Origin of the sequence: Thalassotalea piscium (genome assembly GCF_030295935.1) — a bacterium.
Classification (GTDB): domain Bacteria; phylum Pseudomonadota; class Gammaproteobacteria; order Enterobacterales; family Alteromonadaceae; genus Thalassotalea_B; species Thalassotalea_B piscium.
In genome coordinates this window covers 1672471-1730141 of sequence record NZ_AP027362.1, presented here as the reverse complement: position 1 = coordinate 1730141, position 57671 = coordinate 1672471, and the positions used below count along the sequence as shown (strand labels likewise).

The following is a 57671-nucleotide window of genomic DNA, read 5'->3' as shown; positions in this document are numbered from 1 at the left end:
TATGCATCGCGGGAAATTGTACTTTAAGCCCACATTCAGCGCGCACGACAATAGACAAGGCTTTGCCTTGATAGTATGGCATTATCTCGTCCCTTGTCATGTTCATTGAAAAGTAATATTTCATTTTAACGTTGGTAACATATTAAAAGTTGTTAACTTAAAGCCGCATCTAGTTTCTCTTTTAAATCTTTTGATAAAGAGGAAAGTGTTGAAATTCTCACTAATTGCTGCTTCATTAGTTCTTGTCTATTTTTATCAAAATCTTTAAATTGAATCAACGAGGTGATCAATCTTGATGCAATTTGTGGATTAATGTCATTCAACTTGCATATTTGATCGGCTAAAAACTGATAGCCTTTACCTGTCGAACAGTGAAAAAATCGTGGGTTACTATGTGTAAACGCTCCAATTAGAGATCGGGCTCTATTGGGATTTTTCAAACTAAACAATGGATGTTGACTAAGCTTAGTCAGTCGTTCGAACACATCATTTCCTTTGTATGCAGCTTGTAAACTAAACCATTTATCCATTACTAACGCGGTTCTCGACCATCGTTTCTCAAAAGATGCCATCATAGTGTCAAATGCGGCTATACCGTTTGTTGCCGCACTATTAAGTGAAGCTAAGCTGTCAGTCATATTGTCAGAGTTTGCATACTGTTGCTCAGCAATGTCGTGATAACTGCTTAAGGTCATTAAATACGATAGTGCCATATTTTTAATAGCACGCTCCCCTATTGCATCAGCATGGTTTTGGTATATTTTATCAGCGTGTTTTTTATAGATTGCAAGAAACTCATCCTGTAGCCCTTGAGCAATAAAAGTTTTTAATTGTTCAATAGCATTAAGCAGTACTATTGGGTTAACAGGTTTAAATTGTTCAACAAGCTCATGAAAATTTGGTAACGTAAATTGCTCTGCAATTAATGCAAGGTCGCTGTCACTTTTCAGCTGCACCGCTAAAATATCAATTAATTGTAGTGGTATTTGATAATTTTCATCCGCAATCAGTTTTGCGATTGTATCAACGTATAGCTTCTGTCCTGCGTCCCAACGTAAGAATTCATCATCTGCCTTGGTCATAATAGTTGCTAAGTCATTATTACTTTGCGTAAAATTCACTTTTACTGGCGCAGAAAAACCAGCTAAAAAGCCAACTATTGGCTTGGTTTTAAAATCATTAAAGTGCCACTGTTCGCTATTGGATTTTAACTCTAATAATTTAGCCTTAGTACCACATTCACTGATCAATTCAATTGCAATTGGAATATGTAACGCTGCTTTTACCTGTTGGTCTTTTGTCGGATGATTAGTTTGTTTAACTAAAAGGGTATATTCTTTAGATTGTTCATCAAAGTTTTCTTCTACAGTCAGTAATGGTGTACCTGATTGGCTATACCAGCGCTTGAATAGTGTTAGATCTATACTAGCAGCATCAGCCATTGCATTAATAAAGTCTTCACAAGTTACCGCTTGGCCGTCGAAGCGTTTAAAGTATAAATCAATACCTTGCTTAAACTGCTCTTGTCCGACAAGCGTATGAAGCATGCGAATGACTTCAGCGCCCTTTTCATACACAGTCAGTGTATAAAAGTTATTCATTTCAATAACTTTTTCAGGGCGTATCGGGTGCGACATTGGCCCTGCATCTTCAGCAAACTGCTGAGAACGAAGCACACGCACATTCTGTATTCTTGTGACCGCTGCAGAATGCATATCAGCACTAAATTGTTGATCACGAAATACCGTTAAACCCTCTTTTAGACTTAGCTGAAACCAGTCTCGGCACGTTACACGGTTTCCTGTCCAGTTATGAAAATACTCATGTGCAATAACAGCTTCAATATTAAAATAGTCGGTATCTGTTGCCGTTTCTTTATCTGCTAGCACAAATTTACTATTAAAAACGTTTAGCCCTTTATTTTCCATCGCCCCCATATTGAAAAAATCAACAGCAACAATCATGTATATATCTAGGTCATATTCTAAACCAAATGTATCTTCATCCCATCGCATTGAATGCTTCAACGATGCCATTGCATGATGGGCTTTATCTTTATTCCCTTTATCAACAAAAATCTCTAAGCGTACATCTCGACCTGAACTAGTTACATAGCTATCTGTTAGCAGATCAAAATCCCCAGCAACTACTGCAAATAGATAACTAGGCTTAGGGAAAGGGTCTTCCCATGTAACATAATGAAAGTTACCGTCTAAAGTGCCACTTGACACTTTATTACCATTAGAAAGTAAAAATGGGTATAAGGTTTTATCCGCGATAACTTTTGTAGTGAACCTCGCCATTACATCGGGTCTATCAAGATAATAAGTTATTCTTCTAAAGCCTTCAGCTTCACATTGCGTGCAAAAAGCTCCACCTGACTTAAATAAGCCTTCTAAGGACGTGTTATTAACGGGATCAATCTCTGTAATAATTTTAATTGTTGATTCACAATCAATTATGGATAACGTTAAGCTATCATCATTTAACTGATAATCTGAAGGGGCTAATGCTTGATTATTATAAAATACAGCAATCAGCTTAAGTTGCTCACCATCTAAAGTTAACTTATTAGCGGTTGTAGACTTTTTTGTGACCGACATCTCACTAGTGACAATAGTTTTATGATCATCTAGCTCAAATGTTAGGTCAATTGTATTAATTGTAAATTCGCTAGGACGATAGTCTTTTAAGTAACGTGCAGTAAAATCAGACATTAAATTCCCCCTGAAGGATGATTACCAACTAGACGGTTAAATCTCCATGGTAATACAAAGATGTGAAACAGAAAAAGCCTGGAATAAGCCGATTGAATTTATATTCAGTGGTTATCACAGGCTTTCTTAAATAATATTTTACTTTCTAATTAAGTATTATTTGTTACCATTTTTTTTATTTTAAAACCTGTATAACCATAAATAAGCGCCACTATTGGGTTTATTAAGTTGAAGAAACAGTAATATATATACTCATAAGACGTTAATGCTAATGCACCAAACATGAAGGCACCACAGGTATTCCATGGAATTAAAGGCGAAGTAATGGTACCTGAATCTTCTAAAGTTCGACTTAGCACTGTAGGATGAAGGCCCCTTCGAGCATACTCTTCTTTGAACATTCTTCCTGGCATTACGATTGACATGTATTGATCGGCTGTGATCAAGTTGGTACCAATACAGGTAGCCATTGTGCTTGCTATTAAACTACCTGTAGACTTAGCTGCTGATAAAATTGAATCGACAAACTTTTTCAACATACCAAGATGTTCAAGCACTGCACCAAAGCTTAATGCACACATTACCAACCAGATAGTATTAAGCATGCTTGACATACCACCACGGCTTAATAATTCATCAATCTCACTATTACCTGTTTTTACAACAACCCCATCAAAAAATGCTGTCCAAACCACCATAATATAGGCTTTAGCACCTGAGATTCCTTCACTCGCCATAGTTAAAATTAATTCTTGCTGAAAAATTAGCGCCCAAATGGCCCCAATTATTGCACCAATAGAAACAGCCGGAAAAGCTGGAACTTTTTTGTAAGCCATAAATAACAAAATGCCAAGTGGTATTAAGTTTAATGGGTTTATCTTGTAAGTAGAATCAAGCGTAGCGATAAGGGTATCAATACTGCTGGTATTAACTGGCATTTCTGTTGAGTGGTTGAAACCAATTAATAAAAATAAAACTAATGCCATCGAAATAGATGGAATAGTGGTCCATAACATATAACGGATATGCTCAAATAGCTCGCTTCCTGCCACTGCGGGAGCTAAGTTTGTGGTTTCAGAGAGAGGAGAGAGTTTATCACCAAAATAAGCACCAGAAATTACCGCTCCAGCAGTTACAGAAGTAGACATTTCAAAGCCTGTAGCAATACCGATAAAGGCAACACCTACAGTTGCGGCAGTTGTCCAAGAACTACCGATACTCATTGCAACAATACCACACACTAAACAAGTTGCTGCATAAAACCAGCTCGGATCTATAATCTTTAAGCCATAGTAGACCATTGTTGGCACAGTGCCACTGAGTAACCATGTTCCTATGAGAGAGCCCACTGCCAATAGAATTAAAATTGCACCTAGTGAAATTGAAATTCCGTGAACAATCGCTTTTTCAATAGATGACCAATTGTGTCCATTTTTTAAGCCAATAACTACGGCGATACCCATCGCGAGTAATAAAGCAATTTGATTAGGGCCAAAAGATGAGTTATCACCAAAGTAAATAACCCCTGTCGACAGCATAACAACTAAAGCAATGACAGGAATAAATGAATCAAGAAAGCTTGGGGGGTTAATTTGACTAGAATCTGACATAAAAGAAATTTTACCTTAACGTTTTATTATTTATTTTTTTATTTATAAAAGTTATACCACAGGTATAAAGGGCTCTTAACATGCCTTGTGTTTACTGTGGTTGCAAGCTTTTTTATTTTCTCTAACCATTTACACAACGGACTTTATAAGTAATTATTCACATTCTGTGAATGAATCTAAAACATATCTATTTTATTTTTAATAAAATTTTCTAAGGTTTTCAATCAAACGATAAGAAAAACCGCCTAAACAGGCGGTTGTACAAGAAGATTGAGTATATTTACTTTTTCGCGAGTTGACCTAAAGAAACAAAGTCAAAAGTTATACGGGCTGTTTCATCTAAAAATGGGTCAAGCTCCTCTAACTCTTCAGGTAAATCATCTAAAGACTCTACTTTTTCTTTATTCATTTGAACAAGTCGCTCATTAGCACGTTGTAGCTGTTTAGCTTTGCGCTCCTCTTTCTTAGCTTTACGCTTTGCAAGATTTAACGAAATTGTTTTATCTTCTTTTTCTATTTTATATTCTTCAATATCACTGAGTAAGTAGTTAAACTCGCGATTAGACTTAATACGTTCTTCATATAGTTCACTTAAGTAAGCAATACTTGGTTCCATATCATCAAGTTTGCTGTATCTTGCTTTACGTATTTGGTCCCATGGCAATGCGTTTTTCTCTTTACTTTCACCCCATTCTTCAGGGTCAACAGCTGTAGGAAACGCTATATCGGGCAGTACACCACGGTGTTGCGTACTACCACCATTAATACGATAAAACTTTGCAATGGTGTATTGAATACTACCAAAAGGCTTTTCATAAAGATCATAAACACGGCCTAATGGTCGATGTTGTTGAACAGTGCCTTTACCAAAGGTATGTTCACCGACAATAATTCCTCTACCATAATCTTGAATAGCTGCTGAAAATATCTCTGACGCCGAAGCACTATATCGATCTACCATAACAGTTAATGGTCCATCATAATAACTAATGCCGTCTTTATCGCGCTGTACCGCTATTCGATTGGCGCCATCTCGTACTTGAACCACTGGTCCTTTATCAATAAATAGACCTGTTAATAAAGTTGCCTCTGGTAATGAGCCGCCACCATTGCCTCTCAAGTCAACAATAATACCTTTCACATCTTCTTTTTTGAGTTTGTCGATTTCTTTTTTAACATCGCGTGACAAGTTGTTATAAAAACTAGGGATAGTAATAACACCTAACTTTTTACTATTTTCATCACCTTCTTTTTCATAATAAACTTTTGATTTAGCAGCTCGGTCTTCTAGCACTATTTTGTCACGAACAATTGAAACCACTTTGATAGTATCGTCATTGTTATCAACATCACCTTGTACTTGTAGTCTAACTTTACTACCTTTTGGGCCTTTTATAAGGTCAACTACATCTTCTAAACGCCACCCTACTACATCAACAAAGTCATCATCTTTTTGTGCTACACCTACAATTCTGTCCTTAGGTTTTAATTGCTTAGACTTATCAGCAGGGCCACCTGTAACAACACTTTGTATAACGGTATAGTCTTCTTCAGCACGAAGGACCGCACCAATTCCTTCTAAGGATAAGTTCATATCCATTTGAAAACGTTCTGCGTTTCTTGGCGATAAATAAGAGGTATGCGGTTCTACAACGCGTGAAAAACTGTTCATTACAATTTGAAAAACATCTTCACTTTCGCTTTGCTTTAAACGTTTAATTGCATATTTATAACGCTTGGTGAGTATTTCTTTTACTTTTTCCCACTCTTTACCTGCTAACGTTAAATTTAGCGCATCGTACTTAACGCGTTGTCGCCATAGCTCATTTAACTCGGCAACTGAAGTTGGCCATTCGGCTTCTTCTCGGTCGAATGAATAAGACTCATCAATAGTAAAGTCGAATGGTTTGTCTAGTAAGCTAATCGCATACTGGTAACGTTCCATACGTCGTTGCATATTAAAGTTAAAAATCTCATAAGCACTGTCTAATTTACCGCGTGAAACCACATCGTCAAATTCTAAACGATACTTTTTGAGAGATTCCACATCTGAAGATAAAAAAACATTCTTGCTGTAATCAAGTTGCTCAATATAGCGATCAAAAATTTGCCCTGATAGCTCATCATTAATTTCAACGGGTTTGTAGTGCGCACGAGTAAATTGAGCAGTAATCCGCTTACTTGATGTGGCATGCTGACTTTCAGGTGTTAAAGTCGGTAACGTCGTTTCTTCAACATCTTTAGGCTGTGCAAATAGAGTTGCACTAGCTATTGATATTGATACGGCTACAGCGATACGACAGATTTTAAGCATGCCTGTTACTCCAAATTATTCAGTAAAAATATTTTTTGCTTGTGTTTTAACAACCATGCCCGAGTTAAGCTGTACGCTAACATCTTTACCCGCTACTTCAGTAATTATTGCATCTAAAGGTGAATTACCAAGTTGAACTTTCACCTTATTACCTACTGTTAATGCACTATCTTCGATAGGTTTAAGCTTAACAGCTGGTTTTGCAGGCGCTGTTTTTTTTGCTTTAACTGATTTGAACTTTTCAGTGTCTTTAGGTTTAGGCTGTTTGCTGGTTGTTTTCTCACTTGCGTTGTTATTACCTTTATAAGGTTTTTTCGCTGGTTTGTCTTTATTAATTTTGTTACCAAACTTTTCTTGGCTTTCTTTTAATGTTTTGCTTGCGTAATCAGCCTGTGCTTGGTCGATTTCAGCAACTTCAGTACCTGTAATGTCTACGCGAAAAGCACCTAATTTAATTGCCTTAAGGTAGCGCCAACTACTCGTATAGTGCCTTAATGCTTGACGTAAACGAGTTTTGCTGACGGTTTCGTCATCCGCAAGTTGTTCTGCTAACTCTTGGAATATACCAACCTTTAGTGGCTTGACTGGCCCTTCTAATGAAAAACACCCTGGGAATTTTTCTACTAAATAGGCGATAATTTCTTTTGTACTTGTACGCTTAGTTTCCATAAAAACAACTTAAATTCTTTAATCTTAATCGGTAAGATATTGGTCACGATTGGTTAATAAATTGTGGCACCAATCGCTAATATCTTCACTTTCTAATTCAGGCAAAACATCTTGCCCAATCCAATGTTCCCACACCAACTCTAACAAAAATGTTAACTCTTCTGGTGCTATATCTTCTTCTGCATAGTCATAGAGAGTATGATAAATTTCATTTATTTTCTCACAAACTAATTCTTCATCACCATCCCAATCACCAACAACAGCCTCTGAGATTAAATAATCATGAATATCAATAAATTCCTTCATGGTTATTGATCACCATAAGTGGCGATATTTTTTTCTAAGCAATGAACTAAAGCTTCTAACCCTTGCTGATCTTCTTCATCAAAACGAGAAAAAACTACGCTATCAATATCTAATACCGCAACAATTCTCTCTTGATATAAAACAGGGATAACAATTTCAGAATTACTCACTACATCGCAAGCTATATGCCCACTAAATTGGTGAACATCAGCAACACGCTGTGTTTTCCCTTCTGAAACAGCCGTACCACAAACACCTTTTCCAACAGGTATGCGTATACACGCTACTTTACCCTGAAAAGGTCCTAATACCAACTCTTGATCGATCATCCGATAAAAGCCAGCCCAATTAACGTGTTCTAAAGACTCAAATAATAAGGCACTGATATTGGCCATATTAGCGATAACATCTTTTTCACCCGCAATTAACACTTCAGCTTGCGCAATAAGTTGCCGATAAAATTCTGTTTTTTTCATGCTATTTTGCTAATGATTAAAATTGCGCATAAGATACCGTGATAATGCATTTAGTTAAAGCATTATCACGGAAAATGGATAAATTTAGTTAGATTTTATCGCAAAGTTGGCGATAACTTGAGCGGAAACTTCTTTTTCTGAGACACTAGAACGAAAACCTCTGGCTTCGCTCATCATTGCGTAAGCTTGTGGCGCATGATAACCAGTTTCTTTTAACGATGTTAATCCAGCTAATTTAACGTTCATTTGTTTGGCAATAGTTTGAGCTTTATTCTTAGCGTTCTGTAGCGCTTGTTCAAGAGCCTGCTGATAAATCGCCTCACTATCTTTGTATGACATTGTTAAAGAGGATATATGGCTTACTCCTACTTTAGTAACAACATCAAGCAATTGATCGTATTTTGCTAGATCATCAAAAGCAATAATAAAAGTTCTGGTAACATCAAAATAACTTAACACCACACTATTTTTTTCAGATGTTAACACGTGTAGTGGTGTTTCAATTTTTTGATTGTCTGACATACGAGTTTTGGCTATTGAATTATCAATGACTATCGAAGGTTTCTCATATACTGGAAACATAATAATTTTTGAGGAATCTATTGCTTTGTCTTCAAAACCAATCTTAGATAACTCACGCATTACTAAACGGCTTTTATTATCAACAATTGCCTTTGCTTTACTGGCAACAACACCACGTTGTTTAATCTCAAGTGTAATCGAAAATTGATCTGGTACAGCTTTAATTGCTGCTTTACCAACAACTTCGATTCCACTATCACTTGCATGAACAATTGCTGATAAGAAACTCAGCCCTAAAACTAAAGTTAAATGACGAATTAGCATATAATTTCCTTTTGCTTTGTTAACAATATTTAACGGATACTATAACGCACTGTGAATGAACGGAATATGAACATTTGTAAGCTTATACAACAATGGCGTATCAACACCTTACCACCAATTAATTCGAGTGTTGTTTCGCTAATAGCACATTATATTGATCGTTAAATATGAATTTACGTAAGGTTTTGTGGAATACGTACCCACCCTTCCATTAATACTCTAGCGCTTCGACTCATTGTTACCTTATTCACTTGCCATTGGTTACCTGACTTAACTGTTTCAGCACCAACTTTTAATGTCCCAGAAGGATGGCCGAAAACAACTGAATTTAAACTACCTCCGCCAGCAGCTAAATTCACTAATGTGCCTGGGATTGCTGCGGCAGTACCAATAGCAACTGCGGCAGTACCCATCATAGCGTGATGTAATTTCCCCATAGAAAGCGCACGTACATGTAGGTTAATTTGCTCGGCATTTACTTGTTTATTACTCGATGTAATGTAATTTTGAGCTTGACTAACAAAAGCAACTTTTGGGGTATGTTGTCGACCCGCTGCTTCGGCTATATTATCAATCAACCCCATTTTAACCGCACCATATGCGCGAATAGTCTCGAACATTTCTAATGCTTTATCGTCGCTATTAATTGCGTCCTGCAACTCAGTACCTTCATAACCTATCGCGTCAGCATTAAGAAAGATGGTAGGAATACCTGCATTAATCATTGTCGCTTTATATGTACCAAAACCTTCAACAACAAGATCATCAACAATATTTCCCGTAGGAAACATAGCCTCACTCGCTTCAACAGGTGCAACGAAGTCTACTTGCACCTCGGCCGCTGGGAAAGTCACACCATCAAGTTCGAAGTCACCAGTTTCTTGTACTTGACCATTAACGATAGGTACATGGGCAATAATTGTTTTGTTTATATTGGCTTGCCAAATTTTTACTTCAACAATGCCATTATCAGGTATACGATCAGCATTTAGCAGTCCATTACTAATGGCAAAGGAACCCACCGCAGCCGTTAGATTACCGCAGTTACCACTCCAATCAACAAAGGGCTTATCGATAGAAACTTGACCAAACAAATAATCAACATCGTGATCATCTTTAGTGCTTTTAGATAAAATAACTATTTTACTCGTACTTGATGTTGCTCCCCCCATTCCGTCAGTATGTTTACCATAAGGATCTGGACTACCTATTACTCTCAGTAGCAGCTTATCGCGTGCCTCACCTGCAGCTTGCGCTGATTTAGGTAAGTCAGTTAAGTTAAAAAATACACCTTTAGATGTACCACCACGCATATACGTTGCTGGTATTTTTAATTGCGGTAAATATGTCACTTATATGATCCTGCTGTAATAAAATGAGTAATATAAGTTGCGAATGTTAATTCACAACTTACTAAAGTAACGCCAAACCTTTTTTTAAAGGTTAGATGCTAAAAAGTCTTGGGCAAAACGTTGAAGCACTCCACCTGCTTCATACACTGATAATTCTTCTTCAGTATCTATACGGCACTTAACTGGTATTTCGACAACATCGCCATTGCGACGTGTCATTACAACTTTAAGTAGTGCGCCTGGCGTGTTTTCACCTACCACATCGTAAGTTTCACTACCATCAATGTCATAGGTATGTCGCGTTTCGTTGTTTGTAAACTCTAATGGCAGAACGCCCATACCGACAAGGTTAGTTCTATGTATACGCTCAAAGCCTTCCGCTACAATAACTTCAACACCCGCTAAACGTACACCTTTAGCTGCCCAGTCGCGTGATGACCCTTGCCCATAATCAGCACCAGCAATTATTATTAATGGTTGTTTACGCTCCATATAGGTTTCTATTGCTTCCCACATCCGACTTTCGACACCTTCGGGCTCAATACGCGTGAGTGAGCCTTGTTTTACTTCGCCACTTTCATCTCGGCACATCTCGTTAAAAAGCTTAGGGTTTGCAAATGTTGCTCGTTGCGCCGTTAAATGATCCCCCCTATGCGTTGCATAAGAGTTAAAGTCTTCTTCAGGTAACCCCATTTTCGCTAGATAAGCGCCTGCAGCACTGTCTAACATAATGGCGTTTGAAGGTGATAAATGATCAGTAGTAATATTATCACCCAATACAGCGAGTGGTCTCATGCCCTTCATTTCACATTCACCAGCTAGCGCACCTTCCCAATATGGAGGTCGGCGAATATAGGTACTTTGTGGGCGCCAATCGTATAATGGGCTTTCGGCCGGTTCAAACGCACCTAAATCAAACATTGGCGTATACACTTTTTTAAACTGCTCAGCCTTAACAAATTTATTCACAATTACATCTATCTCAGCATCGGTAGGCCATATATCTTTTAAGGTAATTGGCTCACCATTTTTGTCTAGTCCTAAAGCGTCTTGCTCAATATCAAACCTAACAGTACCAGCAATTGCATAAGCAACAACGAGTGGAGGTGATGCTAAGAAAGCTTGTTTGGCATAAGGGTGAATACGTCCATCAAAATTACGATTGCCTGATAAAACCGCTGTGGTATATAAATCATGATCGACTATTTCTTTCTGTATTTCAGGGTCTAATGCACCAGACATACCATTACAAGTAGTACAAGCATACCCAACTATACCAAAACCTAGTTTTTCCATTTCAGTTAGTAAGCCAGACTCTTCCAAATATAATTTTGCTACTTTTGAGCCAGGTGCAAAAGATGATTTAACCCAGGGTTTACGAATTAAACCTAATTCATTAGCGCGTTTAGCAATTAAACCAGCAGCTACAACGTTTCTTGGGTTAGAAGTATTAGTACAACTGGTAATAGCGGCAATAATAACCGCACCGTCAGGTATAAATTCAGACGTTTTATTCCACTCACCAGCAATACCACGTTTAGCTAATTCTGTAGTAGGAAGTCGGCGATGTGGATTTGAAGGGCCAGCCATATTGCGACATACACTTGATAAATCAAATTCTAAAACTCGTTCATATTGAGCTTCAACTAAATCGTCTGCCCAAAGGCCTGTATGCTTAGCATATGTTTCAACTAAGGCAACTTGTTCAGGCTCACGACCTGTTAACTTCAAGTAGTCTATAGTTTGTTGATCTATGTAAAACATGGCTGCTGATGCACCGTATTCAGGTGTCATATTGGAAATAGTGGCTCTGTCACCAATTGTTAAATTTACAGTACCTTCACCAAAAAACTCTAAGTAACTTGAAACTACTTTTTCATTACGTAAAAATTCAGTAATAGCTAAAACGATATCAGTAGCGGTTATACCTTCTTGACGTTGACCGGTCAGTTTAACCCCAATAATATCAGGTAAACGCATCATAGATGGTCTACCTAGCATAACCGTTTCTGCTTCTAAACCACCAACGCCTAAAGCGATTACCCCTAGTGCATCAACATGTGGAGTATGGCTATCTGTACCAACACAAGTATCTGGAAAGGCAACACCATCTCTTGATTGAATAACTGGCGACATTTTCTCTAAGTTAATTTGATGCATAATGCCATTACCCGCAGGTATAACATCAACATTTTTAAATGCGGTTTTAGTCCACTCAATAAAGTGAAATCTGTCTTCATTACGTCTGTCTTCAATCGCTCTATTTTTATCAAATGCTTCAGGATCAAAACCCGCATGTTCCACTGCTAGCGAGTGATCTACAATCAGTTGCGTTGGTACTACAGGATTTACTTTAGCAGGATCACCACCTTGCTCAGCAATTGCATCTCGTAAACCAGCCAAATCAACTAATGCGGTTTGCCCTAATATGTCATGACAAACAACACGTGCTGGATACCAAGGAAAATCTAAATCTTGTTTACGTTCTATCAGCTGCTTCAGTGACGCTGTTAACTTTGCAGGATCACATCTACGTACTAATTGTTCCGCAAGTACACGAGAGGTATAAGGTAATTTTGCATAAGCGCCAGCTTGAATTGCTTCAACAGCTTCTCGAGTATCAAAAAAGTCTATGTTTGCGCCTGGGAGTGGCTTGCGATAATCATAATTCATATTGTTGCCTACAAATTTTGTTTAAAAGGTAAAATGCCTATACCTGCGGTATAAACATCTTCTTGATAACTATTTATTGCTAATTATTGATAGTTCATGGGTTATACATCAAGAAAAAGCATTACTTTATATGTAGTTCGACTTTAGCGTATCAAATACGCACACTAGCTAAAAGATAGTTAGCTGACGGCATAAATGCCGACCTACAATTAAAAAACAATGATAATCATGCATAAAAAATTAAGCGAAATTATCAATTTTTTGTAGGTTGGGCTTTGCCGCCAAGGATGGCGGTAGTAGGGTAATGCAGGAGCAATTACCGAGAAGCCCATCAATTATCCACACTAGCTGATAGCTTGCTATTTGACGGCATAAATGCCGACCTACAATTAAAAAACAATGATAATCATGCATAAAAAATTAAGCGAAATTATCAATTTTTTGTAGGTTGGGCTTTAGCCCATCAATTATCCACACTAGCTAAAAGCTAGTTAGCTGACGGCATAAATGCCGACCTACAATTAAAAAACAATGATAATCAGGCATAAAAAATTAAGCGAAATTATCATTTTTTTGTAGGTTGGGCTTTGCCGCCAAGGATGGCGGTAGTAGGGTAATGCAGGAGCAATTACCGAGAAGCCCATCAATTATCCACACTAGCTGATAGCTTGCTAGTTGACGGCATAAATACCGACCTACAATTAAAAAACAATGATAATCAGGCATAAAAAATTAAGCGAAATTATCAATTTTTTGTAGGTTGGGCTTTAGCCCATCAATTATCCACACTAGCTGATAGCTTGCTATTTGACGGCATAAATGCCGACCTACAATTAAAAAAACAATGATAATCATGCATAAAAAATTAAGCGAAATTATCAATTTTTTGTAGGTTGGGCTTTGCCGCCAAGGATGGCGGTAGTAGGGTAATGCATGAGCAATTACCGATAAGCCCATCAATTATCCACACTAGCTAAAAGCTAGTTAGCTGACGGCATAAATGCCGACCTACAATTAAAAAACAATGATAATCAGGCAAAAACACTGAAAACATCTTAATGTTCAACTTATGATAGTTAGTTCATCTCACTTGTACGAATAAATACTATCTTTGATCAATAGGTTTAACAGCTCGTGGCTCTGCGCCAATATAATCAGCTGATGGACGAATAATACGATTATTCGAACGTTGCTCCATTACATGTGCAGCCCAACCAGTTAAACGCGAACATACAAAGATTGGTGTAAATAGTTTAGTTGGTATTCCCATAAAGTGATAAGCAGATGCATGAAAAAAATCTGCATTACAAAATAGTTTTTTGGTGTCCCACATAAACTCTTCACAAGCAACAGAAATGTCATATAAAGCGCTATCACCAAATTCTTGGCTTAATTTCTCAGACCATTTTTTAATAATAACGTTACGCGGATCAGATGTGCTGTAAACAGCATGACCAAACCCCATAATTTTTTCTTTTCGCTCAAGCATTCCTGCCATTTGTACTTTAGCATCCTCAGGAGATTTGAATGTTTGAATCATATCCATTGCCGCTTCGTTAGCGCCACCATGTAATGGGCCACGTAAAGATCCTATCGCAGCTGTTACACATGAAAACATATCAGATAGCGTAGAAGCACAAACGCGAGCAGTAAAGGTAGAGGCGTTAAACTCATGCTCTGCATATAAAATTAACGAAACATCCATTACTCGACGGTGTAACTCAGAAGGCGTATTACCTGTTAACAATTTGAGAAAGTGGCCGCCAGTAGAGTCTTCATCGGTTATACAGTTAATTTCTACTTTGTCATGCGAATAACGATACCAGTATGTCATTATCGCAGGGAAAGCAGCTAATAAACGATTTGCTGCTTGATGTTGCTGGTCAAAGTTTTCTTCTGGTTCTAAATTACCCAAAAATGACGCGCCTGTTCGCATAACATCCATTGGATGCGCACTAGCAGGTATACGCTGTAAAACCTCTTTTAACGCTTGAGGTAAATCTCGCATTGCAGCTAATTCACTCTTATAAGTAGATAACTGCGTTTGTGTCGGTAGTTCACCATTAAAAAGTAAATATGCAACTTCTTCAAACGTTGCGTTGTCTGCTAAGTCTGAAACATCATATCCGCAATAGGTTAAGCCACTGCCTGATTTTCCTACCGTACATAATGCGGTTTCACCAGCACTTTGGCCACGCAAGCCTGCGCCACTTAATTTTTTATCAACCATGTTAACTCCCTAATATTCATATACTTTATATAATTTTATAATTTAACTTTTAGTTACGCGATACCAAAAATCAAACGTTTATTTATTTTTGCCTTCAGAAAATAGCGCATCAAGTTTTTGTTCGTAATCGTGATAACCTAGGTAGTCATAGAGGTCCATGCGAGTTTGCATTGTATCGACTACCGCTTTTTGATCACCGTCTTCTAGTAATGTTTTATAAACTAACTCAGCTGCCTTATTCATCGCTCTAAATGCTGATAATGGGTAAAGCACCATAGCGCAGCCCCATTGGCCTAATTGTTCTTTGTTCCAAAGCTCTGTTTGACCAAACTCAGTTATATTTGCAAGAACGGGGACATCTAAGGCCTCAGTGAATGCTCTATAATGTTCTTCAGTTTGTACAGCTTCTGCAAAAATTCCATCAGCGCCAGCAGCTACGTAAGCTTTAGCACGGGCAATAGCTGCATCTAAACCTTCTTGTGCAAAAGCGTCTGTTCGCGCCATGATAAAAAAGTCTTTATCAATACGAGCATCAACTGCCGCCTTAATGCGATCTACCATTTCTTCTGTAGAAACAATTTCTTTATTTGGACGATGACCGCAACGTTTTTGTGCAACCTGATCTTCCATGTGAACAGCTGCAGCTCCAGCCTTTTCCATATCACGAATAGTTTTAGCGATATTAAATGCACCGCCCCAACCTGTGTCAATATCAACTAACAAGGGTAAGCTTGAAGCTGATGTTATGCGTTGTACATCAGCAATAACATCATTAAGTGAAGTCATCCCTAAATCAGGTAAGCCATAAGAGGCGTTAGCAACACCACCACCAGATAGATAAATAGCTTGATGGCCTAATTGCTCAGCCATCATAGCGCAGTAGGCATTAATAGTGCCGACGACTTGTAATGGTTTGTTATTGACTAGCGCTTGACGAAACTTTGCACCAGGTGATAGATTTTTAGAGTTTAGCGTAGACATAACTTGTCCTTATTTCTTAACGAGTTTATGCACTTGCAGAATCTTTAAGTGCTATTTTATTTTCTATATTTTTTCGTGATGCTGCGATATGACGGCGCATCAATAATTCGGCTAGCTCACCATCGCGATCAGCAATAGCTTCAACAATTCTAGAGTGCTCAGTAAAGGCTTTACTTGCTCTTGGACTATTCATACCAAACTGACATCGGTACATACGAACAAGATGATATAATTGCCCACATAAAATATTAATTAGCTCTTGGTTGTGGCTACCTAAAATAACGCGATAGTGAAAATCAAGATCGCCCTGCTCTTGATAATAAGCAACGCCATTTTGCAGGTCTTTAGATGATGCATGCTGAGCCAGCATTTTTTTTATCTCTATAATCTCATCATCTGTCATATTGTGCGCAGCTTGTCGACACGCCATTCCTTCTAAGGCTTCACGAACAACATAAATATCAAGTAACCCTTTAATTGTGCACTCAATAACACGAGCACCAACATTAGCCTTTCGTTCTATTAAGTGACATTTTTCTAGACGATTTAAAGCTTCTCTTAGTGTAGAGCGACTGACTTGAAACTGTTTAGCAAGTTCTGGTTCACTAATTTTACTACCGGAAGCAATTTCACCTTCAACAATAGCAATTTGCATTTGTTGGAATACTTTATCAGCCGTAGTAATTGCTATTTGTTGTGTTGGATTATTAGATGCCATTAATGATTAACAGTAGTTAGGTATAAGTAGAATGGTAACGTAAATAACATCTATGTCAAGAACGAAAGCAAGTTATTGTCGGACAATAAGCGCAAAAAACAAACGCAAACCGCTATTTAACGGACATATAAAGCAAAAAGTGTCGACAATTTTATTATATCAATACCGCATGATATGAAGTTGTTACAAAAAGGCGACTTGTTGAACGATCATGTACACCAATCCAACAACAAGCTGTGAATAACATGTGCATTTCCGGTGCTTAACCCTAAAAAACACTCGTGAACCAACACTTCAACAGTAAAATAAACTGATTAAAGTCATTAGGTTAAAATATATTAAAATTTAATTAGCATTTGAATAACTTTACACTACAATTAATTATACAGGTTATTTATTAACCGATGCTCGCAACATCAAGTTATTTATATTTGGCTGTATATAAATTTGTTAGCGCACGGCTCATCTCCTTATGAGCCATACCCCTAAGCCCGAAACTTTTGTTTCGGGCTATTTTTATAGAAAAAGAAAGGTAATACCCTTTGTGGTATAAGTTAAATTAGGTTAGCTTAAATTAAATAAGGTGTTGAAGTTTCGTGAAGTGATTTCGGCAATCTCTTCAACCGACTGACCACGTATACTCGCTAAGTGTTTTGCCACTTCAACTACGTAAGCCGGTTGATTTTGTTTACCTCTATGTGGCACGGGGGCAAGATAAGGCGCATCTGTTTCTATCAGTATTCTGTCGTTAGGTACTTTTTTTGCGACATCACGCAATTCATGTGCATTTTTAAACGTTACTATACCCGAGAATGAAATATAAAACCCCATGGCTATTGCTTGCTCTGCCATCTCCCAAGTCTCTGTAAAACAATGCAATATTCCACCTATCTGCTCAGCTCCTTCTTCTCTCATTATCGCTAAAGTATCTTGTTGAGCATCGCGGGTATGAATAATTAATGGCTTATTAAGTTTTTTAGCAACACGAATGTGTTTACGAAAAGAATCTATTTGTACTGCTTTGGTTTCAGGCGCATAAAAGTAATCTAAGCCAGTTTCGCCAATTGCAATTACGCGTTCATGCTGGGCTAAATTTAGTAATAAGCTCTCGTCAACTTCATCTGCCTGGTTTAATGGGTGCGTACCACAACTTAAATACACATTATTAAATTTTTCAGTTGTTTCCACCATTTGGGGAAAGTCAGCAAGCGTTACACTGACACAAAGCATCTGGCTAACTAATGCTTGCTCTGCGTTATGTATTACTTGATTAAGATCATTGTCAAACTCTTCAAGTTTTAAACGGTCAAGGTGACAATGTGAATCAATAAACAAAGTGACTCCTTAGGAATATATATTTTATAGGAAATTGAAGTGCTAACGATTTACTATATATAAAAACACTCAGATTTTTATTTACATAGTAAAGCTAGGCTCAGATGAGTTAAGTAAACGAGTTATTGACTTTTCAATTTGGATTCTTACATTTTCAGGGTCTTCAACAAAGCTAATACCAATTCCCGATGGAGTGCCATTCTGAGAACCTAAAGGTGTAACCCAAACTACCTTACCTTCTACTTCAGATTCTTCAAGCGAGTCAGGTAAAGTAACAATTAACTTAATTTCAGTACCTAAATCAATAGATTCAGTGGTGCGAATAAACAGGCCGCCTTTTTTTAAAAATGGCATATAAGCTAAGTATAAGTCTCGCTCGGTTACAAATTCTAGTTGTATTATTTCCACGTGTTACCTATTTTTTTCATATACTTCAATTAAAAAACATCTGAACTCAGAAAGTAGTTTTTCTATTTGAAAATCTTTATTTGCTTGAGTCAAGGTTAGTATCTGCTTTTTACAAGCGCTGATCAAGGTATGTAATTGCCAAATATCATCTTGTGTTAACTGACGCAGGCGCGCAAGTGCTTGTTCTTCGATAACGGTATCTGGTGAAACATTAAGCCAGTTATTATTAAAACGCATTAAATCAACAATAGCCAGCTCGCACCAACTTAATGATAATGGCTGTGCTTGCATAAACGTTAATATTTTACTGCGTGAGGATGGTTCTGCAATAAATTGGTAAAATAAAGTTGTAAATTCATTGTATTGAACAGCATCTACACTATTTTCTTCAGAGGCAAAGCCAGCAAAAGTTGTCGCTGTGTCACCATTGGCATTACCTTTAAGTGTCTGCTTTGTCGCTCTTAACGCAATATGGCGGCATCTACTAATAATAGTAGGAATTAAGCGTTCAATTTCAGTTGTTAATAAAATAATATGACTATACGCATTAGGCTCTTCTAATGTTTTTAGTAATGCGTTCGCCGCAGATTCGGTCATCTTCTCAGCTGATTCAATAATAGCGGTTTGCCTTTTACCTAATAAAGCTGTTTTCTCAAAAAAAGAGGTTAGTTTTCTTATTTGGTCAACACCAATATTATTACCGATGTGATCGACAATTAAGTGATCAGGATGAGCTTGACCACTAAGTAGTTGACATGACTTACACTGTCCACAAGGGTATAAAATATCATGATGTTCATTTGGTAACTGGCTTACCTTTGACCCCATAACACATTGCTCGCACGCAAGTACACTGATTAACCAACGCGATAAAGCTAACTTTCCTGTACCTGTAACTCCTGTAACTATAAATGCATGAGGCATGCGTTCTAGTTGTATTAATTGAGAGAGTGAACGCTGATGTTCAATTATCTGCGTATTATTAGCATTACTCATCATTTTTACTGCTTTTAATCAATGAATCTATAATATTGATTACATCAGCTAATACCTTTTCTTTAGATTGAGAGGCGTCAACTACTTTAAACTTTTCTGGCTGCTGCTTCGCCTGCATCAAATAGCCATTACGGGCTTTAATTAAAAATTCTAACTTCTCGTCTTCTAAACGGTCAAGCCCTTCCCCGCGACTTTTAACTCTTTTTAAACCTTCAACGGGGTCTAAGTCTAAAATAATATTCATTTCTGGGCTAAACCCATTTAACGCTAAATTATTAATTTGAATAATGGTGTCGAGATCAATTCCTCGTGCGTAATGCTGAAAACTAAAGGTTGCAGCATCAAATCTATCAGAAATAACAATGTTACCAGCACAAAGCGCTGGTTTAATTTTTTCTTGTATATGTTGAGCACGACCGGCACCAAATAACATCAACTCTGCTAAATCACACATTTCTGGTGTGGTAGGGTCTAATATAATCTCACGAATTTTTTCGCCAATATGTGTTCCGCCAGGCTCTCTGGTTAATGTAACGGCTAAACCTTTTGAGATTAAGTACTTCTCCACCTCATTTATTACTGTTGTTTTACCCGCGCCATTACTACCGTCAAAAACAACCATAAACCCTTTATGCATAGTATTCTCTATTGTTATACCAATCTCACTAACTATGTGATCATTTCTACTGGCTAAAACAGATCACTTAATTAATGAAACTGGTATTATTATTAACCCCATATATACTATTGACCTTTCAAAACCCTTAATTTGCCTATAAAAAATGTAAGGTTAGGTCGAATTGCAATTTGACTGGGGATTTACTTTAATTTTATCTCAAAGTATCGACGAGTAATAGGCTAAGATTTAAATACTAACTTACCATTAATACTAGTTTTCCAATATTTTGATTAGCTTCCATAACACTATGAGCTTGATTTACCTCTTGCCAATGAAAGATATGACCAATTACTGGCGTTAATTGCTGAGATTGAAGTAATGGATAAAAGTCTTTCATAAACTGAGCGATTAGTTCACTTTTATATGCGTCAGATCTATTTCGCAATGTCGTCGCATGTATGTTGGCTCTTTTCATTAAAAGTTTCGCAACATCCACCGAGTCACTATACCGTCCGCCTAGCATCGATAAAATAACTATTTTTCCATCTAGTGCTAAACAGTTTATATTTTTATTAAGATAGTCGCCACCAACAACATCTAGGATCACATCAAAGCCTTTCGGTTGATGCTCTTTTGTCCAAGTAACAAAGTCTTGTTCACGGTAGTTAATTGAGTTGTCAGCCCCTAAAGCGCGACATGCTTTTATTTTTTCTGTGTTACTTGCTGTAACCGTTACCTGACAATTAATCGCCTTTGCAAGTTGAATTGCAGCAGTGCCGACACCACTTGCCCCCGCATGAATTAATACATTTTGATTAGGTTGTAGCTCAGCAATGGCAAATAAGCTTTGATAGGCAGTTAGAAACACTTCTGCAATACTCGCACCTTGTTCAAAGCTATAATGAATAGGTAACTTGATCAAATGCGCAACTTTTACTTTAGCAAACTGAGCATAACCACCTCCAGCGACTATAGCGCACACCCTATCACCAACCGAGAATTCACTATTTAGCATAGTATTTGGCGGCATTTTTGCTATGACACCGCTGACCTCAAGCCCTAGAATTTCTGACTCTCCTGAAGGTGGCGGGTATTTACCTTGCTTTTGTAAAATATCAGCACGGTTAATACCAATAGCCTTTACTTCAATTAAACATTCATCATCATTACACTCTGGTGTTGATGTTTGCTCAAACGTTAACGTTTGAGCATCCTTTACCGCTATATATTGCAAGATAACTCCAAATTAACCAATTGAAAAAAAGTTGTATTGCTGCCATTCTACTTGTTTTACATTAATTTTATCTACCCTTGCCGTTGAGGGGCCTTGATTAAGCCATTCAAGCATTTTATTAACATTGTCTTGTTCACCACACAATAAGACCTCAACATCGCCATCGGTCAAGTTACGTGCATAACCACTAATACCATATTCAATTGCTTTTTGTTGACTTGAAGCCCGAAAGTAAACACCTTGAACTTTTCCACTTACATGGATTATGTAACTTACATTCATATTAAATACTCTTTAGTTAGGGTCTGTTGATCTTTCCTTTTAGGCTCTGCTATAGGTTATTTTTTAAGATAACAAGACAAAAATAGTGCAATGTAGTAATTCTACCTAAACTATTTTTAACGTAGTTAGGTTGAAAAACAACCATAGCCCTTTGGGTTGCCTTGAAAAAGCGTCACGCTTTGTTGCTTAATGTACATTTGGCACAACCAAATATTACATTAAGCGCCTCATTTGACACCTTTTCAAGTGCAACAGAGCTATAAACTGAAAGATCAACAGGCCCTAATATATAGATTAAATTTGCTAGAAATTTGCACCAATGACCATCAAAGATTAAACTGCGCCCAGATCACCTTTTAGCCCTATAAGTATAGTCAAATGTCAGCAAGAGTTTATTTAAAAGTTTCACGAGAGAAGTCTTTATTACGCAAACACCCATGGGTATTTTCTAAAGCGATCAATAAAATCAAAGGAAACCCAATGCTGGGTGATACTGTTGATATTTATGATCATCAAGAAAAATGGATTGCTAGAGGTGCTTATTCACCAGAATCGCAAATTCGTATTCGGATATGGACTTTCGATGAACAAGAAGAAATTGATCATAATTTCTTTCGTAATAAATTATTACAAGCACAGCAAAGACGAGATTGGTTTATTGAACAAGGACAATTAACTGGTTATCGATTAATCGCAGGTGAGTCTGATGGGCTTCCGGGTATAACGATAGACAAATATGATCAATTTATCGTTTGTCAGCTGTTAAGTGCTGGCGCTGATTTTCATCGTTATACATTAATAGAGTGTATAAAAACGCTTTATCCTAATTGTCACATATATGAACGATCTGATGTTGATGTTCGTAAAAAAGAAGGGTTAACACCTATTACCGGTTGGCTTACCAAAGAGCAACCATCCACTGAATGTATCATAGAAGAGTATGGCATTAAAATTTTAGTCGATATTGAAAAGGGTCATAAAACAGGGTTTTACCTTGATCAAAGAGAATCACGTCGTATTGCAGGTATATATGCAAAAGACAAAACGGTACTTAACTGCTTTTCTTATACTGGCACATTCTCATTACATTGTGCGCAACAAGGTGCAAAAGAAGTGATAAATGTTGACGTATCACAAGATGCTCTCGACACAGCTAAGCGTAACGTTGCCCTTAATAACATTAACGAAGACAAGGTTTCTTACCTTAAAGAAGATGTGTTTAAATTACTCCGTCGATTTAGAGCAGAAAAACGCACTTTTGATATGATTATTTTAGATCCCCCTAAATTTGTAGAATCAAAAGCGCAGCTAACAGGGGCATGTCGTGGTTATAAAGATATTAATATGCTTGCCATGCAACTATTAAAGCCAAAAGGTATATTATTAACATTTTCATGCTCTGGATTAATGGAAACAAGCTTATTTCAAAAAATTGTCGCAGATGCTGCGCTTGATGCCAAACGTAACGCCTACATTGTTGATCGATTACACCAAGCGCCTGATCACCCTGTCTCGAGTAATTACCCTGAAGGATATTATTTAAAAGGATTAGTCTGTCAGGTTGATTAATACCAATCTCACTAATTATGTGATCATTTCTACTGGTTAAAACAATCAACTACTGCGTTATTTATTTTATAATTAGAACAACTAGTTATGAAAATAAATGCCTTGTATTTGACTGTTTTCACTGCGTATAAAATAGATCACTTATTTAATGAAACTGGTATAACTATATTTGTTAGCTAATATATAGATAAAATGTGTAATATACAGCGTTAATTAGCTCAATATTGCACTGCGCTATAGCTGAGAACTTCTATGCTCTTAACCGTTATATTATCAACACTACTCGCTGGTCTTGCGATGCCTTTTGGGGCATTAATTGCTCGTTTTGAAAACATTCAGCAAAAGTGGCTAGAAGAAGAACTTAGACATGGCATTATGGCCTTTGGCGGCGGTGCTTTACTATCCGCTGTGGCGCTTGTACTTGTTCCTGAGGGAATAGCCGAGCACAGCCCCATAACAGCATGTATTTGGTTTATTGTGGGTGGGGTAGCCTTTATGTTACTCGATATTTTACTAAAAAAGATTAATACACCTGCAAGTCAATTGGCTGCAATGCTTTCTGATTTTATTCCAGAGTCTATTGCTTTGGGTGCTGCTTTTGCTACTGGAAACAGCAGTGCTTTTTTACTTGCTGGTTTAATGGCATTACAAAATTTACCCGAGGGTTTTAGTGCCTACCGAGAGTTAAACGCAAAGCCTACTTATAAACCGTATAAAATAATTATCGTATTTACGCTAATGGCACTTCTTGGACCTGTATTTGGCGTATCAGGTTATTTGTGGCTAGCACAGCACCCTGAAACTGTTGCGGCTATTATGTTATTTGCATCAGGTGGGATCATTTACTCAATATTTCAAGATATTGCTCCACAGGTAAAGCTTGAAAACCATTGGGCTCCACCGATCGGCGCTTTACTTGGGTTTAGTCTAGGTATGTTTGGTTTGATGATGACCACGCACTAAGGCGTGGTTAATCTAGTCAATTTCAGAAATGTTAATACCAATAAGATAACTATCGTCAGTTTCTTCGGTAACCCTAACAACCTTTCCTGTAACATTTAATGATTGAACACTGTTGTTTGCAGAATCGATATTTACTTTAACTAAAGTATTTAACTCCATGGGATGTGACATTTCTATGGCTAAACCCGTAGCACTTAAATCTCTACATGTTGCTAATAAAGTACTATCAGCTTCATCATCGATAATCGTAACAGTAACTTCACTATTAACCATCATGCGATAGAAGTCTCTTTTATCGTCATAACTTAACATTGCCACTCCATTAATTGTATAAACTTACTCCAGTTATACTGGTTGAATTTAGCGCTGTCAATAGACCCAACCTTCTTATACTACCTTGAATAAAGAAGTGGCCATTTTTCTTAGTAGATAGTTATTAAAACTGGTTTATATAATTAATGATACGTTTGGCCGAAATAGGAAATGGCGTTTTTAAATTTTGTGCAAATAACGACACCCTTAATTCTTCTATCATCCAACGAGTTTCAGCTATCGCTTTATCAACAGGAATATCCTTTCGTTGATTTGATAATAATACGTGATATCGCTCTGTTACTTTTTCTACTTCTAATAACTTTAATCTATCTTGATTAGGATCGATTGATAGCTTTTCTAATCGTCTAATTATTGCCTGTAAGTAACGTAAAATATCAGGCAACCTTTTAATACCTGATTCAGCAATAAAGCCTTTATGAACTAACGCTTGAAGCTGTTGCTTAATATCGCCCTGAGATTGAATAACATTTAGCGATACTTTTCCCTTTAATTTCTTATTTATGTCATGCGTTAACGACAATATTTTTTCAACGGTTATTGCCGCATGCAGTACAGAGTCTGAAATTTCAGCTCTGACATAGTCCTTTGTTTTATTGAAGTGCGCCTCGTCTCTTGCCAATTCACCATGATCTTCAATCAGCTGCTGACATGCAGCAACTATGCAGTCATCAAGGAGCTCTTTAATTGAACCAAATGGATTGAAGTACATGCCAAGTTTAGCTTTATTTGGCAGCTTTTCTTGTAGGTATTTTAACGGTGACGGAATATTTAACAGTACCAACCTACTTAAGCCTTCTATCATTGCTTGTTCTGCCACCGCCGGTTGTTCAAAAAGCTCGATAGCGACTGTTTTGTTTTTATCGACAAGTGCTGGGTACGCTTTTATTGTTAGGTTAGCGACTTTCTTTTGATAATTAACCGGGATCGCATCAAAATTCCATTGAACGATGTTGTCACGCTCAATGCCTTTGTCAGCGACCGATTTGATTGAAGCTTTCACTTTTCCTTGTAGTTTATCTTTTAAATTATCTAAATTACGGCCTTGGGCAACTAGCTTATTTTTTTCATCAATAACTTTAAAGTTAATCAATAAATGGACTGGCAACTCAATTTGTTGCCAGTGTTCATTTTCGATACGAACCCCGGTCATTCTTAATAAATGTTTAGCTAATGCTTCAGTAAAAAGTAGATCTGATTGCGAAATCGCCGCCAAACAGGCTTCTGCATAATTAGGTGCGGGAACAAAGTTGCGTCTTAATGTTTTAGGTAATCCTTTAATTAGTGCAATAATTAGCTCGTAACGCATTGCTGGAATTAACCAATCGAACCCTATATTTTGTACTTGGTTTAATAAACTAATAGGAATAGTAACACTTACACCATCATCAATATCACCAGGTGAAAAATGATAACTTAATGGTAAAGATAGGCTTCCTTGCTGCCATATATCGGGAAATTTATCCTTACTGACTTTTTCTGTATTTTCATTTAATAAAAATGCTTTGGTAAATAGCAATAGATTAGGCTGTTGTTGCTTGGTATTTTTCCACCAAGAGAGAAAGCTACGCTGACAAATTACTGTGCTTGGCAGCTTTGTATCGAAAAAGTCGTAAAGCTGTTGTTCATCAACTAAAAAATCTTTTCGGCGCGCTTTTTGTTCAAGTTTTTCAATATCAGCAATGAGCTGTGTATTTTTTTGAGCAAACTTTTCATTAATAGTAGAGTCGCCATTAACGAGCGCTTCGCGAATAAAAATTTCGCGACAGGTGTGTGGCTCAATTTTATTAAAATTAACCTTACGTTTAGCAATAATAATTAAGCCATAAAGCGAGGCTTGCTCAAAGGCCATAACCGCACCTTGCTTCTTCTCCCAATGTGGTTCGCTATAACTATATTTAATTAAATGTTTTGCTAAAGGCTCTATCCAGTGTGCTTCAATTTTTCCTGCCATTCGAGCAAATAGTCGGCTAGTTTCAACCAACTCCGCTGCCATAATCCATTTAGGCGGTTTTTTAGCTAAAGATGAGCCTGGAAAGATAAAGAATTTAGTACCACGTGCCCCTTTAAACTCTTTATTTTCATCAAGTTGGCCTAAGTGGCTAAGTAAACCAGAAAGAATTGATTGATGAATAATGTCATTAGCACTGTCTGTCGTCATGTCGAGTGAAGTAAAAGCAATGTTTTGATCTTTCAATGCCAACTTTAGTTGGCTAACAATGTCTTGCCACTCGCGTATGCGGATATACGATAAAAACTCTTTTTGGCACAGCTTCCTAAATTGGTTATTTGATAACACCCGTTGTTGTTCGTTTAAGTAATGCCATAAGTTTAAAAAAGTAATAAAGTCTGACTGCTTATCTTTAAAACGACTATGTTTTTCATCAGCCGCCTGCTGTTTTTCATGGGGTCTTTCTCGTGGATCTTGAATACTTAACGCAGCAACTATTATAAAGACTTGTGCTACACATCCCATGTCTACCGAAGTTAGTACCATTTTAGCTAAACGAGGGTCAACAGGAAACTTTGCTAGCGAACGTCCTGTTGCGGTCAGCCGTGTTTTAGCACCGTGATGCTCAATAGCAGCAAGTTCATCTAGTAAACGAATTCCATCACTGATATTTCGATTATCAGGTGGCTGTAAAAACGGAAAATCGTTAATACTGCCTAAATCTAACGAAAGCATCTGTAAGATAACGGTTGCTAAATTAGTACGTAAAATTTCAGGATCGGTAAATTCGCTACGAGATAAGTAATCATCTTCTGAATACAGACGAATACATACCCCTGAAGAAACGCGTCCGCAGCGTCCGGCACGCTGATTAGCGCTTGCTTGTGAAATAGGCTCGATAGGTAACCGCTGAACCTTAGTGCGGTAGCTATAACGCGATATTCTAGCAGTTCCAGGGTCTATAACATACTTTATGCCTGGCACAGTTAAACTTGTTTCGGCAACGTTGGTCGCAAGAACAATGTTTCTGCCCGTGTGTGGTAAAAATATTCTATTTTGCTCTTGCACAGTTAGTCGCGAATACAGAGGCAATATTTGTGTGTGCGCAAAATTCTCTTTTTCAAGCGCTTGAGCCGTATCACGAATTTCACGCTCACCATTAAGAAAAATTAAAATATCTCCTTGAGGCAATAATGATAACTCTTCAATAGCATTGATAATGCCAGAGATAATGTCTACATCGTCGCCCTGTTCAATTAAGGGCCGATAACGCATTTCTACAGGAAATGTACGACCTGACACTTCAATAATGGGTGCTAACTCGCCGGTAACAGATTTAAAGTGCTCAGCAAAACGTTCAGGATCGATAGTCGCAGAGGTTATAATAATTTTAAGATCAGGACGCTTAGGTAAAATTGAACGCAAATACCCCAAAATAAAGTCAATATTTAAGCTACGCTCATGGGCTTCATCAATAATGATTGTATCGTATTGTCTCAGTAATCGATCGGTCTGCATTTCTGCCAACAAAATGCCATCTGTCATTAGTTTGATAAAACTATTTTCATCAACCATGTCGTTAAATCTAACTTTATAACCTACGACAGAGCCTAACGGTGAATTCAATTCATCTGCAATACGAGTAGCAACCGTTCTTGCAGCGATTCTTCGTGGTTGGGTATGCCCTATTTTTCCTTCAATCCCCCGCCCAAGTTCAATACATATTTTAGGAATTTGTGTGGTCTTTCCAGACCCTGTTTCACCTGCAATAATCACCACTTGGTTATTTTTAATAGCCTCGGAAATTACATCAACGTTTTGACTAACCGGCAAGCTTTCGGGATACTCAATGGTGGGTTTATTCTTAAGTTTAAATGTTTTACTCGCGATAGACTGCTCTATCTGCTTTGCGATTGTACGCAATACCTTCTGTTGTTTTTCAGGCGTTGAGATTTTTTTAACGCCATGCAAACGGCTTTTTAATCGGCCAATATCAGCAAGTTTAACTTGCGTTAATTGCTGATAAAGCGATTCAATTAATATGATATCGTTAGGAAGTACAGAGGAAGACAAAGGGTAAACTCAAAGTAAACTATCAAAAAGTGAAGTTTATCAGTTTACTTTGATAAATACAGCCTATAGTAAGCAGAGATTAAGCGCCAACTTTAAAGCCAGAGCGTAAATGACGATCAATTGCAGACAAAACATCGTTACGGCAAATAGTACCAAGCAAGTTACCATTATCATCAACTACAGGATAAACTTTAGGTTTGTTTTGTAACATTTTTTGACCAAGCTCTATCACACTATCATAAGGTTTAACTGTCAGTACATCTGTTCTCATCAAGTCTTTAACGCTCGCCGAATGAACATTGTGATACGTTGACTCTAGCAATTTAGCTAATATCTCACTTTCTGACAAAAAACCAATTAAATGATGGTTTTTATCAATCACAGGGCCACCAATCTGTTTGGTTTTTAAAAACCTTAGCGACGCTTCTTCTACCGCCATTTCAGCTGTAAAAGTGACGGGGTAATGGTTCATATATTCTTGTACTTGTAATGATTCCATAGGTGTTCCTTTACTCAACTTATTATACAAATTATATTTTAACTAAACGCTCTTTAACCATAGACCTAATTGGAAAATAATTCCTATATTTTTCAAATTATTGTCGCCAAATTAAATGTCTACCAATTTACTTATTTACATTGGTAGTTGCCCACTGCCATGCATCGGTTTTATATAAGGGGACAGTTGATAATGAATGATGGTGACTGCCACTTGACTCTTTTGTCGAATAAGACAGGTAAATTAAGCTTTTATTATCAGCATCATAAATACGACGAACTTTCAGGCTTTTAAATAAAATACTTTTTGATTCTTTGAAAACAATCTCACCATTTTTAGTTTTATCTATCTGAACAAGTTGCTCGGCTGTGATCGGCCCCGTTTGTCGGCATGCAATAGACATATCAGACGGATCAGAAAAGTCTAAGTCAGCTTCAACATGTGAGATATGGCAAGTAACGCCTTTCACTATTGGGTCTTGTTTAGCAACAATGACCACATCTTTAGTGGTAAATAAACCTAGGCTCACTTTACCGACATCATCAGAGCAACCCAAAAGTGTTAGTGTCGCTATCAAAATCAAGAGTAATTGACAGTTATTTTTCATCTTTGAAAATTCCAACAAAGGTTTCCCCTTTAGACGTTTTACTCGCACGATACATTCCTGAAGTATTAAACGGCATAGCAATATTCCCTTGAGCATCAATTGCAATAACGCCGCCTGTACCACCTGCAGTTACTAATACCTTATTTATAACGGTATCAGCAGCTTCCGATAATGATTTTTCTTGGTATTGCATTCGAGCACAAATATCAGCTGCAACATGGTAACGAATAAAGTACTCTCCATGGCCCGTTGCTGACACAGCACAACTTTCATTATTAGCATAGGTGCCAGCGCCAATAATTGGTGCATCCCCAACTCGTCCATACCGCTTCGCTGTCATACCGCCAGTTGAAGTTCCCGCAGCTATGTTACCCGATTGATCCAATGCAACAGCCCCAACTGTACCCACTTTATATTCTGTAGGTAATGAATGATGGGCCGCTTGATAATTTTTATTTGCATCTTGTGCTTTTTTTAATTTTTCTTTCGCTTTAAGTAAGGAGTTGTAACGATTTTGAGTATTAAAATAGCTATTTTCAACTAACGCTAACCCCTGCTCTTTTGCAAATATTTCTGCGCCTTCGCCACTTAACATGACATGAACCGACTCATCCATAACCCGTTGAGCCAGTGCTATAGGGCTTTTAACCGTTTTAACACCAGACACAGCACCTGCATTAAGTGTTTTACCATCCATGATTGAAGCATCTAATTCATGTGTTCCTTCGAAGGTATAAACCGCGCCTTTGCCTGCATTAAACAATGGCGACTCTTCCATGATCTGAATAGCTGCGATAATCGCCTGCTGGCTTGATTTACCTTCCGATAATAGCTGATAACCTGCTTCTAACGCCTGCTCGAGTGTACGCTCATATTTTTTGCGTTTCTCAGCTGTCATCTGTGATTTATCGATAGTACCTGCTCCGCCATGTATCGCAATAGCAAACGGCTTTTCTACGGCATATCCCACAGAACTGAAGCCTATAATAGGTAGCGCAAGGAGTGTTGTAACAATTAATTTATTCATTATATTCCCTTTATTATTTTAAGACATTTAGAATCAATAAGTTGTAGTGTTAGCTACTTTAGCAACTCATGATCACTTGGTAGTTGCTTTGCAATCCACAACGCAAGTTTGTGTTTCATATTTAACAAGTTTTCTTCGCTTTCAGGTAAAGGATGAACTAATTTATCTTGAACAAGTAAACGGTATATTACTTCTATTTTTTCTTTCGCGGCATTAGTGGCTGTAAAACCTTTATAGCCTCTATTTAATGCGTATTTCTCACCAACTATTATTGCTTTCTTTAATAAAGCCGACTCATTTTTTAACTTTTTCATGGTGAACTTAGCTTCCTTTATTTGGGATAATATGTAATACCAATCTCAATAACTATGTGATCATTTCTACTGGCTAAAACAGTCAACTACTGCGTATAAAATTGATCACTTAATTAATGAAACTGGTATAACTTAAATTAAAATTCTTTTAATAAAACTTTGTCAAACTGAGACGATGTAATAGTTAAGCCATTGTCTTCAATCTTTTGGTGTAACGCTTGCTGCTTATTCGTTAATTCGGTTAGAGTGATAGTGTTATCGTCTAACTGATAGACTTGAATTAAGCTTTCATAATAATAATGTAAAATAATTAAAGCATTCTCGTTGTTATTATCCGCCGCGGCTTTAATTTTTCGTAATTTACGATAAATTAAATTCTGTACTTGTTTAACCTGCCAAACATAGAATATTTCAGTAAAGTAATCACTTAAACGGACCTTATATAATATTGCAGAGCAAACCATTAGTGCTAAAACTACGCCGAGTAAATTAAAACGGAAGTTGCTTTCACCATTTGCTATTTGCTCTGGTGTCACACCAAATAGCTGGATAAAAACAGCACCAAATAATAATGACAATATGGCTAAAGTTGCAATAAAGCCAATAATGACCTGATTAAGATGTTTACGATATCTACTTTTATTAATGTGTTTAATGTTCATTAGTGTCCGTTTGTATACCTGAATAACGCTTAATTTGAGTATCAACACTTTGAAACCATGTTGATTGAGCACTTGCTATTTGTAGCCCTTTTTTAGCTCTAGTAATACCAGTATAGAGTAGCTCTCGAGACAAAATTTTACTGTCTTTATTCTGAGGTAATACCATAACTAAATGTTGAAATTCACTCCCTTGGGTTTTATGAATTGTCATCGCATACACACTTTCAAAACTTGGTAACCTTGACGGTAATACTGTTAAATATTCGCCATTAGGCTGCTCGAAATATGCGATTAACATACCTTTTTCATTAGTCCAAACCAAACCTATGTCACCATTGAATAAGCCTAACCCATAATCGTTTTGAGTGATCATAATTGGTTTACCATGATAAAACTGATTATTCGCTTGAGTGTTACCGCTATTATAAAGAATTTGTTCAACTTGTTGGTTAATATTTTCTACACCTTCTAAGCCAACACGTGTGGCACATAAAATTCTAAATTGTCCAAACAAGCTAAAAGCTTTTGATAATTCTTCGCATTTTGCTAGTGGCAGATAATACTGCTTCACTAACTGTGGTAACCATTGATTGATATTTAATGAAAGCAAAGCTGGTATTTCTTGCTCAGCAAGTAAGTTCCAACTTTTGGTAGCGTCGCCCGTGATGACAAGTTCTGCTATGCGCCCTACTAGTCCCTTTGAATCAAAACGTCGGCTTTTGGTTAAAAAAGTAATATGATCATACGCATTGTTTTTAAATGGTTTAAAACCTTTAAAGCGGGTTACTTCAGTTAAATAGCTTTTATTCGCTTTGCTATAACCTTTATGAGGCCTTGGTGCTAAATCAGCCAAAACATTACCAACAGCAACGGAAGGAAGCTGATCTGCATCCCCTAATAATACTAATTGACAATGCTCTGGTAACGCTCGAATTAATCTGACCATCATGGGCAAATCAACCATTGAAACCTCATCAACAACTAAAACATCTAACGTTAATTTATTATCCTGGTGATGTCTAAAGTTCACTTTATTGGGAATAACACCCAGTAATCTATGTAATGTTTGTGCTTGATAAGGAATTTTATCTAGAATTTCACTGGCTATCTCGCCTTTAAAGCCACTTATGGCATTAAGTAACGATTCGGTTAAACGCTGCGCCGCTTTTCCCGTGGGAGCAACTAACGCTATTTTTAATGCCTCAGGCGAATTTAATGACACTATGGCAGCAAGTAGCTTGGTAACAGTATAAGTTTTACCTGTACCTGGACCACCAGCGATAATTGATAAACGTTTATTTAACGCGTTAGCAACAGCAACTTTTTGCCAATCAATTTCATCAACACAGTTATTTGTTCCTTCTATTTTAAAAAGATCATTAAGGCATTGTACTATTGCTGCGCTAGCAAAGCGTGAAGCTAATCGAGTATTGGTTTGATTGTCAGCAATAAAATCGTTTAACTCCTGTTCAAAGTTATAATAACGACGAAGATAAAGGGCCTGCTCTGTTACAACAATAGCTTTATTCTTATCAGGTGTTAACGCTAATGAGCTAAGGAAGTTTTTTAGGGGCACTATTAAAGGAAATTCATAGCCGTTATGACTAACTATCCCATTGTCACTAGCATAAAAGCAAAAGCGTGATCCGGCAATATTGCTTAGTGGTAAACAGCTATTACCCGCTCGTATTGCCTTGCTTATCGCAATAATTAAGTGAAATAATAAAGAAACATCTTCTTTATTAGTTGGTACCTCAGAACTAACTTCAGCGTCTGTAAAAACTGAGTTAGGTGAACCTATAAAGATAAAAAGTGTAATAGTTAGCTCTTTAGCTAAAAAATAATCAATAGGTACTAAATCGTGTAATTGCTCTTGTGCCTGATTAAAGCTCTTATAAGGATAAAAACTTTCTATCATACTCTTATACTGATGAGCGACTGGTGAATTTTCAATTAATGAACTCATTCAATAGCTCCTTTAATAGATTCAACATTATCATGTTCAGACTCTGGCTTAGACACTGTATTTGCGAAGATATTATCTAATTGTGTTAATTCATCTTTCGTTAACTGGCAATAAAAAACACCAGTACCTTTACTTTCAGGGGACATTCCACGCAAGTATAAGTAGTACACGCCGCCAAAGTGTGCCTCTATAGAATAATCAGGAATTTTTTGTTGCAAAAAACGCTGTAGTGCCACACTGTAAATCAAATACTGTAGATCGTAATGATGCGTTTGAATACTTTGGCTTAATTTATCTAAAGTATAATCACTAAAGCTATTACCTAAGTGATTACTTTTATAATCACATAAATAATACTTTCCTTGATGTTCAAATATTAAATCAATAAAGCCATGCATCATCCCTTGTAAAGTAGCAATATTAGGTAAGAAAACTTGCGAATAATTAACTACTGTTTCACCAGTCTTTATCTGAGTATTTACTCGCTTTCTATGAGCTGAGAGTAAGGAAGTTAAACGTTTGGTATCGGCATTAATTAATGGAAAGTAAAACTCAGCTTCACGTAAGGTTTGGCTATGGCTTAAGTCGGCTAAACAAAAATTTTGGGACTCGTTTTCCTGGTTATCTTTAACAAGCTCTGTGGTTACAATTTCATTTAACCAATGCGTTAAATCATGTTCATGGTAACCGCTACCTAAGTCACCAAAGCGCATTAATGGGACAGTATACGCCTGCAACCAATTAGGGTGAGTAAAGTTAACCAACTCTAAAATATCGTGTAATAAGTTACCTGTTTTAGCACCTTTAGCTAAATCAAAGCGAAGTTCGGCTGTGCTTTTAGATTGTTCAATTAGAGAAGCTTCGTCTAACAAGTCGCGATCAGGCGAAGAAACACCAACATCACGTAAATTTCGGCTTAAAGCTGTAAATGAACTTAACCACCAGTTTCTTTCTATTGTTCCACTAAAACTGGCCGCTTGCGCTGAAATAACCTCGATATTATTGGGTGCAGTTGTTATAGGTAAGTCACCTTCACTTACCGCTATTACTCCTATACTTTCTGGATTGTCATTTGCTAATGTAGCTAAACTTTCAAGAATATCTTCTCCAGCCTGCCAAGATAATGCTTGCCCTAACGGTGACAGTTCACTTTTATCAAAATTGGTAGTTAAAATATAACAACGCTTTTCTGCACGAGTCACTGCTACATATAGCAACCGTATAGACTCAGCATATTGTTCATCTGCCATTGCTTGTTTAGCTTGGCTAGCACCGTCTAAACTCAGCACTAGCTGACCGTTAGCCTGGTGATATTCTATTAAGTCAACATTTGTTCGTGCTACTTTTAAAGGATCTTTATGGCGCGTAGCAAAAGGTACAAACACTACTGGATACTCCAAGCCTTTAGCACCATGTTGGGTTATTATTTTAACTAAATCTTCTTCACTTTCTAACCTTAGTTCAGCTTCTATTTCTGTATGGTCTTGATTAACTTGTTGTTCAAACCAATGCAGTAATTCATCAGGTTGTTGATGGCGCTGACCGGCACTTTGTAATAGCTCAAATAAGTGCAAAATATTAGTGAGTTCGCGTTCTTGTTGAGGCTTAAACTTAAATAGATCATGTAATAGTTTTAACGCCATTGTAATAAAACCACGAGCTCGCCAAAGTGAACGAAGAGTTATAAAGCGCTCTGCCAATTGCTGCCAATGAATATCATTGTCTAACAGCTCAAGATAAGCTTTTGGCGTTATCCCCAATAGAGGGCTAGTTAATGTTGCTAAAAACTGATGATTATCTTCAACATAGCAAATACCTTTTAAAACAAGCAGCAGCTGTTTGCTTTGCTCACTCTGCCATAAATTCGCTCTGTTACTTAAATATACACAAGCTAAATTGGCTTCATTAAGAGCTGTTCTAATATCAGCTGCTTCTGTTCCATCTCTGACTAAAATAGCAATATCTTTTGCTGTGAGACTTTGCTGGTTAACAGCTTTATTAGGATAGAGTAAACGTGTTATTTCATTGGCACACCAACGCGCTAATTGTTGCCGATAGCTTGCTGGCGCACTTTTACCTTCCGATTCAAAATGAACAAACTGTAATGCATTATATTGTTGGTCAAGCAACTCTTTTTCATCAGCTTTAGGCGAAGGATTTACTGGATGATATTCAATATTATAACAAAAAACATCGCTAGGCTCTTCAGTTAATGTATTGCCATAAAATAAACGATTATAACCTGTTATCATCGCTTTACTCGACCGCCAGTTTGTATCCATTACCCATTGATAATTACACTTTTCTCGCGCATTTAAATAAGCAAATACATCACCCCCTCTAAAACCATAAATAGCCTGTTTGGGATCGCCTATCATGAATAATCCGGCTTCGGCTTGAGTATTATAAATAGCAGTTAAGATATCAAATTGTTGAGGATCGGTATCTTGAAACTCATCAACTAACGCAACGGGGTATTGCTCGAACAAAGCATTAGCAAGTGCTGTACCGTTACCAGATTTGAGTTGGGTAGCTAATGTGGTAATTAAATCATCAAAGGTCAGTATATTTTGTTCTTGTTTTATTTGAGCTAGCCGCGAGCGCATTAAATAAATGCCTGACTGTGCTACAACTAAAGCTTTTGCCTTAGCTACCGCCTTAATCGTTGCAGTAATCGACTTTTTAAGACGATTTGCAGGCAGTAGTATTTCAGTTAGCTCGGCTTTTATTTCAGAGCGAGGTAACCTTCGACCATCTAAAAATGCACCAGGAAAGGCAGATTCAGTATAAGAAAAATCTGTTACCACCTGTTTTAGCCATTTAATTAATTGATCTAATTCAGCTTGTCTTTGTTCTTTTTCTACCCCTTTTTTGCAATCAATCAGGTGAGTTGTTAATGCATTCATGCCGCTTTCGATAGCACTTAGTGAGGCTTTAACGTCCGAATAAAACTGCTGCTTTATACTTTCTTCATCAATTACATCGAGAACACAGTAATGGTTAATTGCTTTAGTAAACTGTCGTACAAATGTTTCAGGTGTTACCCAAAAACTGGCAATTGCTAAAAAATCGTTCTCTGCTTGATCTGCAAGTTGTCGATACCAATCTCTACAAACCTCTATAGTATACTCTTGGCTATCTACTTCCATTTGCGCATTAAAAGAAACACCACTTAAAAAAGCATGTTGGTTCAAGACCCGTTTACAAAAACTGTGAATAGTAAAAATAGCGGCTTCGTCAATATTTACCAATGCCCTATTCAATAGCAGTAAACGTTCAGGTTCAGTTACGCGTTCAGCTATCGTTGAAAAGTATTCATCAGATTGCTCAAGATCATGCCATTGTGTAAGTGCTTGACGGATAAAAGCTTCTATTCTGCCGCGGAGTTCTTCTGTTGCATCTTTAGTGAATGTCATCACTAATACTTGTTGAACGGTTAGCTTTCTTTCAAGTAATAATCGTAGGTAAATACGAGTTATATTGAAGGTTTTACCTGTACCTGCACTTGCTTCTATTAAGTGTTGTCCAATTAATGGTAAATATTGCGCGACAAGTGGCTTAGTCATTTATTTTTTCACCTGTTTAAGCTGAGCGAAGATCGGCTGATATAACGCCATTAACGGGTCAATAATGTCATTTAATAGCGGGCATTGGGGCCAAAAATATTGCAGGTAAGGATCATTACCCAAGCAAAAAGTGTTATTAGAGTCATGCCAGAAGTTTTCTAAAGCGTTTTGATCCATACCTTTACTTTTTACTACTTTTTCTGCTAGCTCGCCATTAAGTAATAGTGGGCGCTGTAGCCCGGCAATATACTCTTGCAACAACACTTCTAGGCTATGCGCTGTATCATTAAGCGACTGATATTTAAACTGCTCCACCTTTTGTGATTTTGTATTAAAATAAAAACCTATAGTTGCTACTACATTTGATAAACCGTGCTCGGGATGTGAACTATTTAATGTTTGTATGAGTAACTGACTAATGTACAGTGCTAACTTATCTTTTATTTTTGCGGCAGATGAACGGTAAAATATGCAATGTTCCCCTTTAATTGGTAGCTGGTACTGTAAAGTCACCGAAATAATGTCTGCAGTATCTTTACCTTTCTTGATAGGAATAATAATTTCACCAGTAATAAACTCAAGTGAGTCAACATTTTGAGCATCATCATTTTTGATAGCCTCTGCCAAGCTTTTGCTGTTAGCTTGCCATTTTTGAAACTCTTCATCCATCGTTGGTAACGCTGGAAATTTACCACTCGCTTTAGCAAAAGCTGTTACCTGCGCGAGTCTTGATTCAATAGGTTCAGGGGAATCATTTAAATGTTGTGCCAACAACTCTTGATTGTATAAATAACTCTCAAGGCGGTCAGGCGTAAAAGGTTCAACATCGCTTAGTTCAACCGTTTGGTTATCTAAATATAAATTTAAACGCTTTTTGGCAAAGTGTTTAGCAGGATGATGATAAAAGTTGATTAAATCTGAAACCGAAAGTGTAATTTCATTTTCAGAAAGCGGGAGCGGTGAAAACAATTTATTATCGATATTATTATCTAGCGTTGTAGATTTAGCTAATGCCTGCCCAAGCGACAACCAGTGAGGATCGAAACTTGTGAAACGTCCTGTAAAATTGCGCAAGCTAAATGCTTGCATAGGCAATTGCCTTAATTGATTAGTACTATCAGCAACGTCTAGCTCACTAGTGATAATGGGGTTATCTGAGTAATCAAAGTGCCAACCGTAGGCTAGTGTTAAATAATTAATCAACTCCTTTAAAACAACAGAAGGTTCTTTAGGAGAGTTTTTCTTGATGTTACGTCCTTGAAAACTCAAATAAAGCGCTTTACGAGCTGATATTATGGCTTCTAAAAATAGATATTTATCATCTCCCCTTCGAGATCGATCACCAATAATACTTGGCTTTAATGCCATTAAGTCGAAGCCAAGTGGCTGCCTCTGTCGTGGAAATTCTCCGTCATTCAAACCAAGTACTGCTATCACTTTAAAAGGAATGCTTCTCATAGGGAGCATAGAACAAAAAGTCACCTGACCCACCATAAATTGGCGGCCTGCATCTGGTTGACTGAAGTGGTTATTTAAAAATTCTTTAATAATGTTTAGGCTAAGTGCGTCAGTAAACTGAGCATGGTCACAATATTCAACTAGCGACTCTATCGCAGTATTGATTGCTACAAAGCCAACTTCATCAGTAAATTCAAAAGTTTGGGTTAATAAGTTAGTTAAATATTGATGCCATTGTTGTGGAGTTCTTAGTTGACTCAGCGTTGTTGAAAACAATTGTAACTGTTCAATAAACAACATTAAGTTGCCTAAGATTAATGCATCATTTCCTTCCACATCTGCTAGTAATACTTGGTCTTGATACAAACACTCTTGATCAGCATAGGCAAAGCCTTGTAATAACTTAGTAAAACCAAATTGCCATGTAAATTGGCCTGAAATAGTATGACTGTTTAAGACCTGCTGTTTATGCGGCTGATCTAAGCCCCAATGAACACATGCTTCATTTAACCACTGGCTACACTTTTCAATACAATCGTTGGTAAAGCCAAATTTAGTTTGTATAGCGGGGATTTTTAACCAAGATAAAATTTGCGAGACATTAAACCGGCTATCAGGTAACGAAATAATTTCTGTAAAAGCAATAACTAACGGGTTACTTTCTTTACTGATCCTATCAGATATAGAACAAGGTAGTGGTGGTATATCGCCTGACAGATCTTGCCAACCACTAGCAAATACCGCTTGTACATAAGGAGCATACTCTTCTACCTGCGGGCACATAACTAACACATCTTTTGGGGTTAAACTCGGGTCTTCATTAAATTGATGCAATAACCAGTCATGTAAGCCTTGTACTTCGCGTAAGGCACTATGCCCACTGGTAAGTACAATTGAATCATCAACAGTTTTAGTGCCTTGCTTGTTTAACAAACAACCGTCAGTAAGTGTTAAAATATCCTCTTGAACTTGGGTAAGAAGGCTATTTTTTGCCTCTTTATTGGAATCATTACTTAAAAAGCTTTGATAAACATCGATATCAATAGTGGAATACTGTTGCAGCAAAGCTAAAAACTCTCGTCCTTGTTGACCTAAGTTTGCCAGTAAAGGATTACCAATTAGCTTTGAAATATCATTATAACCTTCAGTCCATTCGTTCATATGCTGAAGGGCTTGTTTTTGGGTTTTAATATCGCCCCAGTAATTAAAACAAGGGTTAAGGTGAAAAAAGTGAACTTGGGTATGCTCGCTAATTGCATTAATAAAGGATAACCACATTGGTGCCATGGCATTAATCCCAAAAAAAGAGATACGCTTTGGCAATAAGTGTAAGTTTTCCTCGATATTATCAATAGCGCTTTGCATTAATTCGAGTGGATTATAAGGCGTTTCTTGTGTGAGCCTTAACCATAAATCAGACTGCCACGCAGACAGTTTTTTGAAGCTCTCGTCATTATTATCGCTTTTATCATGGAAAGTAAAATCACCTTGATACCAATGATTTATCCATTGAGGTCTGAAAATCAAATATTGTTCGTATAAATCGGCTAGCTGACAAGAAAGCTGATAGCGCTTAAGTTGCTTTGCACTACTATCGAAATTGTCACTCTGTTGCCAATAGTGAGTAACTTCCTGATATAATTCATTATCAATTACATCTTGGACTGCTAGCTCTTGATATATTCGCCAACAAAGTGCTTCACGCGAATAAGGAGACTGATCAGGTACTTTTTCAGCGCTGGCTAAAGAGCGCATTAACTGCCACAGAAATTGTGCGGGCAGTAAAAACTCATTGGCTAAGCTGATTTGTCTAGATTGCGCTAGCGACATATTGAGCCAATGCTGCATGCCAGCATTTTGAACAACAATAACTTCTTTAGCAAAAACAGGTAGTGGAGAAACCTGATGAATTTTATCAAGTAGGGCTAATAAGTTCTCCATTTTATTGGCGGGGTATAAATGTATCAAATTAGCTCTATCGCTTCACATAAATCATAGCTAAATTTAACCACATAAGCGCTCATAACTCTAGACAAATTCAGTTAATTACACCGGGTTTATTAGGGGCTGTTGAACTTTCAGTTTATAGCTCTTTTGTACTTGAATAAGGTGTCAATCGAGGCGCTTAATGTAAAATTTGGTTGTTCCCAACGCACATTAAGCAACAAAGAGTGCCCCTTTTTCAAGACAACCCAAAGGGCTATGGTTGTTTTTTAACCTAACTACGTTAAAAAATCGTTAAGGTAGAATTACTACATCGCACTATTTTCGCCTTGTTATCTTAAAAGATAGCCTATAGCAGAGCCTAAAAGGAAAGATCAACAGCCCCTAGTTAGATTTACTAGAAGTTATTAACGGATAAAATCAAGCTGTTCTTGATAAAGTTCACCTAAAACAGGAACAGTAAACTTTTGACCTAATGTTGCATGATAAAATGCGACAAGCCAAAAAATAGCAACAAAAATATTCAGTAACCATCCAAGCAGTGGTATGAAAGATAAAATAGCTGCCGTAACAATTAAACCAAGAGACTGCCGTAAATGAAAGCGAGCTAAAGTGGAGTGATTTTTACCATGTAATACAATAGCCAGCAACCAACCGACCACAGTTAAGTAACTAATTATAGAGACAATCCTTGACATATCATACTGTGTTTGACTATCTGAACGATAATGCGTCATAACGGTAACCTCCTAGATAAAATCCTTAATCTAAAGCTAGCGAAAATTTGATCACTATACAAATTTAAAACGCTCAAATGTTCAAATTTTTCACTGTTTATCGCTAAGCTATTACTTTACATAGCAATTTAAATTAAGAAGGAAAAGTTATATAAAAGTATTAACCAATAACATTAAGTAGTAATAAATTTGATTTACCACCACTTAAAACAACCTTATAAAAACACCAATTTGTGACAGTTTTATGATTAATACAAGAAATAGATTCGAACGAAAGCTGACACAATACAAAGGGAATGTATCATGTGTTTTTTACTCTCAACCACTTTGTTTGAGCTGACTAGTTAATTGCTTAAATTGTTGCTTAAGCTTATCTATCTCTTTAACTCGTTCATCTGCTGATAACGACTGATAATGGACTTTTTTAAAGGTATTAATAAAAGTCAAAACAGCAGCGCTAGCTGAAGGCTTTTCTGAAATAATGTGCTGGGCTAGTTGATCAGCAGTTAAGGTTGGTGTTTTCAAAATACCTAATTTATTTGCTGACTTGATTAATTTATTTAGTAAAAGTACCTCCGTTGGAAAGCGAGAAGCCTTATTCTTTTTCCGTAAACTAATCAACACGACTATCATTGCCAACATTAATACACTAATAGCAATAATAAGACGCTTGTGTTGAACGAATGTTAAATATAATGCGTTAATCACATTAATTTGATCATTAATTGAATAGCCGACAACCCACTTTGTCCATTGGTAATCTATTGCCTCAAACATATAGCGTAATTGGTTAAACCATTGACTTGCATTAAATGAGGCAAATAAGTCACTTGAAAGCATGTTTTGCTCTTGTTGCAGTAACTCAGAAAAGCCTGTTTCTACCCGTTCAGGACTAACTGCTGCTGTCGGGTCAATGCGTAACCATCCTCTGCCAGCAATCCATACTTCACTCCAAGCATGTGCATCTCTTTGATAAACACTATAATAATTACCTCGTTGATTATACTCACCACCTAAGTACCCCAATACCATTCTTGCAGGAATACCTGCCGAGCGCATTAAATAGGTAAAACTACTAGCATAGTGCTCGCAAAATCCTGCTTTGGTATCAAAATAAAATTCAGACAAACTATTATTACTTAATAATGGAGGGTTGAGCGTGTAGTGATAATTCTGTTGATTAAAGCGTGTAAGTACAGCTTTAACTAAACTTAAATCATCTTGGTATAACCGTCTTAAACGTTGGCCTTCGTCAGCTAATGCTTGATTATTTCGTTCATTAACTAACAAATTACGATTTCTCGCAGTTGGGGTCAGTATAATATTGATATGATCTGTTAACGCCGAGGTAACACGATAGCTAGTAACAGAGTTTAATTTTTTGTTTGCCGTTAAGGTAAAGTCTCGGTTTTTATTAACTGTTTGTTGTTCACTTTTCACATTGGTCATTATATTTAAACCAAATAACCATTGTTGAAAATTAGGTTCAACAATGACTTGATAACTTACTAAAGGCAATTTTGAAAGTCCGATAATACTAGAAAAATCAGGCTCTTCCTGTAGTTGTTGCTGCCAAAGGTTCTGATAGTTGTCTTTGCGCTGATACCATTTAATACCATCAAAGTCTTCTAACACTAACGTACGCCAATACATTTGTTGGTAGTTCGGTGGGGCTTGGTCAAACTCAACACGAAATGCTAATTTGTTCGATAATGCTAACTTTGCAATATCTCCAACTTTGACTTCATCAGATAATCCTACCTGGGCATTTTGAGCCGCAGGCATTTGCCAAAACGGTGCTATTTTAGGAAAACCGATAAACAATAAAAGCGTTAACGGTATACTTTTAATTAAGGTAGTTGTAACCCCTTTTGCCAGTGTTTTATGGCTTGCAGTTTTATAAAAAATGCTGAACAGCAGCATAAAGTTAATCGTTAAAAACAACAGAACCAATAACATAAAATAGAGTGACTGTATAAAAACAAGTGAAGTAACTAAAACAAAAATGCCTAAAAGCACCTGAATATAAAAGTCTTTTCTACTTGTTAATTCTAGTGGTTTCAGCAGATAAGAAAACACCAACAAATGTACCATACTATTCAGTAAGCCAAGCTGTTTTGCTGATAATGCCAACAAAAACAGTCCCGCAATCGATACTAATAATTTAATCAATCGATTTGGTTGTGCAACCAATTTCAAATAAATACTACTTTGCCAAAGTAAACTAATAACGATATACGCAATTAACCAACCTGATAATTCAAGTACTAGGGTTAAGCAATTCAAACCTAGTGAACACATTAATAGTAACTGAGTCTTTTTAGAAAGAGACAAATGACCTTGCACCAGCTTTTCTTGTAGCAATATGTTTTGGTTAATACTCAAGGAGGAATATCGTTTATTGACCATATAATGCGATCTCTTTTAAGCAAATATGGTGATGAAGTGAGCCTTGGTCTGGCGAAATTGTGTTAGTAGGCAAAATTAATCCAAAAACTTTTTCTCGCTTTTGAAGCTCGATAATTAAATAACACAACCAACGTAACTGCTGCTCAACGGGGGCTTGAGGTAAAGCACTTAGTGATAACCAATTAGGCGTACTATCCAATAGCTGATCATAGTTTTTCGAATACCAACCCTGTCCTCGAGCCACATGTTTCCATGCTACTTTTCCTAATGACTCGCCACTTTTATAAGGAATAAGTTCATTAAATTCATCGACACCATTTTGAGTTGTTAACACCTCGCTTAAATGATCCGTTGAAACGTCATTCGCATTAGTACTTAAAAACTTCTCAATGTCTATTTGAGCAGGTTTTTCAGGTTTAGGATAAACTAATACAGAAGTATTTAAATCAACGCTAGTCCAACATCTAAATAAACCAAAGCCATAATAACTTTGTACTGTTAAACGCGGTAAAATACCAAGTCCCCTTTTCTTAAGGACAACTGGAATTAAACACATTGTATCAGTTGAAAAATCCTGGGGTTGGGTAATATGAGTCGATTGAAAGAATAGCTGATAAGCAATTCGAATTTTAGTTGTGGATAATAAAACAGGAATATTAATTGGTGAATCAGCAAAGCCGAATAGTTGTTGTGTTTTAACTGAAATTGATAATTTCAATAAGTTATTAAAGCTTTGTAGCATCGCAGTAATAAAAACACTTACCAATAGGTAACTTAATAATATAATTAGATTGTTTTGATAGTTTGTTCCTAAGATAAACAGTAATAAAACAAAGAACAAGTATGAAAACCCAAACTTACTTGGAAAAATAAAGATATTGCGCCGAGAAAGCACCTGCTGCTGAGACTTAGGTACTTGCTTAGTCAGCCAGGTGTTGAACTTCCGTTTAAACCATTGTTTTATCACTACTATAACGCTCATTTAACTAACAACAGTTAAGATAACAATGGTGAAATTGCATCAACTGAATGTAAAATTCGCTGTGACGAATCATTCGTTGCTTCAGCTTTCATATCAAACGCGGGGTTTAACCTATGTTGACACACAGCTGAAAATACAGCTTGTATATCATCAGGTAACAGATAGTCTCGACCTTCAATAAATGCCCAAGCTTTAGCAGCAGATATTAACGATTTTCCTGCTCGTGGCGATAGAGGATTCACATCATAATGACCATTTCTGCTTTGCTGTAAAAGAGCCACAACATAGTTTAAAACTTCCTCTCCCACGTGTATATTTTGAACTTTTAGCTGTATTTCTATAAGTTGCTCTGGTGTTATAAATGCTTTCAACGAGCTAAAGTCGGTAGCACCAAACGCATTGGATAATATTTGTTTTTCTGCTTCAACCGAAGGAAACCCTAAAGAAATCCGCATCATAAAACGGTCTAGTTGAGATTCAGGAAGTGAATAGGTGCCAGAGTGAAACAATGGGTTTTGTGTTGCTATAACAAAAAAAGGCTGTGGTAATTGATAGGTTTTTCCATCAATACTCACACGATTTTCTTCCATAGCCTCAAGCAACGCACTTTGTGTTTTAGGACTTGCTCTATTGATTTCATCCGCTAAAACGAGCTGATTAAATATAGGCCCTTGGTGTAATTTAAACGTTTGATTTTCTGTGTCATAAATTGAAACGCCAATAACATCAGATGGCAGTAAATCACTGGTAAACTGCACCCTTTGGTAGCTTAAATTTAATGTAGCAGCGAGTGCATGCGCGAGTGTTGTTTTCCCCATCCCTGGCAGATCTTCGATTAACAAATGTCCTTTAGCAAAAATACAGGCTATTGAAAGTTTAACTTGCGTTTGCTTACCAATAACAATTTGTTCAATTTGATGGACAACAGAACTTACTAAATCATTCATACTACAGGCCTTTTTACAATGTAGTTCTATTAAATTTACTTCAAAATGTGTTACAAACATCACATTAATAATTTATCAAGTAAACCTCTTTTTGTTGACCTTAATCAACACCACTGTTCATTAGAGTATGACATGCTAGTGCTAAGTTAACAAAAAAGACGGTGACTGCAGATCATACCTTAAATATTATTGTTCGGCTGCTAAAGGCCTTAGTTGTTGGAGTAAGCCACCAAAATTAAGCGAAGCTAGCTGTAATAATATTATGCTGATGTTAGTACCTAAATTCAGCCACCCTGTCACTCATTGGAAAAAGTATGGACATAGATTTTAGTGAAATTACCTATTTAAAAAACCCTAATGGCTTAACATTAAAGGCTGACTATCAGCAATTTTTGTTGTCGTTAAGCGGCCCTACAATTATTGATATAAGTGGTAAGAACCAAGAAAAATGCCGCGTGATAGTTACTTTATTACATGGCAATGAACCTTCTGGCCTTATTGCTCTTCATCGTTGGTTAACTTCTGACAGCTGGTTACCCGTACCAGAGACTAACATTCGTATTATAATATGTTCAGTAGAAGCGGCTAGCAAATCGCCTATTTTAACACATCGCTACTACCCAGGAGGTTTAGATATTAATCGTTGCTTTAATAGCCGAGAAGACGATGGCTATTACTTAAGAGCAAGTATGCTGAAGCAGGCGATAACAGAAGTTAGTCCTGAATGTGTGATCGATCTTCATAACACCCCTGGTTCTGGACCTTCATTTGCGGTTAGCACTATTATTACACCAGAAGTACTAACACTCACCTCTTTTTTCTGCGATAGCATTATATTATCAGGTCTTAAACTTGGTAGTTTAATGGAGCAAAACTTCCACTGCCCTATTCTAACAATAGAGTGTGGTAGTGCTAACGATGAACAGTCACATGAAACCGCATTTCAAGGTATTAGCCAACTAACAACATGTTGTTGTATTTATCATTTTGATCAAAAAATGAATGTAGATATTATTTCTAAACCATTTCGATTACAACTTAAACACAATGTAGAGCTTTCATTTAGCGAGCATGATGAAGGTAATGAGGGTGTTACATTAAAAGCGACAATTGAACAGTTTAACTTTGGCAATGCAAGAAAGGGGCAAATGATTGGTTGGGTTGATGATCGAGGCTTAAATAACTTTCAGCTGCTTAATGATGCACATGAAGATGTACTTACAGAATACTTCACTTTACGTGACAACCAGTTAGTATGTGCTACAAATATGAAAATTTTTATGGCAACAGCCAATGTGAATGTTGCTAAAGACGACTGTTTATTTTATTTAGTGAAAGCCAACTAATATTTTTCAGCAAATACATTGTAACTCAACCAATGCTAAAAGTTTTGTGTGAATCAAGGCTGATTTGTGTTCCTAATAGCTGGCTATTAGTAGCAAATTAACGGTTTTTTAGTTCCAAATAAAAACCAAGTACCTACGTCCATGCAGGCAACGCAGTTACGCCCGAAAATCTTAGCTTGGGTGTACTTAGCTTATCCCGAACTCAGGTTAGTTAGAATGGAGCTTTATCTATTGCCTCATTTAATGGTATGTCTGGCCAGTAATCATTTCTAATAAAGTGAATAAACTTTAATGTTATAAATGCATCGAACCAAACATTAAGCTGTTTGTTAAATTGCCTATTACTTGCTGCGTTGGTATTATTCTGGGTGTTTTGTTTACTAATAAAACGTTCAAATCCCAGTGCTAACAGCCCTTCTTTAGCCTCTATTGATAGGTTATCTAACCATTTATTGAGATCATTACGGTATGCATAAAGTGAAGAAAATGAAACTATCACTTCTTTCAGTAAAACGAATACTTGTGGATGATAATAACAATAGTCTAGTTGCTGACGTTGTAACTCAATAATATGGTTAACTGCAGGTCCTGTGCCAAATGGTACTCTGTCTGAGCGCCTTGCGGTTAACTTGATGGTATGCTCTTTTAAATAGGTAATATCACCAAGTTTGGCTAACTTATTTAATAAGTAAAAATCTTCACCTGCACTACGCTTGGGAAAGCCTCTGACATTCGCATAGGCATTAGCAGTAAAGGCTAAAATACTACCTATAGTATAAAAATTATAGCTAGAGCCAGCATAGTTTAACCCTGCAACATAATAGTGTAAGGCTCTTTCATATAGCGCATTAGCTTGATGAGTTTCAGTATGCTCACATTGATGATAAAAATGATAACAGGCACCAACAGTGTTAATACACAATGTTGATAACGCGTTAAAATACTCGTCGGGTAAACTAGCATCAGCATCGGTAGAACATATCCACTCAGATAAAATAATTTTATCAGCAATTAGCGCTAAAGCAGTATCAACTCCCTGTTTTCTTGCCAAGCCAACACCTTGTTTAACTGGTATTGGCAGAGTAAAGCTATCAAGAATAAGTATAGATGAGTTACAGCCATATACTTGTACTAAGCTATAAAACCCTTCTTGCCAAATAATATTCCCACGGCTACATACCGCATCAAATAATGATTTTTGGGGGACTTGATTACAATCACTGTCGGGTTGGTTGATCACCAATACCATCAAGGCATTTTGCTTAGCAAGTATTGAAGTAAAAAACTGCTCAACGAAGTCATCAATTTCTTTATATGCTGGGATCACTACACTATGTGTAAAGCGCAAATCACTCGGAAAACTATGTAAAGCAGCGATACATGGCTCAGCATAGTGATTTAAATACTTTTCAATATTTTTCATATAAATTGCGATTACTTAACGCTATTTGAGCGTATTAACTTTAAGCTACATAATTTGTACGACTTAATTCGTACAAAATTCGTACTCGAAAGATCAACACACCCTAGTATTGCACGGTTCAACAAAGCTTAATGTAATGCGGCTCTAAAAGGCAGTTTTGAGCAAATTTCTGCTTCTGCGACTAGAACCTCTTCCAAGCGTTGATGGACTTCGTCTTTATCAAAGTATTCTAAGGCTAATTCAACAAATAAGTTTTTATGTTTTTCTTCAGATTTAGCAATAGCGTGATAAAAGTCTTTTTCTTTTCCTGCTGGTAACGCCTCAGCTACTAGAGCAAAACGCTCATGCCCGCGGGCTTCAATAACTCCTGCAACTAATAAGCGATCAAGGAAAAAAACATCTTGACCATGACGAAACAGTTTACGTATCTCTTTAATATAAATATCTTTCTCGTCGTTAGACATTTGTAGATCTCTTGCCTGCATTAGCTTCATCACTTGTTTAAAATGAATAAGCTCTTCAATAGCAAGGTCTGTCATTGCACGCACCAACGTTTTGCGATCAGGATAATGCGATAACATAGATACAGCCATCCCTGAAGCTTTTTTTTCAGCCGCTGCATGATCTTGTAAAAAGGCATCAAAATCAGCTAAAACAACATTAGCCCATTCAGGTGGAGTGTGATATTTAAGTTCGAACATAGAAAGATAATTAATAACTAGAAAAATTTAGCTGTATTTTACACTGCTACAAGCGTCAATACCAAGAGGATTGGAAAATTACATCAATTAACCATAGGTGAGCACCAGTTAATTGACCTAATTTTAAGTAAGAGATTTAAATCTAAAGTTAAACCACAAAGTACAGTTAACTTACCTAGAAAAACTGTAATTGTGGGATAATAAATACATTTCAAAAATTTAATCAATTAAAGTTAAAGTGATTCATCATTATTAAAAGTAAAATCGCTATTTTGTATTAGATATTGTTTAAATTCATCTATCGGTAAAGCTTTGGCATAATGCCAACCTTGACCATACACTATGTTCATTTTCAAAAGCTCATCTGCTTGTAGTTGGTTTTCAACTCCTTCAGCAATAACATTAGCGTTAAGCTTATTCGCTATAGCAACAATATTTGGAATTAATGTTGATCTAATAGCCCCTGTTTCAACTTCATCGACAAAAGATTTATCAATTTTAATGGTATCAATATCCAACAGTTTTAATTGTGATAGGTTAGAATATCCGGTACCAAAATCATCAATGGAAATTTGGATACGACTTTTTGAAAGTTGATCGAGCGCTTCTCCCGATTGACCACACTGTAACTGTTCGTCTTCAGTAATTTCAAAACAAACTCGTAAATTTGGTTGGGCTGCTCGAAATAACTCAATTCCTTTAAGAATATTGCCGTTATTAATGTCTTTTGGAAAAATATTAACCGATAAATAAAACGTAGAATCGGCTGGTTTTAAGTGTTTAAAGTCATCAAGCGCCTTATGAATAAATAGCTCCGTCATCATCCAAGACAAGTTTAATTCGCTAACCACCGAAATAAACTCGTCGGGATAAAGTGCCCCCACTCCATCTTCAAAGCGGGCAAGCAGTTCACAACCTATCACTTTTCCAGAGTTTAATTCAACAATGGGTTGGTAGTAAGGGATAAAGCTTCCAGCAGCTAAGCCAAGCTTGATGCGCCTTTTGGTGCTTCTAAGGTGGTAAAAAAGCAGCTCGATAAAGTGTATTGCTGATATTCCTGATAAAAACAGCAGTAACATAACAACAAAAAGCACAGGTGGGTTTTGTAGCTCAGTAAAATTATTTTTCTTTACAGCCAAACAAATACCGCCACCAGGGCCACAAAGTTCAGCAAAATGAGCTATGAAACCTGCAAACGTTATTACATTCGGGTCTACTGCTACATTTTTATATAAATTCGGTGCTCCATAAAGATGAGTTAATTCGTAATCATCTTTTAAGACAATTTCATAAACTACAGCCTCTTCATAGTCATTGATTACACCCTCGAACGAGAGCACAATATTGTAGCTACCTTTTTCAATGATAATACCTTTAACTTTATTATCAAAAGTTTCTAATTTTTTATCTATCCAGTAATCGTGACCATCTAAAGTAAAATCGGGGGTCGACTCTTTTAATGGTATATCTAAGACGCCAGCACCTGTTGTACAAATTAAAAAGCCATTTTGTAAGAAACCAATATCTCGAATATCATTTGAGTTAAATTGCATTTCTCTCATGCTCAGTAAATGTTCATCTGTACAGTCGGTAAAAGGTAAGTTATTGAGTTTTTCTATAACTTTATAGCCACTATTGGCAGAATGTGATAAATCGGAAAAGATCCGCTTTGCTTCTTCGGATAGCTGATTTGATAAAAACTGAGAATATAGGAAAAAAATAACGATTAGGCTAATCATCATTCCTGTAATAAAAGATAATGGCTTGCGGATTACCGCTTTATTTAACATAAATATAAATTAATGATCCTTAGCCTATGTGTAACATTGGTTCATACTACAGAATTATTTATTCAAGCATAAGTTTAAAATTGCTTATCGGTGAATAAAACACCTCAATCTACTTATGTTAGTTTTTTTATACTTAGACAAGCATTATAAACGGCTTAAGTATTTAACAAAATCAAGGTATACCAAATAAGTTTAGCAGGCTATTTTACTTTTACCTATTTGATTTTTAACACAGCTTAATTTAAATCATGCTAAAATAGCACATTAAAATACAAGCAAATTTAATGAATATTATGCCCTGTTATTGTGGTTCAAAAGAAAGCTATAGTATGTGTTGCCAACCTTTTATACTTGAACAAAAGTACCCCGAAACACCTGAGCAATTAATGCGCTCTCGTTATAGCGCCTACGCGACGAGTAATGCCCAGTATATATTTAATACTTACGCCAAAGAGAAACATAAAGAGCACACTGTAACCGACATTCTTAATTGGGCTCAAACAACACAATGGCTGTCACTTAAGGTTAATCATGCAACGGCTATAACATTAAAACAATTTAGCCCTAACACATTGCCTACAGTAAATTTTGATGCTTATTACCGCCATGAAAAACACTATTATAAAATGAGTGAGTCTTCCCGCTTTGTTGCTGAAGATAATCAATGGCGTTATTTAGACGGCGATGTTGCAGAGCACACTGAATTAATTCAACCTAAACGAAACGACAACTGTTTTTGTGACAGCGGTAAAAAATTTAAAAAGTGTTGTGGTAAATAAAGTCTGAAATTAATAAAGGTTTTAAGCCATCAACGGTGACTTAACTACCGTTTCCTGCACTGAACTCAGCCAAGCATTCACATTAAAAGGTAAACGTTTTTTAGGCGCCCCACTCTTTGTTTGTTGACAATAAAGTGAGGTATTAGCCATAACACTACTTGGTATATGCTTAGCATCATTTCTAAAGGCGATTGCTTTTGGCTGTAACGCATTAACTAAACGCATTGTTGCTAGCTTATTATCAGCAACTAACTGGCCTTGTTGAAAGTGTTTTATATCGTCTAATGAACTTATCGCTAATGGTGCGTTCGGAATAACATTTAAAAGCTTTCTTAAAGACGCTTCTGTAGCTTCTTTAGGCGTTTGTTCAGTTAGAGGTAAGCCGAACTGGCTAAACTCACAAACGTTATCTACTAACATAGCAAGCATTAAAGAAAAGTCATAGCGACGTTGGCTATGCACACACTCATTAAGCTTCACGCCTAATTGTAGCTCTTCAATCAGTAAGTTAGTTTGTGATTTATCTATTTGCACAACAATGCCTAATAATTAACATTGTCTTGTTATCGGCAAGCAACTCAATACCTTTAACAATAATAACCGATAAATAGCTATTTGCTTATTATTTAACTATTGATAAACAAGCTGTTCTAATAGCAGCCATTAAAATAGTAATTACGCTCGTTTTCGCTCTACCCACAACAAAGTACACAATGCGATAAAGACAAACCAAATAGGCAATTTATTTAGTGGCTGTTTAGTCGTGTTACGCGCACTATCATTGTCAAAATTAACCGCTTCATTTTTCAAGCTTGTATCTGAAAATGATTGTGTTGCTTTACGTTTTATTAATTGTTGCCAAGCTAGCCATTGGTTGGAACCATTAACATAAATTTTTTTGATATCAGAATGCTCAGAAGTTAACAGTCTATCTATGCTGTTATCTATAGTAGTTGTTGATAAAGTAAACTGATGCCAACCACTTTCATTTGCAAACCACTCAACACAGTATTGAGAGTCACGTTCAATTGCTTTATTTGACACTAGGTTTACTGGCTGCTTTAACGGTTTGTACACTAAACCTAAATGATAGGCTGTTATTTTTTCTTCTTCGGTAAGATAGCACAACGAGATATTATCCAATGGGAATAATAAAGAGTGCTCTGTAGGTGCTAGCCAATGCTTTTCACTTTTAGTTGTAATGACCTTGTTAAAAATAAATTGCCAATATTGGCCATAGTCTTGGCTCTTTCCACTTAACTTCCATTGATAACTCGTATTTAACGTGCTCAACACTATGTCACCAAACCCCAAAGGTTTACTGAGTACTAGCGTTTGATTATTGTCATCGAATACTAATGTATCAGCGTTACTACTGAATAAGTTAATATTATTGGCTGTAAGTGAAGTGTCGCTGATGTCTTTGTTATAATGAACCAGTGTAGGTTTTTGAACTGAATAGTTTTTTTTAGTTTCTATACGGCTAAATGTTTTAAGCAACGCTACTATCGCGTTAGCTTGCCCTGATTCAATTAATGTTTCATCAACAAAAACAAACAACGCTAAGCCCTTCTTAACAGCTTTAATAATAAGGCTCTGCTCTGTTAGTGATAACGTAACCAAGCTTCGTCCATCAAGCATTAGCATATCAAACGCGGCTAAATACTCAGTGCTGATACTTTCTTTATTAACTTCAATGTTGTTTTCAACATCACTATTTACCGCTTGAGTTAAAAAGGCACTTTTGCTGGTTTGACTAATTATTGTTAGTGTACTGCCTTGTTCAGCCATCCAGTTTTTTAAATGACGGATCTCAAATGAAGGAGATGCTGTTTTAACTAAAATATTAAGAGGCCTCCCCATCACTACCTCTAACGGGATAACTTCTTTCGCCAATATTTTCTTACTCTTAATCTCAGTAACATTGAGGAAGTATTCATTAATACCTTCAGCTTTTGGGACAAAGTTAAAGCGAAAGGTTTCATTAGCTCGAATGGTTTTCTTTGCTATTACATCATTGTTAATAGCGGTCAATTCGACGTCGTAAAGTGCTTTAGTGTCGTTTGACTGAAGCTTAGCTTCAAAGCGAGCTTTTTCACCTAACAGTAATTTTTTGGACCATTTAGCTTCAACAATACCGAGTACTTTTTGAGAGGGGAAGTAATTGACCGTTACATAAGGTGAGTGCGCTTTAATAGATGCTAATTGCTGAGGCAATAAGCCGTCACCATAAAGGTAAAGTTGCTCAAGCTGATGTGTGCGTTCAAATAATGGGTAACTTGTGGTTAGCCAAATGACGTCGTTTATGAGTTGGCTTTGCGTCAGTATGGGTATTAAAGCCTGTCTATCATTTTCGTTATCGATCCAAATATAAAGATTAGCAAGATCGCTATCCTTAAAACGATTTAACGCTTCTTCCACTTGGCTCTCATCAGTATTGTTGGTTATAATAATCGCATGCTCGGCTTCTGCTTTTGTCTGATAAATAGGCAAAATTAACAGTAACATCGCAAGTATTGCACCGAGATTAACGGCACATATTAACATCGCCTTAACCATAGACTTAGCGCGATAACGATAAAAAACTTTAGTACAAATTACAGCCAACATAATAAAAGACAACACCATTAACAAATAATGAGCAGCGTCAAATGTTGGTAAATGTAGTGAAGCGGTGAACCAAGACATTATAAAGGCTCCTCTTCGGTACTATTTATTGCTTTATTCGTAGATGGATGTGTATTCTCGAGCGACGGCTGTATATTGTTAATATAATCAGCGGCTAACGCATCGCCTACTGTTAATGTTTGATTAACCGTTGAAATAACTGCTTTTGGCGACGGCATTAATTGCCATATTTTATCACGTAATTTCACAATGCAGGCTTGGCAATCGGTTAAGTAAATACGATTACCTAATAATATTTTTTCGATAGTTGCAACAAACTCGATTAAAGCTGGCCGTGTGCTCACTTGTTGATTAAATAACGCTTTAACTTGACTAAACAACTCACGTTGCTGCGCGGTTAGCTGTTCAATTGCTAGCTTAGGATGTGATAACAATGTATAGACATCACTCAAAGTTTGATATTCACTAGTTGGGACCTTAATATGTTGCGCCTGCAAGACAGATTCAATTTCTTCAAGATCTCCTTGATACCGTCTATCTTCATTTACCGGAGGTGGCTCAAAACCTAATCTTTTAACATAGATACGTTCCGCCTTTTGAGCCATTTTTAAAAACTTTAATGCCTCTTGCTCATAAGGCAAAGCTTGCTCTGGTTTAGATAACATTAAATAGAGTTCTGCTTCCCACATGTTAGCGACCGAGCGCTTCATTAAAGCAACGGGGTCTTGCTTCCCCATCAAGCCAACATCGCTATCTTCATGTGTATGAGCATGCTGTGCTAACACTTTTTCATAGGCGGTATCTACGCCTTCATTAGCTCTACTTTGACTGTTTTTGTTATGCTGATGCTGTTCTTCATGGGCTTCTTTGTCCTGATGACTTTTATCAGATTCTCCTTCTTCATCGTGGTCATCACTATGCTGGATTAAGGATGAAGGTTGCTCACTTGTACTATCTTCAAATTCATCCCCCAAGTATTGACCATACTTTTGTTTTAATTCACTTTGTGCAACTCCCAATAGCTCAGAAGTTTGACTAAATTCCACTGTTGATAACAGCGAGCTATCGGCAATTAATTGCTCTGTTTCTATTATAATTTGTCGTTGGCTTTTAAAATATTCTGGCATAAAGTCAATCAATACTCCGTCTGCCATTACCGCTTGATCGCTATCTTCTAACCAACGTACTATTTTAGTTATTGATTGTGTTAACTGAGGCTCAGGGCTTTTATTGTCCCAAGCTCGAACTGAAAAATATAATTCGTCGCCTGGTTCCATATCCAGCTCGGTCAAATCCCAGACCTTAACGTATTCATTGACAATATTATGACCTGTACTATTTTTAACCAGTGACTTGGCACTTACATCATCAAATTCAAACACTTGATCACGAAATTTAACCGCTTCGCCTGAGCCTTTAGCAATAGACGCTAATATATCAACTTTACTTAAACCAAAATCATCTGACACTTGTACCTGAGTTTCAATTAAAGGCTTTGCCTGCGTTAATATTTCTGTAATTGTTAGTTGAGGCGTTAAAATACGAACTGATGGCTGTAGATCACTCTTCATTTCTAACGTATAAATTTGTGGGAGTAACTCTGCGCCAGCTTTAATTTGATAAAGTCCAGTAGAAGTCATAATTAACTCACCTACTAAGTACCCATTATCTACAGTTAAAGCGAGCTCTTGTCCGTTAGAAAATACCAATGCATAAGAAAGGTTATTTTGAGTAAACGCTAATTGCCACATTATTTTACTACCGATAATTCCCTGAATATTCAGATTATCTGACTGTTTGTTTAACAAACCAGTATAACTAGGGGGCTCAATGACAACTTTTGCTGAAACCAGACGATTTAACGAGTGCATCTCATTAATTTCTGTCGACGTAGGCTCACCCCGTTGATTTATATAATGTTCCAAGTGTGTTAAGGGTTGAAAAAAAACACTCATTGCAATAAGAGCTAGCGCTAAAGTCAATTGTCCTTTGTAACGATAATCTCCAAATATTAATTGTTGCTTAACTTTGTCAGCCAAAATAAGAATAAATTGTGTAGTTATTTTTTTCTGTTGTAAGCGCAAAAGTAAGGGTAGATTTTCACTAGTCACAACAAGAAGTTGTGCGCTTTCTTCTAGCTGAGGATATACCCGATTTAAATGTTCAAGCACATTCGTTTGATTTACCTTACTGCAAAGTTGAGACTTACCAATAAATAACGCAACAACAAAGTAAGTAATAATTAGCGCGGAAATACTAAGCCATGAGAAGCTAAACCAATACAACACTAAATAACAAATTATCACCCAAATAACACTGGTTAACATTAGGCTCTCTACAAATGCTTTACGTTTTAGCTTTTGTGTTAATTCCGCCAGTTTTCGTTGTATTACTTCGCGATCACTCATTTTTATTTACCACTAGCTGCTTAGACACTGAATACTCACTGAGTAGCCGCTCTAGCAATACTAACAAAACGAGTAATAATCCCAGCCATAAAAGCATGTCCTGGTGTGCATCAAAATCAATCGTATTATTAATACGATAAGCTTTATCAGAAACCGTATCCAAAAATGCTTGGTGTGCTATCGCTTGCTGATATAACAATGCCGTTAACTGATTAATATTATCTGCTGTAACCTGATCATTTTCTTTTTGATATGAATTAATTTGATCACCAAAAAGTAGCCTTTGTATCACTAAAGGAAATTGTGGTTGAATCACTAAATTAGTCGATTTAGGTGAAAGCATGCTGGCAAATTGATAGCGTTTACCTGCATTGGTATTAGTTGCTTCATCAACCTTAAATACAGTTAATAATGGTTTGTTATCTTCAGATACCCATAAATCTTCCTGATGTTCTACATGCTGTGAATCAAAGGTATTCTCTAAATGGCTACTTTGATAAAAGCGAATGGGGGCGAGCAGCGCAAAACCATTGTTAACAGTAATTTCTTCAGAATTGTTAACCAACAATCGATTATCGTTATTTATAAAAATATGCGTACCTTGCGCTCGCCAAGAAATAAGCTCTTGTGTTATAGGGCGATTTGCCAGATAAAACACCCAATTTGGTTGCTGCGCAGATACCAATTTTTGTGGATGCTCAATAACTTCAATAGAGAGTTGTTGAACACTAAATTTTTGAATCGCGTTTAGTGCTGGCAATAAATAATTAAGCGCCTCTTTGTGTTCGTCTTCTGCATAAATAATCAATTTAAATGCTTGCTG

The 57671-nt window shown here is 36.7% G+C and carries 44 protein-coding genes (2 of these 44 only partly in view); 4 read left to right on the top strand and 40 right to left on the bottom strand.

Annotated elements, in window-relative coordinates; all coding sequences use genetic code 11:
* From QUD79_RS07465 to QUD79_RS07375, 19 genes are all read right to left on the bottom strand, one after another.
* Positions 1–124, bottom strand: partial view of a DUF2835 domain-containing protein gene (locus QUD79_RS07465; protein ID WP_184424022.1) — the 5' portion only. Its footprint begins 95 nt before the window's first position; only the first 124 of its 219 coding nucleotides appear in the window; the start codon lies at positions 122–124; the stop codon falls past the left edge of the window.
* 28 nt (positions 125–152) lie between these two features.
* Positions 153–2717, bottom strand: coding sequence for an aminopeptidase N (gene pepN, locus QUD79_RS07460; protein ID WP_184424021.1), 2565 nt, complete (start codon positions 2715–2717; stop codon positions 153–155).
* A 149-nt stretch (positions 2718–2866) separates the two neighbouring features.
* Entirely contained in the window at positions 2867–4327 is a 1461-nt protein-coding gene (gene nhaC, locus QUD79_RS07455; protein WP_184424020.1) for a Na+/H+ antiporter NhaC, read from the bottom strand.
* A 280-nt stretch (positions 4328–4607) separates the two neighbouring features.
* Positions 4608–6641 carry a carboxy terminal-processing peptidase gene (prc, locus tag QUD79_RS07450; RefSeq protein WP_184424019.1) on the bottom strand — a complete coding sequence of 678 codons (2034 nt, stop codon included), beginning with the start codon at positions 6639–6641 and terminating at the stop codon, positions 4608–4610.
* A gap of 15 nt (positions 6642–6656) precedes the next feature.
* Positions 6657–7310 (bottom strand): RNA chaperone ProQ, encoded by a 654-nt coding sequence (gene proQ, locus QUD79_RS07445; RefSeq protein ID WP_184424018.1) that lies wholly within the window; start codon positions 7308–7310, stop codon positions 6657–6659.
* A gap of 24 nt (positions 7311–7334) precedes the next feature.
* A complete protein-coding gene (locus QUD79_RS07440) occupies positions 7335–7616 on the bottom strand; it encodes a hypothetical protein (protein WP_184424017.1) in 282 nt (93 codons plus the stop codon).
* Positions 7617–7618: 2 nt separating this feature from the next.
* Positions 7619–8092 carry a GAF domain-containing protein gene (locus tag QUD79_RS07435; protein WP_184424016.1) on the bottom strand — a complete coding sequence of 158 codons (474 nt, stop codon included), beginning with the start codon at positions 8090–8092 and terminating at the stop codon, positions 7619–7621.
* A gap of 84 nt (positions 8093–8176) precedes the next feature.
* Entirely contained in the window at positions 8177–8938 is a 762-nt protein-coding gene (locus QUD79_RS07430; RefSeq protein WP_184424015.1) for an SIMPL domain-containing protein, read from the bottom strand.
* 173 nt (positions 8939–9111) lie between these two features.
* Entirely contained in the window at positions 9112–10290 is a 1179-nt protein-coding gene (gene prpF, locus QUD79_RS07425; protein ID WP_184424014.1) for a 2-methylaconitate cis-trans isomerase PrpF, read from the bottom strand.
* An 84-nt stretch (positions 10291–10374) separates the two neighbouring features.
* Positions 10375–12963, bottom strand: coding sequence for a Fe/S-dependent 2-methylisocitrate dehydratase AcnD (gene acnD, locus QUD79_RS07420; protein WP_184424013.1), 2589 nt, complete (start codon positions 12961–12963; stop codon positions 10375–10377).
* A gap of 1105 nt (positions 12964–14068) precedes the next feature.
* Positions 14069–15193 carry a bifunctional 2-methylcitrate synthase/citrate synthase gene (gene prpC / locus QUD79_RS07415; RefSeq protein ID WP_184424012.1) on the bottom strand — a complete coding sequence of 375 codons (1125 nt, stop codon included), beginning with the start codon at positions 15191–15193 and terminating at the stop codon, positions 14069–14071.
* A 78-nt stretch (positions 15194–15271) separates the two neighbouring features.
* A complete protein-coding gene (gene prpB / locus QUD79_RS07410) occupies positions 15272–16174 on the bottom strand; it encodes a methylisocitrate lyase (RefSeq protein WP_184424011.1) in 903 nt (300 codons plus the stop codon).
* A gap of 25 nt (positions 16175–16199) precedes the next feature.
* Positions 16200–16892 (bottom strand): GntR family transcriptional regulator, encoded by a 693-nt coding sequence (locus QUD79_RS07405; RefSeq protein WP_184424010.1) that lies wholly within the window; start codon positions 16890–16892, stop codon positions 16200–16202.
* 564 nt (positions 16893–17456) lie between these two features.
* Entirely contained in the window at positions 17457–18227 is a 771-nt protein-coding gene (locus tag QUD79_RS07400) for a TatD family hydrolase (protein WP_184424009.1), read from the bottom strand.
* A gap of 81 nt (positions 18228–18308) precedes the next feature.
* Entirely contained in the window at positions 18309–18635 is a 327-nt protein-coding gene (locus QUD79_RS07395) for a PilZ domain-containing protein (RefSeq protein ID WP_184424008.1), read from the bottom strand.
* A 3-nt stretch (positions 18636–18638) separates the two neighbouring features.
* A complete protein-coding gene (locus QUD79_RS07390) occupies positions 18639–19634 on the bottom strand; it encodes a DNA polymerase III subunit delta' (RefSeq protein ID WP_184424007.1) in 996 nt (331 codons plus the stop codon).
* A complete protein-coding gene (gene tmk / locus QUD79_RS07385) occupies positions 19624–20268 on the bottom strand; it encodes a dTMP kinase (RefSeq protein WP_184424006.1) in 645 nt (214 codons plus the stop codon). Before tmk ends, QUD79_RS07390 begins: the two co-directional genes overlap by 11 nt.
* Positions 20269–20503: 235 nt before the next feature.
* Complete coding sequence (locus QUD79_RS07380; RefSeq protein WP_184424005.1) at positions 20504–21484, bottom strand: NAD(P)H-quinone oxidoreductase; 981 nt, start codon at positions 21482–21484, stop codon at positions 20504–20506.
* Between the two features lie 12 nt (positions 21485–21496).
* Complete coding sequence (locus QUD79_RS07375; RefSeq protein WP_184424004.1) at positions 21497–21766, bottom strand: acylphosphatase; 270 nt, start codon at positions 21764–21766, stop codon at positions 21497–21499.
* Between the two features lie 378 nt (positions 21767–22144).
* On the opposite strand from QUD79_RS07375, the gene QUD79_RS07370 reads away from it, so the two are divergent.
* Positions 22145–23335 carry a class I SAM-dependent methyltransferase gene (locus tag QUD79_RS07370; protein WP_184424003.1) on the top strand — a complete coding sequence of 397 codons (1191 nt, stop codon included), beginning with the start codon at positions 22145–22147 and terminating at the stop codon, positions 23333–23335.
* A 252-nt stretch (positions 23336–23587) separates the two neighbouring features.
* Positions 23588–24298, top strand: a complete 711-nt coding sequence (locus tag QUD79_RS07365) for a ZIP family metal transporter (RefSeq protein WP_184424002.1) — start codon at positions 23588–23590, stop codon at positions 24296–24298.
* A gap of 12 nt (positions 24299–24310) precedes the next feature.
* On the opposite strand, the gene QUD79_RS07360 is transcribed toward QUD79_RS07365, so the two are convergent.
* The 14 genes from QUD79_RS07360 to QUD79_RS07295 form a co-directional block, all read right to left on the bottom strand.
* Complete coding sequence (locus QUD79_RS07360; protein ID WP_184424001.1) at positions 24311–24610, bottom strand: PilZ domain-containing protein; 300 nt, start codon at positions 24608–24610, stop codon at positions 24311–24313.
* A gap of 124 nt (positions 24611–24734) precedes the next feature.
* Positions 24735–28628 (bottom strand): ATP-dependent RNA helicase HrpA, encoded by a 3894-nt coding sequence (gene hrpA / locus QUD79_RS07355; protein ID WP_184424035.1) that lies wholly within the window; start codon positions 28626–28628, stop codon positions 24735–24737.
* 106 nt (positions 28629–28734) lie between these two features.
* The gene (locus tag QUD79_RS07350; RefSeq protein WP_184424000.1) at positions 28735–29154 is read right to left on the bottom strand and encodes a CBS domain-containing protein; all 420 of its coding nucleotides are present in this window, start codon (positions 29152–29154) and stop codon (positions 28735–28737) included.
* A gap of 127 nt (positions 29155–29281) precedes the next feature.
* Positions 29282–29761, bottom strand: a complete 480-nt coding sequence (locus QUD79_RS07345) for a CreA family protein (protein WP_184423999.1) — start codon at positions 29759–29761, stop codon at positions 29282–29284.
* Positions 29751–30788: an isoaspartyl peptidase/L-asparaginase family protein gene (locus tag QUD79_RS07340; protein ID WP_184423998.1), complete on the bottom strand. Its 1038-nt coding sequence runs from the start codon at positions 30786–30788 to the stop codon at positions 29751–29753. The genes QUD79_RS07345 and QUD79_RS07340 overlap by 11 nt, the downstream gene beginning before the upstream one ends.
* Before the next feature lie 53 nt (positions 30789–30841).
* Entirely contained in the window at positions 30842–31102 is a 261-nt protein-coding gene (locus QUD79_RS07335; protein ID WP_184423997.1) for a DUF5062 family protein, read from the bottom strand.
* A 137-nt stretch (positions 31103–31239) separates the two neighbouring features.
* A complete protein-coding gene (locus QUD79_RS07330) occupies positions 31240–31764 on the bottom strand; it encodes a DUF3087 family protein (RefSeq protein WP_184423996.1) in 525 nt (174 codons plus the stop codon).
* Entirely contained in the window at positions 31754–33730 is a 1977-nt protein-coding gene (gene recD, locus QUD79_RS07325) for an exodeoxyribonuclease V subunit alpha (RefSeq protein ID WP_246454929.1), read from the bottom strand. Before recD ends, QUD79_RS07330 begins: the two co-directional genes overlap by 11 nt.
* Positions 33727–37296, bottom strand: a complete 3570-nt coding sequence (gene recB, locus QUD79_RS07320; protein ID WP_184423995.1) for an exodeoxyribonuclease V subunit beta — start codon at positions 37294–37296, stop codon at positions 33727–33729. Before recB ends, recD begins: the two co-directional genes overlap by 4 nt.
* Positions 37297–40722 carry an exodeoxyribonuclease V subunit gamma gene (gene recC, locus QUD79_RS07315; RefSeq protein ID WP_184423994.1) on the bottom strand — a complete coding sequence of 1142 codons (3426 nt, stop codon included), beginning with the start codon at positions 40720–40722 and terminating at the stop codon, positions 37297–37299.
* Positions 40723–41105: 383 nt separating this feature from the next.
* Complete coding sequence (locus QUD79_RS07310; protein WP_184423993.1) at positions 41106–41435, bottom strand: DUF4870 domain-containing protein; 330 nt, start codon at positions 41433–41435, stop codon at positions 41106–41108.
* Between the two features lie 318 nt (positions 41436–41753).
* A complete protein-coding gene (locus QUD79_RS07305; RefSeq protein WP_184423992.1) occupies positions 41754–43844 on the bottom strand; it encodes a transglutaminase TgpA family protein in 2091 nt (696 codons plus the stop codon).
* Positions 43834–44826: a DUF58 domain-containing protein gene (locus QUD79_RS07300; protein ID WP_184423991.1), complete on the bottom strand. Its 993-nt coding sequence runs from the start codon at positions 44824–44826 to the stop codon at positions 43834–43836. The genes QUD79_RS07305 and QUD79_RS07300 overlap by 11 nt, the downstream gene beginning before the upstream one ends.
* Positions 44827–44840: 14 nt before the next feature.
* Positions 44841–45773: an AAA family ATPase gene (locus QUD79_RS07295; RefSeq protein WP_184423990.1), complete on the bottom strand. Its 933-nt coding sequence runs from the start codon at positions 45771–45773 to the stop codon at positions 44841–44843.
* A gap of 314 nt (positions 45774–46087) precedes the next feature.
* Here QUD79_RS07295 and QUD79_RS07290 point away from each other — a divergent pair, with 314 nt between their 5' ends.
* Positions 46088–47119, top strand: coding sequence for a M14 family metallopeptidase (locus tag QUD79_RS07290; RefSeq protein ID WP_184423989.1), 1032 nt, complete (start codon positions 46088–46090; stop codon positions 47117–47119).
* A gap of 211 nt (positions 47120–47330) precedes the next feature.
* On the opposite strand, the gene QUD79_RS07285 is transcribed toward QUD79_RS07290, so the two are convergent.
* The 3 genes from QUD79_RS07285 to QUD79_RS07275 all read right to left on the bottom strand — a co-directional run bounded on the left by QUD79_RS07285 (position 47331) and on the right by QUD79_RS07275 (position 51033).
* A complete protein-coding gene (locus tag QUD79_RS07285; RefSeq protein WP_184423988.1) occupies positions 47331–48542 on the bottom strand; it encodes a hypothetical protein in 1212 nt (403 codons plus the stop codon).
* Positions 48543–48670: 128 nt separating this feature from the next.
* The gene (locus QUD79_RS07280; protein ID WP_184423987.1) at positions 48671–49243 is read right to left on the bottom strand and encodes a MiaE family protein; all 573 of its coding nucleotides are present in this window, start codon (positions 49241–49243) and stop codon (positions 48671–48673) included.
* Between the two features lie 233 nt (positions 49244–49476).
* Positions 49477–51033 (bottom strand): EAL domain-containing protein, encoded by a 1557-nt coding sequence (locus QUD79_RS07275; RefSeq protein WP_184423986.1) that lies wholly within the window; start codon positions 51031–51033, stop codon positions 49477–49479.
* 284 nt (positions 51034–51317) lie between these two features.
* Here QUD79_RS07275 and QUD79_RS07270 point away from each other — a divergent pair, with 284 nt between their 5' ends.
* Positions 51318–51812, top strand: a complete 495-nt coding sequence (locus QUD79_RS07270; protein WP_184423985.1) for a YchJ family protein — start codon at positions 51318–51320, stop codon at positions 51810–51812.
* A gap of 21 nt (positions 51813–51833) precedes the next feature.
* On the opposite strand, the gene QUD79_RS07265 is transcribed toward QUD79_RS07270, so the two are convergent.
* From QUD79_RS07265 to QUD79_RS07250, 4 genes are all read right to left on the bottom strand, one after another.
* On the bottom strand, positions 51834–52346 hold the full coding sequence (locus tag QUD79_RS07265) for a VC2046/SO_2500 family protein (RefSeq protein WP_286290513.1): 513 nt from the start codon (positions 52344–52346) through the stop codon (positions 51834–51836).
* Positions 52347–52487: 141 nt separating this feature from the next.
* Positions 52488–54500, bottom strand: a complete 2013-nt coding sequence (locus QUD79_RS07260) for a hypothetical protein (protein ID WP_184423984.1) — start codon at positions 54498–54500, stop codon at positions 52488–52490.
* Positions 54500–56848, bottom strand: coding sequence for a hypothetical protein (locus tag QUD79_RS07255; protein WP_184423983.1), 2349 nt, complete (start codon positions 56846–56848; stop codon positions 54500–54502). The genes QUD79_RS07260 and QUD79_RS07255 overlap by 1 nt, the downstream gene beginning before the upstream one ends.
* Positions 56841–57671, bottom strand: partial view of a BatA domain-containing protein gene (locus QUD79_RS07250; RefSeq protein ID WP_184423982.1) — the 3' portion only. The gene runs 624 nt beyond the window's last position; the window shows 831 of its 1455 coding nt (coding positions 625–1455); its start codon lies beyond the right edge, outside the window; its stop codon occupies positions 56841–56843. The genes QUD79_RS07255 and QUD79_RS07250 overlap by 8 nt, the downstream gene beginning before the upstream one ends.

What these genes read in the sequence shown, in the direction of transcription:
- pepN (WP_184424021.1), bottom strand. Translation starts at nt 2,717, where the DNA reads ATGTCTGATTTTACTGCACGTTACTTAAAAGACTATCGTCCTAGCGAA.
- nhaC (WP_184424020.1), bottom strand. Translation starts at nt 4,327, where the DNA reads ATGTCAGATTCTAGTCAAATTAACCCCCCAAGCTTTCTTGATTCATTT.
- prc (WP_184424019.1), bottom strand. Translation starts at nt 6,641, where the DNA reads ATGCTTAAAATCTGTCGTATCGCTGTAGCCGTATCAATATCAATAGCT.
- proQ (WP_184424018.1), bottom strand. Translation starts at nt 7,310, where the DNA reads ATGGAAACTAAGCGTACAAGTACAAAAGAAATTATCGCCTATTTAGTA.
- QUD79_RS07440 (WP_184424017.1), bottom strand. Translation starts at nt 7,616, where the DNA reads ATGAAGGAATTTATTGATATTCATGATTATTTAATCTCAGAGGCTGTT.
- QUD79_RS07435 (WP_184424016.1), bottom strand. Translation starts at nt 8,092, where the DNA reads ATGAAAAAAACAGAATTTTATCGGCAACTTATTGCGCAAGCTGAAGTG.
- QUD79_RS07430 (WP_184424015.1), bottom strand. Translation starts at nt 8,938, where the DNA reads ATGCTAATTCGTCATTTAACTTTAGTTTTAGGGCTGAGTTTCTTATCA.
- acnD (WP_184424013.1), bottom strand. Translation starts at nt 12,963, where the DNA reads ATGAATTATGATTATCGCAAGCCACTCCCAGGCGCAAACATAGACTTT.
- prpC (WP_184424012.1), bottom strand. Translation starts at nt 15,193, where the DNA reads ATGGTTGATAAAAAATTAAGTGGCGCAGGCTTGCGTGGCCAAAGTGCT.
- prpB (WP_184424011.1), bottom strand. Translation starts at nt 16,174, where the DNA reads ATGTCTACGCTAAACTCTAAAAATCTATCACCTGGTGCAAAGTTTCGT.
- QUD79_RS07405 (WP_184424010.1), bottom strand. Translation starts at nt 16,892, where the DNA reads ATGGCATCTAATAATCCAACACAACAAATAGCAATTACTACGGCTGAT.
- QUD79_RS07390 (WP_184424007.1), bottom strand. Translation starts at nt 19,634, where the DNA reads ATGATGAGTAATGCTAATAATACGCAGATAATTGAACATCAGCGTTCA.
- tmk (WP_184424006.1), bottom strand. Translation starts at nt 20,268, where the DNA reads ATGCATAAAGGGTTTATGGTTGTTTTTGACGGTAGTAATGGCGCGGGT.
- QUD79_RS07375 (WP_184424004.1), bottom strand. Translation starts at nt 21,766, where the DNA reads ATGAATGTAAGTTACATAATCCATGTAAGTGGAAAAGTTCAAGGTGTT.
- QUD79_RS07370 (WP_184424003.1), top strand. Translation starts at nt 22,145, where the DNA reads ATGTCAGCAAGAGTTTATTTAAAAGTTTCACGAGAGAAGTCTTTATTA.
- QUD79_RS07365 (WP_184424002.1), top strand. Translation starts at nt 23,588, where the DNA reads ATGCTCTTAACCGTTATATTATCAACACTACTCGCTGGTCTTGCGATG.
- QUD79_RS07360 (WP_184424001.1), bottom strand. Translation starts at nt 24,610, where the DNA reads ATGTTAAGTTATGACGATAAAAGAGACTTCTATCGCATGATGGTTAAT.
- QUD79_RS07350 (WP_184424000.1), bottom strand. Translation starts at nt 29,154, where the DNA reads ATGGAATCATTACAAGTACAAGAATATATGAACCATTACCCCGTCACT.
- QUD79_RS07345 (WP_184423999.1), bottom strand. Translation starts at nt 29,761, where the DNA reads ATGAAAAATAACTGTCAATTACTCTTGATTTTGATAGCGACACTAACA.
- QUD79_RS07340 (WP_184423998.1), bottom strand. Translation starts at nt 30,788, where the DNA reads ATGAATAAATTAATTGTTACAACACTCCTTGCGCTACCTATTATAGGC.
- QUD79_RS07335 (WP_184423997.1), bottom strand. Translation starts at nt 31,102, where the DNA reads ATGAAAAAGTTAAAAAATGAGTCGGCTTTATTAAAGAAAGCAATAATA.
- QUD79_RS07330 (WP_184423996.1), bottom strand. Translation starts at nt 31,764, where the DNA reads ATGAACATTAAACACATTAATAAAAGTAGATATCGTAAACATCTTAAT.
- recD (WP_246454929.1), bottom strand. Translation starts at nt 33,730, where the DNA reads ATGAGTTCATTAATTGAAAATTCACCAGTCGCTCATCAGTATAAGAGT.
- recB (WP_184423995.1), bottom strand. Translation starts at nt 37,296, where the DNA reads ATGACTAAGCCACTTGTCGCGCAATATTTACCATTAATTGGACAACAC.
- QUD79_RS07310 (WP_184423993.1), bottom strand. Translation starts at nt 41,435, where the DNA reads ATGACGCATTATCGTTCAGATAGTCAAACACAGTATGATATGTCAAGG.
- QUD79_RS07305 (WP_184423992.1), bottom strand. Translation starts at nt 43,844, where the DNA reads ATGGTCAATAAACGATATTCCTCCTTGAGTATTAACCAAAACATATTG.
- QUD79_RS07300 (WP_184423991.1), bottom strand. Translation starts at nt 44,826, where the DNA reads ATGAGCGTTATAGTAGTGATAAAACAATGGTTTAAACGGAAGTTCAAC.
- QUD79_RS07295 (WP_184423990.1), bottom strand. Translation starts at nt 45,773, where the DNA reads ATGAATGATTTAGTAAGTTCTGTTGTCCATCAAATTGAACAAATTGTT.
- QUD79_RS07290 (WP_184423989.1), top strand. Translation starts at nt 46,088, where the DNA reads ATGGACATAGATTTTAGTGAAATTACCTATTTAAAAAACCCTAATGGC.
- QUD79_RS07285 (WP_184423988.1), bottom strand. Translation starts at nt 48,542, where the DNA reads ATGAAAAATATTGAAAAGTATTTAAATCACTATGCTGAGCCATGTATC.
- QUD79_RS07280 (WP_184423987.1), bottom strand. Translation starts at nt 49,243, where the DNA reads ATGTTCGAACTTAAATATCACACTCCACCTGAATGGGCTAATGTTGTT.
- QUD79_RS07275 (WP_184423986.1), bottom strand. Translation starts at nt 51,033, where the DNA reads ATGTTAAATAAAGCGGTAATCCGCAAGCCATTATCTTTTATTACAGGA.
- QUD79_RS07270 (WP_184423985.1), top strand. Translation starts at nt 51,318, where the DNA reads ATGAATATTATGCCCTGTTATTGTGGTTCAAAAGAAAGCTATAGTATG.
- QUD79_RS07260 (WP_184423984.1), bottom strand. Translation starts at nt 54,500, where the DNA reads ATGTCTTGGTTCACCGCTTCACTACATTTACCAACATTTGACGCTGCT.
- QUD79_RS07255 (WP_184423983.1), bottom strand. Translation starts at nt 56,848, where the DNA reads ATGAGTGATCGCGAAGTAATACAACGAAAACTGGCGGAATTAACACAA.